Below are 56047 nucleotides of genomic sequence, written 5' to 3'. Positions count from 1 at the left end.
GAGCTCGAGCGGTGTGGCGGCGCGATGCGCCTCGGCGCGGGAGCGCGCGGTGAGGGGCAGGAACGGTTGCGTCATGCGGCCCAGCACACCAGAGGCCCTGATGCCGCGACCCCCGCGGCACGCTGAACGGACCGGGGCGGGCCGACGCGCCACGCGGAGACCGGCACTCCGCGAGGGGAACGCCATCCGAGCGACACCCTCACTCGCTCGCGCCCCAGAACAGGCCAATATCGCGCATACAGCCCTAGCGTGACCGCGTGACCGAGCCACCGCAGGACCCCGCCGATCCGAGGCCGGGCCGGCCCGCCCCGACCGCGGCCTCCACGGCGTCGACCCCCAGCGTGACCGAGGAGCCCTCGGGCCACGGCTCCGGCGCCGGACCCGCGCCCGCGCCCGTCGTGCAGACGCCCGCCGGCGTGCGGCGGCGGGCCACGCTCACCGGGACCGCCGTCTCCGTGCTCCTGATCGTCGCGATCGTCCTCGGCAGCCGGCTCCTGCGCGACTTCGACTCGGCGCTCCTCCCGTACGCCGTCGCCACCGTCTTCCTCGCCTTCGGCGTCGCCTACCGCTACACGGTCTGGGTCTCCGCCCCCGGCGCCCGCCGCCTCTTCACCCAGGGCCGGCGCTCCTTCTTCTCCGTCGCCAACTTCCGCCGCGCCCCCACCGCCCTGCCGAAGATGATCGTCACCTATCTCGGCTTCCAGAAGTTCCTCGGCGCCCGCTCCCACGCCCGCTGGGCCGCCCACCAGCTGATCTTCTGGGGCTGCGTCCTCGCGGCCCTGATCACCTTCCCGCTCACCTGGGGCTGGTTCACCTTCACCTCCTCCACCGGCGCCGGTCCCGGCTACGAGATGCGGATCTGGGGCTTCAAGATCCTCGGCTTCGACTCGCTGAACATCGTCGGCTGGCTGATGTTCCACGGCCTCGACATCGCCGCCGTCCTCGTCATCCCCGGCGCCTCCTACTTCCTGTGGCGCCGCATGAAGGACCGCGGCGCCGGCACCGGCCAGCGCTTCGCCTACGACCTGGTCCCGCTCATCGCCCTGATCGTCATCTCCGTGACCGGACTCCTGCTCACCTTCTCGTCGATCTTCCTGCACGGCGGCGGCTACGCGTTCCTGGCGATCCTCCACATGGTGGCGGTGGTCTTCACCCTCATCTACATCCCCTTCGGGAAGTTCTTCCACATCGTCCAGCGGCCCGCCGCCGTCGGTATGCAGCTCTTCAAGTACACCTCCCGCACGAAGGACGAGCAGGCCCTCGCCTGCCGCCGCTGTCAGGAGCCCATCGACACCGCCCCCTACGTCGAGAACCTGCGGGGCACCATGCGCGACCTGAAGCTCGACTTCGACGCCTGGGCCGAATACTGCCCCCGCTGCAAGCGCGTCCTGCGCGGCAACGCCTACCTCACCCACGTCAAGAAAGGCTTCTAGTGACGCAGCAACAGGTGGGGCGGCACCCCCTTCCGCTCGACCCCTCCCTCGCCCCGCCCGGCACCCGCGCCTTCCGCGACGCCGGAGGCATCCCCGCCGACCGCTGGCACGCCGACCAGAACGGCGAGACGCTCGTCCCCACCCACTGCTGCTTCTGCGGCGTCCAGTGCGGCATGTATCTCCGCGTCGACAACGGCGGCAAGGTCTTCGGCGTCGAGCCCCGCAACCACGACATCAACCGGATGCGGCTCTGCCCCAAGGGCATCAACGCCTACCAGCAGGTCAACCACCCCGACCGGCTCACCTCCCCCCTCCTGCGCCGGAACCGCGACGAGCCCTTCCGCGAGGCGAGCTGGGAGGAGGCGCTCGACTTCACCGTCTCCGAGATCCGCCGCATCCAGGCCGAGTACGGCAACGACTCCTTCGGCCTGCTCGGCGGAGCCAGCCTCTTCTCGGAGAAGACGTATCTCGTCGGCAAGTTCGCCCGCGTCGCCCTGAAGTCCCGGCACGTCGACTACAACGGCCGCCTGTGCATGGTCTCCGCCGCCGGCGCCAACAAACTGGCCTTCGGTATCGACCGGGCCGGCAATCCGTTCTCCGACATCCTCCTCACCGACTGTCTGCTCATCGCGGGCTCCAACGTCGGCGAGTGCTTCCCCGTGATGACCCAGTACCTCTGGGGAGCGCGGGACCGTGGCGCCACCCTGATCGTCGTCGACCCGCGCGAGACGGCGATCGCCCGCACCGCCGACCTCCATGTCGCCCTCAAGCCCGGCACCGATTCCGCCTTCTTCAACGCGGTCCTCCATGTGATCGTCGCCGAGGGCCTCACCGACGAGGCCTTTCTCGCCGAGCACACCACCGGCTGGGACGAGGTGAGGAAGACCGTCGAGGCCTACCCGCCCTCCCGCTCCGCCGAGATCTGTGGCGTCCCCGAGGAACAGATCGTGCGGACCGCCCGGATGTTCGCCGGCGCGGACAAGGCCATGGCCTGGCACGCCCGAGGCGTCGAACACCACTCCCAGGGCGTCGAGAACTGCCTGACGATCATCAACCTGTGCACGGCCACCGGCAACATCGGCAAGCCGGGCGCCGGCTACGGCACCATCACCGGCCAGGGCAACGGTCAGGGCGGCCGCGAACACGGCCAGAAGTCCGATCTGCTGCCCGGCGGCCGCTCCATCGGCAACCCCGAGCACCGCCGCCAGATCTGCGAGATCTGGGGCATCGAGGAGTCCGAACTCCCGCCCGCCGGCACCTCCATGATGGAGATGGTCTGGCAGATGCAGCGCGAGGAGATCCGCGGCCTGATCGGCATCTGCAACAACCCCTTCGTCTCCCTCCCGAACTACGCGACCGTCAAGAACGGTTACGACACCCTCCAGTTCCACGCCCAGTTCGACTTCTTCCTCTCCGAGACCGCCGCCAACGCGCACGTGGTCTTCCCCGTCACCGTCTGGGCCGAGGACGAAGGCGTGATGGCCAACGCCGAGGCCCGGGTCGTCAAGCACAACAAGGCGCAGGAACCGCCCGCCGGGGTCCGCACCGACACCTGGGTGATCTGCGAGCTCGCCAGGCGCCTGGGCGCCGGCGACAAGTTCGCCTTCCCCGACTCCCGCTCCGTCTTCGAGGAGCTCCGCGTCGCCTCCGCCGGAACGGTCAACGACTACTACGGCATCACCTACGAACGCCTGGAGGAGACCGGCGGCATCGCCTGGCCCTGCCCCTCCACGGACCACCCGGGCACCCCACGCCTCTTCGAGGACGGCAGGACCTACCACCCGGACGGCACGATCCACCTCCAGGTCGTCGAATGGCACCCGCCCATGGACCCGTACAGCGAGGAGTACCCCCTCTCGCTCACCACCGGCCGCACCGTCGCCCACTTCCTCTCCGGCAACCAGACCCGCCGCCTGGGCGCCCTCGTCGAACAGGCCCCGCGCCCCTGGGTCGAGGTCCACCCCTCCCACGGCTTCCGCAACGGCGACCCCGTCCGCGTCGTCACCCGCCGCGGCAGCGAGGTCTTCCCCGCCCTGGTCACCGAGGCGATCCGCCCCGACACCGTCTTCGTCCCCTATCACTGGCCGGTCCCCACCGCCGCCAACGCCCTCACCGTCGACGCCCTCGACCCCCGCTCCAAGATCCCCGAGTACAAGGTCTGCGCCGCCAGGATCGAGGCCGCGGAACGGATCGACGAGGTCCCGGCGCCGCCGACCGCCCCGGGACACGTCGCCTACCCGGAGACCCAGGTCTCCCGCACCGACCCCCTGCCCCCCACGTCCCCCCAGGGCCGTGGCACCGCGGAGAGGAGCTGACGCCGCACATGATGGGCCGCACGATCTTCATCGACCCCGGGCGCTGCATCGGCTGCCAGGCGTGTGTCTCCGCCTGCCGCGAGTGCGACTCGCACCGGGGCACGTCGATGATCCACCTCGACTACCCCGACGAGGGCCACTCCGTCGCCTCCCTCCCGACCGTCTGCATGCACTGCGAGGACCCGGTCGCCCCCTGCGCCGAGGTCTGCCCCGCCGACGCGATCCTCGTCACCGCCGACGGCGTGGTGCAGCAGGCGGACACCACCCGCTGCATCGGCTGCGCCAACTGCGTCAACGCCTGCCCCTTCGGCGTCCCGAAGATCGACCTCCAGGCGAAGCTGCAGATGAAGTGCAACCTCTGCTACGACCGCACCGCCTACGGCCTCGCCCCGATGTGCGCGACCGTCTGTCCGACCGGCGCCCTCTTCTACGGCACCCTCGAAGAGCTCCGCGCCGAACGCCCCGGCGTCCAGGTCGCCGACTCCTTCACCTTCGGCTCCACCACCGTCTCCACCGGAGTGGCGATGGTCGTCCCCGCCGACAAGGTCCAATGGCCGGTCCCCGGCGGCCTCCCCGTCGTCCAGATCAACGGAGTGGACGTGAGCGCCCGATGAGCGTCACCGAGCAGCCCCCCACCGGCGGCCCCGGGCCGGCCGGCCCCGAGACCGACACCGACGCCGCCCAGGAAGCGCTGCACGATCGCATCGCGGCCGACTCGCTCACTACCCGGCGCGACTATCTGCGGATCGTCGCCACCGTCTCCGGCGGTCTGGCCGCCGGGGGCATCGGCGTCGCCTCCGGCATGCTGCACCGCCACGGCGACTCGGACGGGAGGCCCGCGCCGAAGAAGATCGCCGACCAGCTGCTGCCCGGCGAGTCCCTGGCGTTCCGGTACCCCGGGCAGGAGGACCGGGCGGTCGCCGTCCGGCTGGAGGACGGCACCCTCGCCGGCTACTCGGCCGTCTGCACCCACCTCGCCTGCGCCGTGCTGTGGCGCAAGGACCGGGGCAGCGAGGGAGAGCTGTACTGCCCGTGCCACGAAGGAGTCTTCGACGCCCGTACGGGAGAGGTGACCGCGGGCCCGCCACCGCGCGCGCTGCCCAAGGTGCTCGTGGTGGAGGAAACCGACGGCAGCATCTGGGCCGTCGGCACCACGCGCTCCGGAGAGAGCGTCCAGGAGGGACTGTGCCGCCAGCTCGGCGAGGAGCGACCCGACCTGGCCGAACGGGTCGGCTGCCCGGGGCTCTCGGCGCGCGGAGCGGGGACGAGGAGCGAGCGGACATGACCGACACCCCCTTCCCCCGAGACCCGGAAGCCCCCGGCCCCGCGTACACACCGGGCAGTGCGCAGCCCCGCCTGAACCGCCCCGTCCACGAGCGCTATCCGCAGATCCGGCCGACCAGCGGCTACGGCGATCCGCGGATCCGCCACACCGGCCCCGGCCCGGGCGCCGGCACCGAGCAGGAGCCCGAGCGCTCGGCGAAACTGAGCGCGCGTCTCGCCCTGGCCCTCACGGTCGTCATCGGCCAGCTGTGGGGTCTGACGATCGTGGTCGACGAGTGGATGGCGGGCGACACCGGCACGGCCTGGTGGGGTGCGGGCTTCCTGGTCCTGTCGTTCCTCGTCGTCCTGGGCCTGTGGCTGATCGACCCGAAGGACCGCTGATCCAGGCGGTGCGAGGCCCATGTCCCGGCGTACCCTGGAGATATGAGCACCGCCCCCGCCCACGGACCGCGAGACGCGAAGCAGCCCGGCGACCAGCCCAACCCCGAGAACACCCGGAAGCCGAAACTGATCTTCGACGATCCGTTGGACCAGCAGTCCGCGGACGATACGGACCGTGGGTGGGGCGAGCGGCCTCCTGGCGGCAGTGACAGCGCCGCCGATCTCGCGCGCTTCCTCGACGAGAAGCCGCCGCACCACCTCTGACGCCGGTGCGAGTCGCCGGCTAGGGGGTGGGGTGCGTCCCCACCCCGGTGCCGGAGCTCGGGCCGCGCTGGGCGACCAGGTGGTCGCGGATCTCCTTGAGCACCTCCAGCTCGCTGACCTCCATCGTCTCCTTGACACCCTCCCGGGCCTTCTCCGCGTCGGCCCGCCTGGCCAGGTACTTCGCCATGGGCAGGACCATGAGGAAGTAGACGACGGCCGCGGTGATCAGGAAGCTCAGGGTGGCGCTGAGGACCAGTCCCCACTCGATCTGGATGCCCTGCACCTCGCCGTTCACGAGCTGGCAGGTGCCCTTCAGGCAGGACTTGTAGCCCTCCAGGTCCTTGGTGCCGAAGGCGCCGACCACCGGGCTGATGACACCCTTCACCAACGCGTTCACGATGTTGGTGAACGCGGCGCCGATGACGACCGCCACGGCCAGGTCGATCACGTTGCCGCGCATGAGGAAGGCTTTGAAGCCCGCCATCACGCTTTCCTTCTTCGCAGTCACCAGGGTGCCTTTCGTTGCGCGTGCAGTCAGCTGAGCCATTAGGCCGCGAAGGACGCTGGGGCGTCCAATCCGTACACACGGAACGGTTACGTGACAGGTAAGCCGTACGAATCAGCACAGCGTCACCGCCAGCTGGGAGGTGACCCCCGCGCCCGCCAGAGCCGTCGCCGTCGACCGGGGAACGGACAGAACGATCAGCGCCCCGCCGTCCGAACGAGTCTCACCCGTGCGCGGAACCTCGGCCACCCGGGCGCCCGTAGCGACGACGCGGGCCGCTCCGGCCCCGCCCATCGGCGAGTTGAGAGCGGCGATCACGTCGACCCGGTCGCCGGGGCGCAGCAGCCGCACGGTCGCCGCGTCCGCGATCCGTACCGGAGCCGACACCAGTCGCACCGCGACCGGCCGGCGCTGCTCCTTCACCGCCGGGCGCGTCGGCGGATCCGCGGACACCTCGCCCCCGCCCGCCACCGCCAGCGCGGCCGCGCTCATCGCGAGGATCGCGGCCGGTGCACGCCGTCGGCGCCGCAGGGCGCGTCGCAGCCGCTGCCGCCCGCCCCGCACCCGCAGCGGCTCGAACCGCGGAACACCGCAGGTCTCGGGAACGGGGGAGCGGCCGAGGGAAGGAGAGAGGGAAGGAGAGGTCGAGGTCGTCATCGCGTGAACCGCCTGTCAGGAGTCGCGTACCGTCCCCGGACCGGCCGTCCGGAGAACCGCTCTCACCATCCCGGCTCCGCGAAGATCCCGCTCGCGCCTGTGGACCGACGCAAGCCTGTGGACAACTCCCTCACCCCTCAGGGGGGTTCACGGCAGTCACACCCCCAGGGGATTACGGCAGCTCGATCCCCAGGTCCCACCCGTCGTGCGCATGCGTGCACAGGCAGTCCCTGTCCGCCGTGTCCGGCAGCGCTCCGACCGCGTCGAACAGGACCTCCCGCAGCCGCCCGACGTTCTCGCCGAACACCCGCAGGACCTCCGTGTGAGAGACCCCTTCACCCGTCTCCGCGCCCGCGTCCAGGTCCGTGACCAGCGCCAGCGAGGTGTAGCAGAGCCCCAGTTCCCGGGCGAGGACGGCCTCGGGGTGCCCGGTCATCCCCACCACCGACCACCCGGCCGCCGCGTGCCAGCGCGACTCCGCGCGGGTCGAGAACCGCGGCCCCTCGACGACGACCATCGTGCCGCCGTCCACCGGCTCCCAGCCCCGCCCCCGGGCCGCCTTCAGGGCCACGCGGCGCCCGTCCGGGCAGTACGGGTCGGCGAAGGTGGTGTGCACGACGTTCGGCACCGCTCCGCCCCAGGCCGCCGGCAGCGGCTCCCCGTCGAAGTACGTCTGCACCCGCGTCTTCGTCCGGTCCACCAGCTGATCCGGTACGACGAGCGTCCCGGGCCCGTACTCCTCCCGCAGCCCGCCCACCGCGCACGGTCCCAGTACCTGCCGGACGCCCAGCGAGCGCAGCGCCCAGAGATTGGCGCGGTAGTTGATCCGGTGCGGCGGCAGAGTGTGGCCGCGGCCGTGCCGCGGCAGGAACGCGACCTGCCGCCCCGCGATCTCGCCGACGAAGACCGAGTCGCTCGGGCTGCCGTACGGGGTGTCGACGGACACCTCCGTCACGTCCTCCAGGAAGGAGTAGAACCCCGAGCCGCCGATCACACCGATGTCCGCGTACGCGTTGGTCGCCATGGCGGTCAGATTAACTGCCCGCACCACGCGGAAAGCCCCACCGCGCACAGCGGTGGGGCTTTCGCAGGACGATCTCAGGCGGCCGAGCTGGAGCTCGACGAGCTCGACGAGGTCGACGTCGTGCTCGACGAAGCGGCGGGCTTCGAGTCCGAGGAGGACGTGGACGACGCCGTGGACGCCGGCTTCGACGACGAGGACGCGGCGGAGCTGCTGGACGACGAGCCGCGGCTGTCGTTCCGGTAGAAGCCGGATCCCTTGAAGACGATGCCGACCGCCGAGAACACCTTCTTCAGGCGTCCCTTGCAGCTGGGGCACTCGGTCAGCGCGTCATCGGTGAACTTCTGCACCGCCTCGAGGCCCTCGCCGCACTCGGTGCACTGGTACTGGTAGGTCGGCACTTGTCTTCCTCCTGGCACTCACACTCATCGAGTGCTAACGACGATCCATAGTGACGTATTCCGCGGGATCAGTCCACCGTCACCGGCACTCGGTGACCGATACCACGTGCCGCGACCCGACCCGGAGCCCGGGGGGCCAGCCGCGAGCGCAGCGCGAGCAGCGTGGCCAGCGCGAGGGCGGTACCGACCAGCGGCACCAGGAATCCGGTGCTCGCGCCGTGCTCGTCGGCGAGCCGGCCGGCGACCGTCACGGCCGCCGCCTGTCCCAGCGCCACCGCGCCCGTGAGCCAGGTGAAGGCCTCGGTACGGGCGGAGGCCGGGACCAGGGTCTCGACGATGGTGTAGCCGGTGATGAGGGCCGGGGCGATGCACAGGCCCACGATCAGGCCGAGGGCGCCGAGCAGCAGCACGGAGTGCGCGGACCAGAGCAGTGAGGCCGCCACGGTCAGTCCGGCGTAGCCCAGGATCAGGCGTCGGCGCGGGCCGATCTTCCAGGCGACGGCGCCGCACGCGATGCCCGCGAGCATGTTGCCCGCGGCGAAGATCCCGTAGAGCAGACCATTGGCGCCGGGGTTGCCGATCTCCTCGGAGAACGCGGTCAGCGAGACCTGCATTCCGCCGAAGACCGATCCGATGCCCAGGAAGGCGACGGCCAGGACCCGCACGCCGGGGATCGACAGGGCGGAGACGCGCGGCCCGCCGGAGGCCGCGGCGACGAGCCCGTAGACGGGCTGGGTGCGCCGCTGCGCGGCGAAGAACAGGCCGCCGAAGAGGGTGAGCGCCGCCTCGGCGATCAGACCGGCCGCCGGGTGCACGCCGGTGCACAGCGCCGTGGCCAGCACCGGTCCGACGACGAACGTGAACTCGTCCGTGACCGACTCGAAGGCCGCGGCCGTCGACATCAGCGGGGAGTTCTCCAGCTTCGCCGCCCAGCGGGCGCGGACCATCGGCCCGACCTGCGGGACGGAGGCACCGGCCGGTACGGCGGCGAGGAACAGGGCCCACATCGGGGCGCCGGTCAGGGCGAGCACCACGAGCAGGGAGACCGCGGCGGAGTGGATGAGGACGCCGGGGACCAGCACGGCGCGCTGGCCGAAGCGGTCGGCGAGCTTGCCGCTCTGCGGGGCGAAGATCGCCATCGAGACGCCGGTGGCGGCGGCGACCGCGCCCGCGGTGCCGTACGAGCCGGTGGTGTGCTGGACGAGCAGGACGATGCCGATCGTCAGCATCGCGAACGGCTGCCGGGCGGCGAAGCCGGGCAGCAGGAAGGACAGGGCACCGGGGGTGCGCAGGAGCTGTCCGTATCCGGCGCGCCTGCCGGGCTTGCCCGACGTCTTCGCAGGCGTGTCAGAAGTGACCGTGGACACCACGGTCCTTGCCTTTCTGCCGCCTGGTAGCGCGCCCCTGCACGGTGGTGCGGGCGCTGCCGAGAGCTGTCCTCATGCGCGGAACTGCGGTAGATACCGGGCCCCACTGCGGAGGGCGTCACGGCCGCCATACGGTCGCGCCAGCTCTGCGTCAGGCAGAGTTGGTTCGATCTGGTGTGCCTTCATGGTACAGGGAAGGGCGCCTTCCCGCCTGGGAAAACGCCCTTCCGCTCGAAACTATGCCTGTGATTAACCGGACGTTCATCTTTCGCCCGAACCGCCTCAGCCGGACGTCCGCTTTCCGCCCGTGCCCGGCAGATGCGGCCAGTGCCCGGGGGACCGGTGCGCGGTGACGGCCGTGGCGCCGCCCGTCCCGAGCCAGCCCGCCAGCTTTCCGCCCTGCCCGACGGCGCGCAGCCGCCGCTCCGTGGCGTCCCGTACCGGATCGGTCGCGACGACGAGCAGCTCGTCCCCGCGCCGCAGCACGGTCGCCGGACCGGGCACGAAGCTCTTGTCCTCCCGTACGACGAGGGTGACCGCGGCCCCGGCCGGGAGGCGCAGCTCGGCGACCTCCACGCCGTGCATCTTCGAGCCCTGCGGGATGGCGACGGAGAGCAGATGCCCGCGCAGCCGCTCCAGCGGCGCGGACTCGACGCCCAGGTCGGCGGCCTCCGAGGAGTCGCCGAGCTTCAGCGCCTTCGCCAGCCAGGGCAGCGTCGGCCCCTGCACCAGCGTGTAGACGACGACGAGGATGAAGACGATGTTGAAGACCCGCTCGCTGCCCGCGATCCCGGAGACCATCGGGATCGTCGCGAGAATGATGGGGACGGCTCCGCGCAGGCCGGCCCAGGACATCAGGGCCTGCTCCTGCCAGGGGATGCGGAACGGCAACAGGCTGGCGAAGACCGACATGGGTCGCGCCACCACCGTCAGGACCAGGCCGATGGCGACCGCCGGCCAGAAGTCGCCGACCAGCTTGCTCGGGGTCACCAGCAGACCCAGCAGCACGAACATGCCGATCTGGGCGATCCAGCCGAGCCCCTCCGCGAAACCCCGGTTGGCCGGGGCGTGCGGGAGCTTGGCGTTGCCGAGGATCACCGCGGCCAGATAGACGGCGAGGAAGCCGGAACCGTGGGCCATCGCGCCCGCCGCGTACGCCACCACCGCGATGGCCATCACGGCGATCGGGTAGAGGCCGGAGGCGGGCAGGGCCACGTGTCGCAGTCCGAAGGAGCCGAGGAAGCCGACCGCGAGGCCGATGGCGGCGCCGATGGCCAGTTCCAGGACGATCGTGCCGACCAGGACGTACCAGCTGTCGACGGGCCCGACCGTCGAGAAGGCGATGACGAGGATGACGACCGGGGCGTCGTTGAAGCCGGACTCGGCCTCCAGGACGCCGGTCACCCGCGAGGGCAGCGGAACCTTGCGCAGGACGGAGAAGACGGCGGCGGCGTCCGTCGAGGAGACGACCGCGCCGATGATCAGCGCCTGGCGCCACTCCAGGCCGACCAGGTAGTGGGCGGCCGCGGCCGTGATGCCCACGCTCACCGCGACGCCGAGGGTCGACAGGACGACCGCCATCGGCAACGCGGGTTTGATCTCCTTCCACTTGGTGCCCAGGCCACCCTCGGCCAGGATCACCACGAGCGCGGCATAGCCGATGACCTGGGTCAGTTCGGCGTTGTCGAAGGCGACGTTGCCGATCCCGTCCTGCCCGATGGCGACCCCGATCCCGAGATACAGCAGCAGGCTGGGGAGCCCGCTCCGGGACGAGATCCGCACCGCCGCGACAGCGATGAGCAGCACGAGCGAGCAGATGAGCAGGAGTTCATTGAGCTGGTGGACAGTCAGTGGCCGATCCTTCCCCTCGCGTGCGGCCGGATCGTTCCTCCAGCAGCCGGTACTTCGTTACCTTACCTAATCTTTAACGCTTTCTTGACGCGCTTCCGATGTCCGAGCACGCGGCCCCGCGACGGCCGGTGCCGTCCGCTTACCGGCACCGCGTCCGGGCCGCCCGGACGCTGCGCCTAAGGTTGCTCCCGTACTCCAGGACCACCCTGCCCCTCGAAGGACAGAGATGCCCTCCAACACGACCGCGCCCCCCGCCAAGAAGAAGGGGCGGCGCGCCCGCCTGATCGTCCTCGTCCTGGCCCTCGCACTGGTGGCGGGCATCGGTTACGGCGGGTACTGGGGCGTCAGCACCGTCCGCGGCTCGTTCCCGCAGACCACGGGCGAACTCCACCTCGACAAGCTGTCCGGCCAGGTCGAGGTCAAGCGCGACGCCTACGGGGTGCCGCAGATCTACGCCGACACCGAGGCCGACCTCTTCCGCGCCCAGGGCTTCGTGCAGGCCCAGGACCGCTTCTACGAGATGGACGTCCGCCGCCACATGACGTCGGGCCGCCTGTCCGAGATGTTCGGCAAGGACCAGGTCGACACCGACGCCTTCCTGCGCACCCTGGGGTGGCGTCAGGTGGCCCAGGAGGAGTACGACAAGGTCCTGTCGGCGGAGACGAAGAAGAACCTCCAGGCGTACGCGGAGGGTGTCAACGCCTATCTCAAGGACCGGGACGCCTCGGACATCTCGGTCGAGTACGCGGCGCTGGCCTTCTCCCACGACTACGAGATCGAGCCCTGGACGCCCGTCGACTCGGTGGCCTGGCTCAAGGCGATGGCGTGGGACCTGCGCGGCAACATGCAGGACGAGATCGACCGCTCCCTGATGACGAGCCGGCTGAGCCCCGAGCAGATCAAGCAGCTGTACCCGGAGTACCCGTACGACCGTAACCGGCCGATCGTCGAGGGAACGGGCAAGGGCGGCGCCGGCTCGACGGACGGCGACGGCAGCGGCACCGACGGCTCCACCGACGGCTCCACCGACGGCTCCACGGACGGCACCGGAACGGGCACCAACGGCAGTGCGGACGACGCCCTGCAGGGCACGCAGTCCCAGCTCGGCGCGCTCTCCGACGCGCTCGACGAGATCCCCGCGCTGCTCGGCCCCAACGGCAACGGCATCGGCTCCAACTCCTGGGTCGTCTCGGGCCGGTACACGACCTCCGGCAAGCCGCTGCTCGCCAACGACCCGCACCTCGCTCCGATGCTGCCGTCCCTCTGGTACCAGATGGGTCTGCACTGCCGCTCCGTCTCGGCCACCTGCCGTTACGACGTCTCCGGCTACACCTTCTCCGGTACGCCCGGCGTGATCATCGGCCACAACGACACCATCGCCTGGGGCCTCACCAACCTCGGCGCCGACGTCACCGACCTCTACCTGGAGAAGATCGGGGACGCGGGCTACCTCGTCGACGGACGGGTCAAGCCGTTCGTGACCCGCGAGGAGACGATCAAGATCGCGGGCGGCGGCAGCCGGAAGATCACCATCCGCTCGACCGGCAACGGTCCGCTCGTCTCCGACCGCTCCTCCGAGCTGGAGAAGGTCGGCCAGAAGGCCCCCGTCGGCAACGCCGCCCCGGACCGCGGAACCGGCTACGCCGTCTCCCTCCGCTGGACCGCGCTGCAGCCCGGCAAGTCCATGGACGCCATCTTCGAGCTCAACCGCGCCAAGAACTTCAAGCAGTTCCGCGCAGCCGCCAAGCACTTCGAGGTCCCGTCCCAGAACCTGATCTACGCCGACGCGGAGAACATCGGCTACCAGGCGCCCGGCAAGATCCCGCGCCGCGCCAAGGGCCACAACGGCACCGTGCCCGCTCCCGGCTGGGACTCCGCGTACGCGTGGAAGGGCTACATCCCGTACGACGAGCTGCCGTACGAGGAGAACCCCGAGCGCGGCTACATCGTCACCGCCAACCAGGCCGTCGTCGACGCCGACAAGTACCCCTACCTCCTTACGGAGGACTGGGGATACGGCTCGCGCAGCCAGCGGATCAACGACCTCATCGAGTCGAAGACCAAGGACGGCGGAAAGATCTCGCCGGACGACATGCGGACCATGCAGATGGACAACCGCAGCGAGATCGCGACGCTCCTCAACCCGCTCCTGCTGAAGATCGACATCTCGGACCCCTACGTCCGCGAGGCGCAGAAGCTGCTCGAGGGCTGGGACTACACCCAGGAGCCCGACTCGGCCGCCGCCGCGTACTTCAACGCGGTCTGGCGCAACGTCCTCAAGCTCGCCTTCGGGGACAAGCTCCCCAAGGAGCTGCGGGCCGAGGGCGATTGCATCAGTGTCCGCCCGGCCGACTCCACCGGACTGCCGGTGGACGAGCAGAACAAGCGGGTACGGGAGTGCGGCGAGCGCGACGGCGACACCGCGCAGCCGGACGGTGGCGACCGCTGGTACGAGGTGGTCCGCCCGCTCCTCAAGCAGGAGAACAGCGAGTGGTGGAAGACCGAGGCCAACCGCAAGGACCAGGCCACCGAGAACCGTGACCAGCTGCTCGCCCGGGCCATGGAGGACGCCCGCTGGGAGCTGACAGCCAAGCTCGGCAAGGACGTCTCCACCTGGAGCTGGGGCCGCCTGCACCAGCTGACCCTGCAGAACCAGACCCTGGGCACCGCCGGGCCGGGCTTCATCCAGTCGATGCTCAACCGCGGCCCCTGGAACCTGGGCGGCGGCGAGGCGGCGGTGAACGCGACCGGCTGGAACGCGGCCGGCGGCTACGAGGTCATCTGGGTCCCGTCGATGCGGATGGTCGTCAACGTCGGCGACTGGGACAGGTCACGCTGGATCAACCTGTCCGGCGCCTCGGGCCACGCGTACCACCCGCACTACACCGACCAGACCGACGCCTGGGCGAAGGGCGAGCTGCTCGACTGGTCCTTCGGCAAGGCGGCGGTCGACGCCTCCACGAAGGAGACGCTGATCCTCAAGCCGTAGAAGGCTTCAGGGGCGCTCGAAGCGTCTGACCCCCTCCGGGGTCACCACCGCGTGCACGGGGTGGTCGTGCGGTTCCTCCGGGACCCGGGCGACCACCTCGTTCGCGTAGAGGAACACCACCAGGGACGGATGGGCGTCCGCCCGCGCGAGCCGGGCGAGCACCCGGTCGTACGAGCCGCCGCCCCGCCCCAGGCGCATCCCGCGCTCGTCGACCGCGAGGCCGGGCAGCAGCACCACGTCGGCCTCGCACACCGCCTCCGGCCCGAGCCGCGGCCCGATCGGCTCCAGCAGTCCGCGGCCGGCCTTCGCGAGACCCTCGGCGCCCTCGTACACGGCCCAGTCGAGGTCGTTGTCGGGCAGCAGCACCGGCAGCAGGACGCGGACCCCGCGCGCGTGCAGCGCGTCGAGCAACGCGCGCGTGCCCGGCTCGCGGCCCACCGACACATAGGCGGCCACGGTCGACGCCTCCGCCACCGCGGGCAGCTCCAGCGCACCCCGGGCGAGCAGCTCCCCGGCGGATTCGGCGACATGAACGGGAAGCTCGGCGCGGGCGGCCAGAAGCAAGCGGCGCAGGGCGGCCTTCTCGGCCCTGTCGGCCGTCACCGGGGACTCACCGGGACTCATGTGAACTCACGAACCTCTCGTACCTGTCGTATCCGCAGGAAGCCAATGGGAGGCCCATCTTCCTCTCATATCGAACGGCTATCATTCGCGCATGACTCAGTCCCCTCCCAGGATCAGCAAGGCTGTCATCCCGGCCGCCGGTCTCGGTACGCGCTTCCTTCCCGCCACCAAGGCCACACCGAAGGAAATGCTTCCGGTCGTCGACAAGCCCGCGATCCAGTACGTCGTCGAGGAGGCCGCATCGGCCGGCCTCTCCGACGTCCTCATGATCACCGGTCGGAACAAGCGTCCCCTGGAGGACCACTTCGACCGGAACTATGAGCTGGAGGAGGCGCTGGTCCGCAAGGGCGACGCCGAGCGCCTGTCGAAGGTGCAGGAGTCCAACGACCTGGCGACGATGCACTACGTGCGCCAGGGCGACCCGCGCGGTCTGGGTCACGCCGTGCTCTGCGCGGCCCCGCACGTCGGCGACCAGCCCTTCGCCGTGCTGCTCGGCGACGACCTGATCGACCCGCGCGACCCGCTGCTCTCCCGGATGGTGGAGGTGCAGGAGCGGGAGGGCGGCAGCGTCATCGCGCTGATGGAGGTCGAGCCCTCGCAGATCCACCTCTACGGCTGCGCCGCGGTCGAGGCGACGATCGACTCCGACGTCGTGAAGGTGACGGACCTGGTCGAGAAGCCGTCCCCGGAAGAGGCCCCCAGCAGCTACGCGATCATCGGCCGTTACGTCCTGGACCCCGCCGTGTTCGAGATACTGCGCGAGACCGAGCCGGGCCGCGGCGGCGAGATCCAGCTGACCGACGCCCTGCAGAAGCTCGCCCAGGACGAGAAGGTCGGCGGCCCGGTCCACGGCGTCGTCTTCAAGGGCCGGCGCTATGACACCGGTGACCGCGGGGACTATCTGCGTGCCATTGTCAGACTCGCGTGCGAACGTGAAGACCTGGGCCCGGACTTCCGGACCTGGCTCCGCGGTTACGTCAGCGAGGAGATGTAGCACCTTGAGCAGCAGTGCGGCACCGGTGTCCGGCGATCCGTCCGCAAGCGTGTCCGGCGACGCGTCCAGCGATCCCTGCGCGGGTCCGTCCCGCGACCTGTGGTCGGTGGACGAGCACCTGGCCGACATCCTGGCGGCGGTCTCCCCGCTCGAACCCATCGAGCTGCAACTGCCCGAGGCCCAGGGCTGTGTCCTGGTCGAGGACGTCACGGTGCCGGTCGCACTGCCTCCGTTCGACAACAGCTCCATGGACGGATACGCCGTCCGCGTCGCCGATGTCGCCGGTGCCACCGAGGAGTTCCCGGCGGTCCTGACCGTCATCGGCGACGTGGCCGCCGGCGCCGGCGGCCTGCCCTCCGTCGGCCCCGGCCAGGCCGCCCGGATCATGACCGGCGCCCCGCTGCCGCCCGGCGCCGAGGCCGTCGTCCCGGTCGAGTGGACCGACGGCGGTACGGGCGGGGGAGCGGCGAGCGGCATGCGCGCCGCCAGCGCCGCCCCGGAGGGCGCGGGCGGCGAGGTCCGTGTCCACCGGCCCGCCGAGGCCCGCGCGCACGTCCGCGCGCGGGGCAGCGACGTCCAGGCCGGTGACCTGGCCCTGGAGGCCGGGACGATCCTCGGGCCGCCCCAGATCGGGCTGCTCGCCGCGATCGGCCGCGCCACGGTGCGGGTGCGCCCCCGCCCGCGCGTCGTCGTGCTCTCCACCGGCAGCGAACTGGTCCAGCCCGGCGAGGAGTTGGGCCAGGGGCAGATCTACGACTCCAACAGCTTCGCGCTGGCCGCCGCCGCGCGCGACGCCGGAGCCATCGCCTACCGGGTCGGCGCCGTCACCGACGAGGCGGAGACGCTCCTGGCGACCATCGAGGACCAGCTGATCCGCGCCGACCTGCTCGTCACCACGGGCGGGGTCAGCGTGGGCGCGTACGACGTGGTCAAGGAGACGCTGAGCGCCGACGGGCGGGTCGACTTCCGCAAGCTGGCCATGCAGCCGGGCAAGCCGCAGGGCTTCGGGACGATCGGCCCCGAGCACACCCCGCTGCTCGCCCTGCCGGGCAACCCCGTCTCCTCGTACGTCTCCTTCGAGCTGTTCGTACGGCCCGCGATCCGGGCCCTGATGGGTCTCCCGGATCTGCACCGCCCACAGGTCCGCGCCGTGCTGAAGGCCGACAAGGCGCTCTCCTCGCCGGCCGGCCGGCGCCAGTTCCTGCGCGGGACGTACGACGCCGAGTCGGGCACCGTCACTCCGGTGGGCGGAGCGGGCTCCCACCTGATCGCCGCGCTCGCGCAGGCGAACGCGCTGCTCGTCGTACCCGAGGAGGCCACGGAAGTGGAGCCGGGCCGTGAGCTGGACGTGGTCCTCCTCGGCTGAGGAGGCCCTGGTGGCGGTACCGTGGCGTCCCACACAGCGACCGGGAGTGTCACGGCCATGAGCACGCAGCAAGGACTCACCCACATCGACGAGGCGGGTGCGGCCCGCATGGTCGACGTCTCCGCGAAGGACGTCACGGCGCGGACCGCGCGGGCCAGCGGCCGCGTCCTCGTCTCGCCGCGCGTGATCGAGCTGCTGCGGGGTGAGGGCGTACCGAAGGGCGACGCGCTCGCCACCGCCCGGATCGCCGGGATCATGGGCGCGAAGAAGACCCCCGACCTCATTCCGCTCTGCCACCCGCTGTCCGTCTCGGGCGTGACGCTCGACCTCACGGTCGCGGACGACGCGGTGGAGATCCTCGCGACCGTGAAGACGACGGACCGTACGGGCGTGGAGATGGAGGCCCTGACGGCGGTCTCGGTGGCGGCGCTGACGGTCGTCGACATGATCAAGGCGGTCGACAAGGGCGCGGTCATCTCCGACGTACGGGTGGAGGAGAAGACGGGCGGCAAGTCGGGCGACTGGACCCGGGAAGGGGCCGAGTCGTGACGCGCGGGGGCCGGGTGGCGGGGGCGCACGAGCACGAGGACCACGCCCACGAGGAGCAGGCCCGCGAGAGCCACGCCCACGAGGGCCATGCCCCTGCGGCGCTGGGCGAAGGCATCGGCGGCGCCCTCACCGCCCCGTACTCCGCTCTGGTCGTCACCGCCTCCAACCGCGCCGCGGCCGGTGTCTACGAGGACAAGGGCGGCCCGCTGCTCGCCGAGGGGCTGCGGCGGATGGGCTTCGCGGTCGACGGCCCGCAGGTCGTCCCGGACGGCGGGCCGGTCGAGGCTGCGCTCCGGGCCGGGGTCGAGGCCGGGTACGACGTCATCCTCACCACCGGCGGCACCGGCATCTCGCCGACCGACGCCACCCCCGAGGCCACCCGCCGGGTCCTCGACCACGAGATTCCCGGCATTCCCGAGGCGATCCGCGCGTACGGCCGCGAGAAGGTCCCGACCGCCGCGCTCTCCCGCGGCCTCGCGGGCGTCGCGCGCGGGACCGTGATCGTGAACCTGCCGGGGTCCTCGGGCGGGGTCCGCGACGGCATCGCCGTAATGGAACCACTGCTGCGGCACGCGGTCGACCAGGTCCGCGGCGGTGACCACCCCAGAGCCGACGCGGATCCGGGCCCGGCGTCATGATCCCGTCCTGGCCCGTGGTCCTCTCCGACGGAGACGTCGTGCTCCGCCCGATAAAGCTGCGTGACCAGCGGGCCTGGCGCGAGGTGAACCGGCGCAACCGGGATTGGCTGCGCCCGTGGGAGGCGACGATTCCGCCGCCCGCCCCCGGCGGTCCGGTCGCGCAGCGGCCGACGTACCGGCAGATGGTCCGTCATCTGCGGGCGGAGGCGAACGCCGGCCGGATGCTGCCGTTCGTGATCGAGTACCAGGGCCGGCTCGTCGGTCAGCTGACGGTGGCGGGGATCACCTGGGGCTCGATGTGCTCGGGCCACGTCGGCTACTGGGTGGACAGCGCGGTGGCCGGACGCGGCGTCATGCCGACGGCGGTCGCGCTCGCCGTGGACCACTGCTTCCGTACGGTCGGGCTGCACCGGATGGAAGTCTGCATTCGGCCCGAGAACGGTCCCTCGCGACGGGTCGTGGAGAAATTGGGATTCCGGGAGGAAGGGCTCCGGCCGCGCTACCTCCACATCGACGGCGCCTGGCGGGACCATCTCGTCTTCGCGCTCACCGCCGAGGAAGTGCCCGAGGGGCTGCTGCGCCGCTGGCACCAGGCACGTCCCTCCCACCCGGCAAAATAAAATAAGTGTTCGAATTCAATCAGCAGTTGATCCTCAATCGATCTGAACAATCACAAAAAAGTTCAGTGATATCAGCCAGATCGTGCGACACACCGGGCCAATTGGCCGATGCCCCCGCGCGAACCCCTCTACGGTGTGAGGCGTGAGCAGCAGCGGCCTCATCTACGCAGTCATCGTCGGGGCCTGGGCCGCCTACTTGGTACCGATGTGGCTCCGCAGGCAGGACGAGCTCAACGAGGCCCGTCCGACGGAACGCTTCAGCACCGCCATCCGACTGCTGTCCGGACGGGCGGGGATGGAGCGCCGGTACGCCAAGGAGCTGAAGGACCGGGACCGTGGGGCGGACGACGGGGAGCCCGACGTGGACCCGGACGCCGAGACGGAGCATCTGAGCTCGGTCGACGTCCGGGCCTTTTCCGCGCCCGCGGCCAGGACGGAAGCCCGCCTGGAGATCCCGGAACCGGCACCCGCCCCGGCACCTGCCCCGGCGCCCGCGCCCGCACCTGCTGTCGCGCGGAGACCCTCGAAGGCGGCCGCGGAGCGTGCCCGCCGCGGCAAGGTCCTCGCCCGGCGCCGACGCACCACGGTCGTCCTCTTCCTCGCCTTCACCCTCGGCACGGTCGTCGCCGCGGTCGGCGGCCTCACGTTCCTGTGGGCACCGGCGGTCCCGGCCGTGCTGCTGACCGCGTACATCGTGCATCTGCGGACGACGGAGCGCCGGCGCTTCGTGTACGTGATGGACCGGCGCCGCGCCGAGGCGGCGGCGGCGCGCCTGCGCGAGAGCCGGCCGCAGCGCCGGCAGCCGGTGCCGGACACGGACGAGGAGCCGGCCCGACCGGAACCCGAACCGTCCCCCGTGGTCTCCCCGCAGGAGGCCGGCCGCCGCGCGCTCGTCGAGCAGACGGACCACGCGGAGTGGGTGGACCAGCAGCGCGAGCGCGGCCCGGCCCGCGGGGACAGCTGGGAGCCGGTCCCGGTCCCGCTCCCCACGTACGTCACCGCCCCGGTCGCGCCGCGCGCGACGAGCGGCGTCGACATCACGGACCCGGAGACCTGGAGCTCGGCCCGCTCCTCCACGGCCGCGGACCCGACCCCGGCTCCGTCCGCGTCCTCGACGCCCGCACCGGCCCCACGCCAGCGCACCAACCCCCCGCGCCGCCAGCGCGACCACGGCCGCACCCCGCTCTTCGACCAGTACGCGGACGAGGACCGCCCCCGCGCGGCCAACGAATGACCCTCGGCCGCGGGCCCTTCGGGACCCGCGGCTGACCTGCGGGGGAACGGATTTCCTCGCAGCCCGATCGGGATGCTAATGTTTCACACGTCGCAAGGGCCTGTGGCGCAGTCTGGTAGCGCACCTCGTTCGCATCGAGGGGGTCTGGGGTTCAAATCCCCACAGGTCCACAAGCGCAACGACGAGATCCCGTCCGATCGAAAGATCGGGCGGGATCTTCGTCGTTTCCGGACCCGGAGGGCATCCCCGACGAGGGTCCCGCCGACCAGGACCGGCCGGGGCGCTCCGCCGGCCCGCCGGCCGGCCCTTCCGGCGTTCCATCCCGCCGTTCTAGGGCTGGCTGTTCTCGCAGGTCAGAAGGGGTGGAACGTCCCAGCGTCCCGTGTCGGCGGTGGGCGCTGGCGGGGACGACGGACCGGGTCGCAGGGTGGTGACCAGCCGCCGGACGAGGCGGTCGTCACCATCTACGGGGAGTTCCCATGCGTACCTTCCGCATCCGCACCACCGTCCTTGCCGCCACCACCGCCGCGCTCGCTCTCGCACTCACCGCCTGCGGCGGGGCGGACGGCGCCGGTACGAAGGACGAGGGAGCCGCCGCGTCCGTCTCGAAGGTCACGCCGGGCGCCGACTCCGGCACCACGGGCAGCGGCACCTCTGGAGGCTCCGGCACCTCCGGAAGCTCCGGCACCTCCGGAAGCTCCGGCACCTCCGGAGGCGCCGGCACCTCCGGTGGGGACGCGTCGGCGTCGGCGACGTCCGCCGCGCAGACCGGGGCCAAGAAGAAGAACGACGGCAAGACCCCGGCCTGCACCGTCGACGACGTGAAGATCTCGGCGGTCAAGCAGGACGGCGTGCCCACCACGCACATCACCCTGACGGCGACGAACGTCTCGGGACGCTCCTGCACGCTGCTCCAGTACCCGCTGATCGCGTTCGGCGACATCCAGACGGCCAAGGACGTGCCGTCCGTCGCCAAGAGCAAGCCGGCCACGACCGTCGTGCTCTCCGCCGGGGCCCCGGCCTACGCGGCCGTGCGGATCAACGAGGGTGGTGTCGACGAGGAGAACCGCGCGGTGTCGTCGTTCCACGTGAACCTCTTCGCCGCGGACGGCCCGGCCGAGGGCAGCGAGGTGGTCGGCGCGCCCGCGGGCGGCATCGCCGTCGACGACGCGGTCGCCAAGACCGGCTACTGGACGTACGAGCTGCGCAACGGGGCCGACGAGTTCTGATCCCTCCACGCCAGGGTTGAGGCGGCCGCACCGATGCGGCCGCCTCAACTTCGCCACCTCGCCCTGGTCATGGGGTCCGGGCGATCCACCGCTGGAGTGCGATGTGGGTGAAGTCGTCGAGCGTGCACAGCGCCTCGATGGCGTCGAGGTCGCCGGGCAGCGGGGCGATGCCCGCCGTGGTGAGCGCGGCGTGCAGCTCCAGCCGCCGCCGGTCCGCCGGCTCCAGCACCACGGACAGCCGCGTGCCGGGCACCGGCGCGGGGAGCGGGTAGTCCTCGGGCTCCATGAAGCCGTGGGTGATGTGCGTCCGGGCCTCCGTCGGCCGCTCCTCGGCGAGGTCGTCGATGAACACGGCAGGGAAGCGGTAGGGATCGAGGTCCGCCACTTCGGTCGGGGCCGCGGTGAAAGACTGGAGCGCAGTCATGAGTTCCTCCTCGGTTGTCCTGCCACTGACCGGGAGGACTCCGGACCGACCGCGGGCAGTTGCGGTTCGCGCCCCATACCACCCGAACGCCCCCTATCCCATCTCGTCAGACAAGCGACGACCACCGGCGTACGGGCCGCAGCCCCCGGCGGAGGAGGTCCGGTCGGGGGCTGCGGGGCGGGCTCGGCTCAGGAGGTCTGGGCGCGGTCGAACAGGGTCTTCGCGTCGTTGCCGAAGTACGGGCCGAACATGCGGTTCGGGAGGAACGTGTAGCCGAAGCTGTTCACCGAGACCTGGAGGCCCGTGCCCGTCGTCTCGTTGAAGCCCGTGAACCAGGGGCCGCCGCTCGAGCCGCCCGTCATGTTGCAGGCGAGGCTGTGGTCCTGGGAGAAGAGGAAGTCCTTCGAGGAGTTCCCCGCGCAGTGGATCAGCTTCGAGCCGTCGTACGGGGAGGCGGCCGGGAAGCCGAAGGCGTACATCGGCTTGTTGTAGCCGCCGTTGAACTGGATGCCCTGGGCGCCGGTGACGGAGGTCAGGGTCCGGCCGTTCAGGGGGGCCACGACCGCCGCGCCGATGTCGTAGTTGATGTCCTCGCTCGCTTCCCACTGCGGGGTCGTGAGCGTCTTCGTCGCCGTCCACTGGCCGTACGGCGCGTTGCCGTTGTCGTACGCCGGGACGAAGACCCAGTTCGTGTGCCACGCGCCCTGGTACTTCACGCAGTGGCCGGCGGTGATGACCGTGCTCTGGTTCTGGCTGGTGACCGCGTTGCCCGAGCACGAGGCCGTACGGCCCTGGAAGGTGAAGAAGACCCGGCCCGAGGTCTTCACGACCGCGCCGCCGCCCGTCCAGGGGCCGCCCGGCTGCGGGAAGGCCGTCGGGGTGAGGGACGCGGGGGCGGTCGTCGGGGCGATCGTCGTCGGGGTGGACGAGCGGGCGACCTGCTTGAGGGTCCTGAGGGCTCCGGGAGCGACCTCGAGGTCCAGCGGGGTGGCCGAGCGCATCCGTTCCGCTGTCCAGAAGGCGGGCTTCTCCGCCGCCTGCGCCGTGCTCGTGGTCAGGGCTCCCGTCAGCAGGGCTCCGACCGACAACAGGACCGCTGCGACTGTGCGATGGCGTCTCACGCATGTCTCCTTCTGCCGAGGCAGGTGGGGGATGAGAGCGGTGCGGATCGACGTGCGTGAGGAAGCGTGCCAGATGGTGAGACGATTGTCAGGAGCGCGTCAGAGAATCAATGCGGCGATCTCAGGTCAGCGGCTTCGCGTAGCAGCGGCTGTTCTCGTACTCCCGGTAGTAACCGAACTTCGCGCACGGCTCGTACCCGCTGCTCGTGTACAGCGCGATCGCCTCCGGCTGCGCCGTGCCCGTCTCCAGGACCATGCGGATCCGTCCCGCCGCGCGGGCGTCCGCCTCCAGGGCCGCGAGGATGCGGCGGGCGAGACCCAGGCCGCGCGCCTCCGGTATCACGTACATCCGCTTCAGCTCGGCGTCGCCGTCCGCGTAACCCTCGTCGTTCTCGTCCTGGCTGCGCCAGCCGCCCGTCGCGACGGGGCGCTCCTCGGAGTCGTACGCGAGGAGGTAGAGGCCGCGCGGCGGCAGGAACATCCTGGCGTCCAGCGGTGTGAGATCGCCCTCGTCGCCGTACCGGTCGGCGTACTCCAGCTGGACGGCGTCGTTGAGTTTCACCGCGTCAGGGTGGTCGTAGGGCGTCGGGCGTATGTTCATGCGGAGCATCGTACATCTATGCAGGGGAGTCGATCGGTATTCTCCCCGGATGCTCACTGTGACGTCCGTCAATGTCAATGGTCTGCGCGCCGCCGCGAAGAAGGGCTTCGTGGAGTGGCTCGCCGGCACCTCCGCCGACGCCGTCTGCCTCCAGGAGGTACGCGCCGAGGAATCCCAGCTGCCGGCCGAGGTCGCCGCCCCCGAGGGATGGTTCACCGCGCACGCGCCCGCCGCCGCCAAGGGGCGCGCGGGCGTCTCGCTCTACACCCGGCGCGAGCCCGACGGCGTGCGGGTCGGCTTCGGGTCGAGCGAGTTCGACGCCAGTGGCCGGTACATCGAGGCCGACCTGCCCGGTGTCACCGTCGCCAGCCTCTACCTGCCCTCCGGCGAGGTCGGCACGGAGCGGCAGGACGAGAAGGTCCGTTTCATGGACGAGTTCCTGCCGTACCTGAAGGAGCTCAAGGAGCGCGCCGCCGCCGACGGCCGCGAGGTCGTCGTCTGCGGCGACTGGAACATCGCCCACCGCGAGGCCGACCTCAAGAACTGGAAGACCAACCAGAAGAACGCCGGCTTCCTGCCCGAGGAGCGCGCCTGGCTGAGCCGCGTCTTCGACGAGGCGGCGTACGTCGACGTGGTCCGCGCCCTCCACCCGGACCAGGAGGGCCCGTACTCCTGGTGGTCGTACCGCGGGCGCGCCTTCGACAACGACGCCGGCTGGCGCATCGACTACCAGGTCGCGACGCCGGGCCTCGCCGCCAAGGCGATCAAGGCGTACGTCGAGCGGGCCGCCACGCACGGGGAGCGGTGGAGCGACCACGCGCCCGTGACGGCGGTCTACGAGCTGTAGCCGCGCGCCGCGCGGGGAAGGGGGGAGACGTTGAGCGCGCGCATTCTGGTCGCCGAGGACGACGCGAAACAGTCCCGGCTCATACGGATCTATCTGGAGCGGGAGGGGAACGCGGTCCAGGTCGTCGGCGACGGCCGCGCCGCGCTGGAGAAGGCCCGGGCGACCCGGCCGGATCTCATCGTCCTCGATGTGATGCTGCCGCACGTCGACGGACTCGACGTGTGCCGCATCCTGCGCGCGGAGCCCTCGGAGGTCTCCGACGTACCGATTCTGCTGCTGACCGCCCGCAGCACCGAGGAGGACCTGCTCCTCGGCCTCGACCTCGGCGCCGACGACTACCTCACCAAGCCCTACAGCCCCCGCGAACTCACCGCGCGGGTACGGGCGCTGCTGCGACGGTCCAGGAAGGCCGGCGCGGCGGCGCCCGCCCTGCTGCGGGTCGGCGCGGTGGAGCTGGACACCGCGCGCTTCGAGGTGCGGGTGGCGGGCCGGCCGGTGGCCCTGACCTCGAAGGAGTTCTCCCTCCTGGAGGCGCTGGCCCGTGAACCGGGCCGGGTCTTCACCCGGGCGCAGATCATCGAGCGGGTCTTCGGGTTCGGCAGTGACGTGCTGGAACGGACCGTCGACGCGCATGTGCGCAACCTCCGCCTGAAGCTGGAGGAGGATCCGGCCCGGCCCCGGTACCTGGAGACGGTGTACGGGCGGGGATACCGGCTCGCGGACGGCGGCCCGGCGTGAGCTTCCGGATCCGCGTCTTCGCCCTGATCCTCCTCGTCGCGCTGGCCGCCACCGCCGCCACCGCCTGGCTGACGCTCGCCCAGGTCACCCGCCAGGTCCGCGAATCGGCCGCCGCCGACCGGCAGGACGTCACCCGGATCACCGCGGAGCTGCGCCGGTACGGGGAGACCCGGGGCACCTGGGACGGCGTCGCCGGAACCGTACGGACGCTGGCGCGCGACACCGGACAGCGCATCCGGCTCACCGACGCGGCGGGCGGCACGGTCGCCGACTCCGACGTCCTCCTCGGCCGGGAACCCCGCCCCATCGGTACCGCGCCGCCGCTGCTGATCGACCCCCGGCCCGAGCTGTCCTTCCAGGGCGACAGGAACGCGTACTTCCCCTCGATGGCCAAGGTGACCACGAGCGCCATCGCCGACTACACGACCGGGGTCACCTACGCCGCGTGCCTGACCCGGGCCGGGCATGACGTGACCGTGCGCGAGGGGGATCTGGGCGTGCCCGAGTTCACGGACGCGGGCGGAGGGGGGAGCGGGGCCGGGTCCGGGGCGTGCGTCAAGGGCGACGGGCCGTCGGGCGCCGTGCTCGAGTCCCACCGGGTCGCACTCGATGTCTGCGCCCCGACGAAGGGCGACCAACGCATCCCCTGTCTGCAACGGGTGTTCGCCGAGCGGACCGCCGCCGTCGCGCCGCAGCCGGTCAGCGTCCACCTCGGCGCGCTGGACGACGCGGGACAGAGCCTCGCCGTGGGTCCGACCGTGGCCGTGGCCGCCGGGGTCGCCGCGACCGTCCTCGCCTGCGCGCTGCTGCTCGGCCGGGCCGTACTGCGGCCGGTACGGGCGCTCACCGACGCCTCCCTCGGCCTCGGCGGGGGCGACCTGGGGCGGCGCGTGCCGGCCGCCGGCAAGGGCGAGATCGCGGAGCTCGGCCGGTCCTTCAACCGCATGGCCGACTCGCTCCAGGCCAGCGAGGAACGGCAGCGCCGGCTCGTCGGCGACATCGCGCACGAGCTGCGGACGCCGCTGGCCAATCTCCGCGGTTATCTGGAGGCGCTGCGCGACGGGGTCCTGGAGGCCGACGCCGACCTGCTGGACTCGCTGCACGAGGAGGTGCTGCTCCAGCAGCGGATCGTGGACGACCTGCAGGATCTGGCGCTGGCGGAGGCGGGCGCCCTGACGTACCACCGCGGCGCGCTCGACGCGGGGGAGCTGGTCGAGACCTGCCGTACGGCGCACAGCGCGCTGGCCGCGGCGGCGGGGGTGGAACTGACCGCCGACGTGCCGGGGACCGGACCCGTACCGCTGTACGGCGATCCCGGGCGGCTGCGCCAGGCGCTGAGCAACCTCGTCGGCAACGCGGTGCGGCACACCGCTCCCGGCGGAAGCGTCCGGCTGGAACTGGCCGAACGCGACGAGATGGTGCGGATCACGGTCCGGGACACCGGCAGCGGGATTCCGGCGGCCGATCTGCCGCACCTCTTCGACCGCTTCTGGCGCGCGGACGCGGCGCGCGGGCGGGCCACCGGGGGCAGCGGACTCGGGCTCTCGATCGCCCGCCAGATCGTGGCGGACCACCGCGGGGCCATCGAGGTGACGAGCGAGGTGGGCGTGGGGACGGCCTTCACGGTCGTCCTGCCCGTGGGGTAGGGCGGGGGTGGGGGCGTGGCCCCCCGGACGCACCCCGCCCCTGCCCGTCACGTTCCTGCCAGCGCCTCCGTCGGAGCCAGCCTGCTCGCCCGCACCGCCGGGTACAGTCCGGCGATCGCGCCGATGACCAGGGTCGAACCGATGCCGGCCGCGCTCGCCCAGGCCGGGACGACGGTCGGCCAGTCGCGGCTCACGGCGTAGCCCGCCGTGATCAGGGTCCCGAGCACCGTTCCGCCCAGCCCGCCGATCAGCGACAGCAGCAGTGACTCCGTCACGAACTGGGTGCGGATCTGCCCCCGGGTCGCGCCGAGCGCCCGGCGCAGGCCGATCTCCCCACGCCGTTCGAGTACCGAGATGACCATGGTGTTCCCGACGCCGACCCCGCCGACCAGCAGCGCCACGCCGCCGAGGCCGAGCAGGAGCCCGGTCAGGGCCGACTCGGTGGCCTCGCGGGCGGCGAGCGCGTCGGAGGGGCGGGAGACCTTCACCTCACCGGGCTTCTCCGGGGACGCCGTGGCCGCGAGCACCGCCCGTACGGACGCCACCTGGCTGTCCTCGGCGCGGACGTACACCGTCGACGGGTGGCCGTCGAAGCGGAGGTACGTCCGGGCCACCGGCCGGCCGACGAGGGCGGCGCTGTCGAGCTCCGGTGCGAGGGGTACGGGATCGAGGACCCCGATCAGGGAGAACCAGCGCCCGCCGATCCAGACCCGGGTTCCGGGGGTGTACACGTCGAGACGCTGGGCGGCGGTCGAACCGAGCACGACGGCCGGGTGCTTCTCCGTCGTGGAGTCCAGCCAGCGGCCCCTGCGGAGGTGACCGCCGACGGCCGGCAGCAGGTCGGAGCCGGCCGCGAGGACGTGGAGCGAGCCGGTGCGGCCGGGGGAGACGCGTTCGTTGCGGTAGACGTGGGCGCCGGTGGCGCCCGTGGCGGCGACCTGCCGTACCGGTGGCACGCGGCGGATCATCGCCACCGATTCCGGCGGGAGTTCGGCCTCGCCGCCCGCGAGGGTCTCGCCGGGGGAGACCCGCAGCAGGTTGGTGCCGAGGGCGTCGAGCCGGCGGTCCACCTCCGCCTGTCCGGAGCCGGAGATGCCGACCACCGCGATCATGGCGGCGACACCGATGGCGATGCCGAGGGCGGAGAGGAAGACCCGCAGAGGGCGCGTCCGCAGGCCGGTTCCGCCGAGCCGTACGACGTCGGCGGGCCGCAGCCGGGCGGGCCGCAGGAGGCCCGCGCCACGTCGGTCGGATCCGTGGCGGGCGGCTCGGCGGCGGGCGCCGATGCGGCGCGCGCCGAAGCGGCGGTCGGATCCGAGACCGGTGCCTCCGCCGTGCTCGGGCCCCCGGGCCCCGCCTCCGCGGCGGTCGGATCCGAGACCGGTGCCTCCGCCGTGCTCGGGCCCCCGGGCCCCGCCTCCGCGGCGGTCGGATCCGCGCCCGGGCGACGGAGGGTCGGCCGGTGAAGTGCCGGACGCCGAAGGCGGGTTCGTCGTGCTGTCCGTCACCGAGGTGCCCCGATCGTCGTGCTCCGTGCCGTGTCGGCGACCACGCGGCCGTCGCGCATCTCGATGCGGCGAGGCAGCTGGGCCGCGATCTCGCGGTCGTGGGTGATGACGACGACGGTCGTGCCGCCGGCGTGCAGGTCCCGCAGCAGGCTGAGTACGGCGGCGCCCGACGCCGAGTCGAGGTTGCCGGTCGGCTCGTCCGCGAGCAGGACCGCCGGTTCGCCGACCACCGCGCGGGCCACGGCGACCCGTTGCCGCTCGCCGCCCGAGAGCTGGTGCGGCAGATGGTGCGCACGGTGGCTGAGCCCCACCCGGGCCAGCGCGGCGGCCGCCTCGGCGCGGCGGCGGCGCATCGGCAGGCCCGCGTAGAGCAGGCCGTCCGCGACCGAGTCCCGTACGGGCACGCCCACCGCGAGGTGGAACTGCTGGAAGACGAAGCCGATCCGGGTGGCCCGCAGCGCGGAGACCTCCCGGTCCGTCAGGCTCGCCACGTCGTGCCCGTCGACCAGGACGCGGCCGGCGGAGGGGCGGTCGAGGCTGCCCATCAGGTTCAGCATGCTGGACTTGCCCGAGCCGGACGGGCCGACGATCGCCACCAGTTCGCCGCGCGCGATCCGCAGACTCACGTCCCGTACCGCCGCGACCCCGCCCGGGTACGTCTTGGAGACCGCGTCGAACTCCACGACGGTGGCGGAGCCCGGTCCGGTCGCAGATCCGCCGTTCATTCCGGGATCCTCACCTTCAGGCCCTCGCGGACCGCGGGACCGCTCACCTCCACCGCGCCGTCGGCGAAGAGCCCGGTCTTCACGGCGACGAACCGGCCCTCCTCGGTCTCCAGGCCGTGGCCGCCCTCGGCGAGGGCGACGAGCGCGGAGACCGGGACGGTCAGGACGTCCTTGACCTCCCGGCCCACGTACTCGACGGTCACCGGACCGCTCTCCAACCGCCCCACGGCCTTCTGGTCCTGGAGCGTGACGGTCACCGGAATCGTCGCGTCGGGTCCGCCCGAACCGCCTTCGCCGCCGCCCCCCTCGGGCGCGGTCGCCTGCTTCCCCACCGACGCCACCGTGCCCTTCACCGATCCGCCGGTGGGCAGGGTGACGGTGACGGCGACGCCGCGTACGGCCCAGGAGGCATGGGTGGCCGAGGCGTTGACGACGACCTTCCGTGACGTACCGGTGTACGTGAGGGTGTTCTCGCCGACGGCCGAGCCGGGCCGGCCGCCCGCCCGGCCGATGCGGACCGTGCCGGCGGAGTAGATGACGTCTCCGGCGCCGACGGCACCGGTCTGCTGAAGACCGAGGGACTTCTGCCAGCGCTTGACCGCCGCGGCGGTGCTGTCGGTGAACCGGTCGTCGACCGTGAAGCCCGTGTAGCCCAGCGCCGCCAGGTTCGTCTCGAACTGCCGGACGTCCCCGCCTCTCAGCTCGCGCGGGGCCCGGGACGACGGCGCGTCCGTGGAACCCGTGTCTCCGCCGTCACCGGCGCCCCCCGGCGCCGGTGAACCCGAGGTCTTCGGCGACGTACGGTCCTCACCCTGCTGCTCCCGCTCCCCCTGTCCCTCCTCCTGGGCCGTCAGTGCCAGGTCCCGGTACATCGGCAGGCTTCCGTACAGCAGGATCACCGGCCGGTCGTCGACCCGGAGCAGCTCCCCGCCGCGCTCGACCGTGGCCCCCGTCTCGGGCAACCAGGTCACGGTGCCCTGCGCCTTCACGGGCAGCGGAAGCTCCGTCCCGTACCCCAACTCCCCCTCCACCGACGTACGTTCGGTCAGCGTCGTCCGGGTCACCGAGACGATCGAGCCGGACCGGGGCGGCGCGCTCGGGCCTTCGTCGGCACCGCCGCCGAGCTCCAGGGTGCCGACCACGGCGACCGCGGCCACCAGGGCGACGGCCGAGGCGATCAGTGCCGTGCGGCGGCCGTGCCTGCCGCGTGGCGGCGCCTGTATCGCCGCCTCCGCCTCCGCCTGCCTCTCCGCATGCGTCTCCGTCATCGTCAGCCCTTGGCCGGCGGCGGGTCGGTCGGTTCGCCGATGATCGGGCCGCACACACGGGCGGCCCGCTTGGCTCCGGCCGAACTCTGGTCCCATGACGGTCCGTCGGCGTCGGCGTTGCTGCCGGCGTTGTCGTCGCGCCCGTCAGGGCCCGGATCGGGGAAGTCGGGGGCGCCGTTCTTCTGCATGCAGTCGGCGTAGTCGTGCCTGGCCTTGATCTCCTCGGGTGTGAGGGGATTGAGGGAGCTCTCGAGGTCCTCGGGGAGCGGCGGGTCGACCGGCGCGCACTTCTCGCTCGCCGTCAGGAACTTCGGGTCCTTCTTCATGCCGCGCACGGTGTCGCCGCCGCCGAAGTCGACCCGGCCCTTCTCGTCGGGGTCGTTGAGCTGGATCCCGTTCTGGCGCATGCACGCCACCCAGGCGCGCTTGCCCTCGACGTACGCGGTGAGCGCGTCCTTGCCGCCGCCCGCCGTCCCGGCCTCCTTGGACGAGCCGCCACCGCCCGTCGTCGGGACCTTCGCCCCGTCCCCGCCCCCGTCGCCGCCGCAGCCGGTCAGCGTGAACGCCATGACCGTGGCCGCGGCGGCCATCAGCAACCGGTTCGTCCTCATCCGTTCCTCCCGTTCCCCCCGTGTCCGCCTGCCGCGGGTGCGGCGGGCAGGCAGACCGTAGGACGGAGGTGATGAAGAACTGTTGAAGAACCTGTCACCCGTTCATGCGGGTCTCACAGCGTCAGGAGGTGTCCCGCAGACGGCGGTCCATGGCCATCGACAGTTCCGCCTCCACCACGCTCTTGGCGAGCGGGCGCAGGCGCTGGATGTCCTTCTCCTCGGCGTGCTCGCGCAGCAGATCGGTGAAGAGCCCGGCCAGCGCGTCCGCGTGTTCGCGGACCGCCCGGCCCGCCTCGAGAACGGCGGAGAGCGGGACGCCCTCCTTCACCAGGGCCGCGGAGACGTCGAGCAGCCGGCGGCTGATGTGGACGATGGTGTCGCCGTCGGTGGCGAGGTAGCCGAGGTCGAGGGCGGCCAGCAGGTTCTCGGGGGTGACCTCGCCCGCGAAGTAGTCGGCCAGCTCCTGCGGGGTGAGCCGGACCGGCTCCTCCTCGGTGGGTTCACCGAGGCCGAGGACCTCGCTGACGTCCTTGCCGCTCTCGAAGGCGGTGTTGAGGTCGGCGATGCCATTGAGGGTGTGGCCGCGTTCGAGCAGGGCGGCGATCGTCCGGAGCTTGGCCAGGTGGTGGTCGTCGTACCAGGCGATGCGGCCCTCGCGGCGGGGTGGGGCGATCAGCCCGCGCTCGCGGTAGAAGCGCAGGGTGCGCACGGTGATGCCGGCCGCCGCGGCGAGTTCGTCCATACGGTACTCGCGTACACCTGTCACGTCTTCCGATCGTTCTGCCACGCCCGCCAGCCTATGTTGTACCGCCGGTAACTTTCCCTTGCTCCACCCCTACCGCTCGGTATGCCGCTGCTCTACAGTCCCGACTGTGCCAGTGATTGCTGGCGGAATCTTGGTCGTAAGCACGGGCCGGGCGCACAGGAGGCGGCATGGCGAAGCACGAGCACGTACGAGTGGCGGTGATCGGATCGGGGTTCGGTGGTCTCGGGGCCGCCGTCCGGCTGCGCCGCGAGGGGATCACGGACTTCGTGGTCCTGGAGCGAGCCGACTCCGTGGGCGGCACCTGGCGCGACAACAGCTACCCGGGCTGCGCCTGCGACGTGCCGTCCCACCTCTACTCCTTCTCCTTCGCGCCCAACCCCGACTGGCCCCGCACCTTCTCCGGGCAGCGCCACATCCGCGCCTACCTGGAGCACGTCACCGACACCTTCCGGCTCCGCCCGCACCTGCGGCTGAACCACGAGGTGTCGCTGATGCGCTGGGACGCCGAGGAACTGCGCTGGCACATCGACACCAACCAGGGCTCCTTCACCGCCGACGTGATCGTCTCCGCGACCGGGCCGCTCTCCGACCCGAAGATCCCCGACATCCCGGGCCTGGCCGACTTCCCCGGGAAGGTCTTCCACTCCGCGCGGTGGGACCACGACTACGACCTCACCGGCAAGCGCGTCGCCATGGTCGGCACCGGCGCCTCCGCGATCCAGATCGTGCCCGCTATCCAGCCACAGGTCGGGAAGCTGACCCTCTTCCAGCGCACCCCGCCGTGGGTCATGCCGCGCATGGACCGCGCCATCACCGGCGCCGAACGCTGGCTCCACCGCACCATCCCCTTCACCGGGACCGCGCGCCGAGGGCTGCTCTGGGGCATCCGCGAGCTGCAGGTCAGCGCGTTCACCAAGCGTCCGGGCGAGCTGGGTCTCGTCGAGTCGCTCGCCAAGGCCAACATGAACAAGGCGATCAAGGACCCGGCGCTGCGGGCCAAGCTGACCCCCTCGTACCGCATCGGCTGCAAGCGCATCCTGCTGTCGAACGCCTACTACCCGGCGCTCGCCCAGCCCAATGTCGACGTCGTCGCCTCCGGACTGCGCGAGGTCCGCGGCTCGACCGTCGTCGCGGCCGACGGCACGGAGACCGAGGTCGACGCGATCGTCTTCGGTACGGGATTCCATGTGACCGACATGCCGATCGCCGAGCGCGTCGTCGGCGCGGACGGCTCCTCGCTCGCCGAGGCGTGGAAGGACGGGGTGCAGTCGCTGCGCGGCGCGACCGTCGACGGCTTCCCCAACTGGATGACGATCATCGGGCCCAACACGGGGCTCGGGAACTCCTCCATGATCCTGATGATCGAGTCCCAGCTGAACTACATGGCCGACTACCTGCGCCAGTTGAACGTGCTCGGAGGGCGCGCGGCCCTCGCCGCCCGGCCGTCCGCCGTCGGCGCCTGGAACGACAAGGTGCAGGCCCGGATGGAGCGGACGGTGTGGAAGGCGGGCGGCTGCGACAGCTGGTACCTGGACGCCAACGGCCGCAACACCACGCTGTGGCCGGGGACGACCAGTGAGTTCCGGCGCGAGACGCGACGGGTGGACCTCGCGGAGTACGAGGTGCTGCGCCCGGCCGCCGAGAGCGTCCCCGAGCAGTCGAAGCGTACGGCCACCCGGAAGAAGGAGGCCGTGAAATGAGCCGCCTCTCCTCCGGGGCCCGTACGACCTCGTCCCGTACGACATCCCGTACGACCTCGTCCCGTACGGCATCGCGCAAGGCGTCCCGTGCGACCGCGCGCACGACGGCGGCACCGCTCCCGCACCCGCGCGAGCTGATCGCCGTCTCCGCCGACGGCGCCCGCATCCATGTCGAGGTGTACGGGCCCGAGGGCGCCCCGCCCGTGGTCCTGGCCCACGGCTGGACCTGCTCCATCGCCTTCTGGGCCGAGCAGATACGCGACCTCTCCCGCGACCACCGGGTCATCGCCTACGACCAGCGCGGCCATGGCCGCACCCCCGCCCCGGCCGGCCCCTCCGGCCACTCCACGCGGGCGCTCGCCGACGACCTCGAAGCGGTTCTCGCCGCCACCCTCGCGCCCGGCGAGAAGGCGGTCCTGGCCGGGCACTCCATGGGCGGCATGACGCTCATGGCGGCGGCCACACGCCCCGCGTTCCGGGAACACGCCGCCGCCGCGCTCCTCTGCTCCACGGGCCCGTCCCGGCTCACGGCCGAATCCCTCGTCGTACCGCTGCGGGCGGGCGGCCTGCGGACCCGGCTGACCAAGGCGATCCTGGGAGCGAGGGCGCCGCTCGGACCGGTCACGCCGGTGTCGAGGAAGATCCTCATGTACGCCACGATGGGCCCCGCTTCGGCGCCCGAGCGGGTCGACACCTGCGCCCGGATCGTCCACGCCTGTCCGCGGGTCTCGCGGGTGGCCTGGTCACATGTGCTCGCGGAGCTCGATCTCGAAGCGGGCATACGGGAGTTGGAGCTGCCCGTGGCCGTGCTCGTCGGCACGGCCGACCGGCTCACCCCGCCCGTGCACTCCCGCGCCATGGCCGCCGCGCTGCCGCGGTGCGTCGGGTTCGACGAGCTGGCGGGGATGGGGCACATGACCCCGGTGGAGGCCCCGGAGGCCGTCACCGCGCGCATCAGGGAACTCGTGACCACGTATGTCCAGCAGGAGCAGAAGGAGGACGCATGAGCAGGGTCAGCCTGGAGGGACAGGTCGCGGTCGTCACCGGAGCGGCCCGCGGTGTCGGTGAACTCCTCGCCCGCAAGCTCTCCGCACGCGGCGCGAAGATCGCGCTGGTCGGCCTGGAGCCGGAGGAGCTGAAGCAGGTCGCCGCCCGGCTGCACACCGAGGCCGACTGGTGGCACGCGGACGTCACCGACCACGAGGCGATGGCGCGGGTGGCGGCCGAGGTCAAGGAGCGCTTCGGCAAGGTCGACATCGTGGTCGCCAACGCGGGTGTCGCGGCGGGCGGTCCGTTCGTGGACTCCGACCCGGTCGCCTGGCGGCGGGTCATCGAGGTCAACCTGATCGGCGGGGCGGTGACCGGACGGGCGTTCCTGCCCGTCCTGATGGAGTCCCGCGGCTACTTCTTGCAGATCGCCTCGCTCGCGGCCATCACGCCGGCGCCGATGATGACGGCGTACTGCGCCTCGAAGTCGGGCGTCGAGGCCTTCGCGCACAGCCTGCGCGCAGAGGTCGGCTACAAGGGGGTGAAGGTCGGCGTCGGCTACCTGTCGTGGACCGACACCGACATGGTCCGGGGCGCGGACCAGGACGACGTGATGAAGGAGCTGCGGCAGCGGCTGCCCTGGCCGTCCAACCGCACGTACCCGCTGGGCCCGGCCGTGGACCGGATCGTGGCGGGCATCGAACGGCGCTCGGCGCATGTGTACGCCCAGTGGTGGCTGCGCGGGATGCAGTCGATCCGCGGCTATCTGCCGGGGGTCATCGCCACGGTCGGCCAGCGGGAGATGAAGCGCTTCGAGCCGCGTCTGGCCAGCGTTTCCAAGGGTCTGGTGGGGGCCGGAGGGGCGGCCGACGAGCAGGCGCGTACGGAGCGTATCTGATCGAAATGCGTAGAGTGTCCGGCCGTGCCACGCTGGTCGAGGTCCCAGGGGCACCCGCCCCTTACCCCTCACACCCCATCCAGGAGTGAACCTTCATGGGCAAGGCAGAGCAGTTCAAGGACAAGGCGCAGCAGGCTGCTGAGCAGGCGAAGCGGAAGATGGGCAACGCACGGGACGAAGCGTCCGAGCGCGCCTCCCAGGCCAAGGGCCGCCCCTCCGAGGAGGAGCAGCGCCGGGCCCGGCAGGAGGCCCAGGACCGTCTCGACCGGGACTACGACGCCTGACGTCTGTCCACCGAGAAGGCGCACCCGGGACGCCGGGTGCGCCTTTTCGCTGTCCGGGGAATTTCGGGTGCTCGGGTGGGGGAGAGCACTTACGGTGACGTCCATGCCTGAACTGCAGCTGCTGCGCGCCGAACACGCCCCCGCCCTCCTCGCGTTCGAGCGGGAGAACCGGGGGTACTTCGCCGCCTCCGTGCCCGATCGCGGGGACGCCTACTTCGAGGAGTTCGCGGCGCGGCACCAGGCGCTGCTCGACGAGCAGGCGACCGGGGCGGTCATGTTCCATGTGCTCGTCGGGGACGGCGGGGAGATCCTCGGGCGGTTCAACCTCGTCGACGTGGCGGACGGGGAGGCGGAGCTCGGCTACCGGGTCGCCGAGAAGGCGACCGGGCGAGGGGTTGCCACGGGCGGGGTGCGGGAGGTGTGCCGGCTGGCCCGGGAGGTGTACGGGCTGAGCCGGCTGACCGCCGTCACGACCCTCGACAACGACGGGTCGAGGGCCGTGCTCGGTCGGGTCGGGTTCGGGGCCGTCGGAAGCGTGACGATCGACGGGCAGCCCGGGGCCTCCTACGAACTGGACCTCGGAGCGCAGCTCGGCGTCTCCTACGACCTCGGTGCGTAGCCTCGGGGCTTCCTGCGACCTCGGTGCGTAGCCTCGGGGCTTCCTGCGACCTCGGTGCGTAGCCCGCTGCCTCCTACGAGCTGGACCTCGGCGGGAGCTTCGGGCGGGAGCGGTCGGGGACGTCGGAGTAGCCGGGCGGGGTCGCCGCCGGAGTCTCCCCGAGCAGCGACAGCGCCACCTCCACCGCGTCGTCGAGTTGGGCGTGGCGGCCCTCCGCCCAGTCCAGCGGGGTGCGCAGGATCGCCAGGTCCGGTTCCACGCCGTGGTTCTCGACCGACCAGCCGTACTCGGGGAACCACGCCGCGTTCATCGGGACCGTGATCTGCGTGCCGTCGCCCAGCCGGTGACGGCCGGTCATGCCGACGACGCCGCCCCAGGTCCGCTGGCCCACCACCGGCCCGAGGCCCAACAGCTTGAACGCGGCCGTGATCATGTCGCCGTCCGATGAGGTGGCCTCGTCGGCGAGGGCGACGACCGGGCCGCGCGGCGCGTTCGAGGCGTACGACACGGGCTGCGCGTTGCGCGTGAGGTCCCAGCCGAGGATCTTCCGGGTGAGCTTCTCCACCACCAGCTCGCTGATGTGACCGCCCGCGTTGCCGCGCACGTCCACGATCAGGGCCGGCCGGGAGACCTCCATCCGCAGGTCCCGGTTGAACTGGGCCCAGCCCGAGCCGCCCATGTCCGGGATGTGCAGATAGCCGCACTTGCCGCCGCTGACCTCCCGTACCACCGCGCGCCGCTTGGTCACCCAGTCCTGGTAGCGCAGCGGCCGCTCGTCGATCAGCGGCACGATCGCGACCCGGCGCGCGCGGCCCTCGCCCTCCGGCGGCCGGAAGGTCAGCTCGACGGTCGTACCGCCGGAGGAGGCCAGCAGCGGATACGGCCCGGTCACGGGGTCCACCGGGCGGCCGTCCACGTGCGTGAGGATCGCGCCCTCGCGGATGCCGGTGCCCGCGAGCGGTGAGCGTGCCTTGGAGTCGGAGGAGTCGCCGGGCAGGATCCGCTTGACCATCCAGCCGCCGTCCCGGGGGACCAGGTTGGCGCCCAGCAGACCCATCGGCCGCTGGTAGTGCGGCGGACCCTCGTTGCGGCGGGCGGGCGAGACGTAGGCGTGCGAGGTGCCCAGCTCGCCCATGACCTCGCGCAGCAGATCGGCGAACTCGTCGGGGGAGGCGACCCGTTCGACCAGGGGGCGGTACTGGTCGAGGACGGCCGGCCAGTCCACCCCGCACATGTTCGGGTCCCAGAAGTAGGCGCGGACGATCCGCCCCGCCTCCTCGAAGGCCCCGCGCCACTCCGCCTCCGGGTCGACCTCGTGCAGGATCCGCCGCAGGTCCATGTAGACGGTCGAGTCGCCGTCCCCGGGCTCGGTCGCCGGCACCGCCCGCAGATCGCCCTCGTCGACCACGACGAGCCGCGAGCCGTCGCCGCTGACCGCGAACCAGTCGAGGTGGCCGACGAGTTCGGTCTTGCGGGCCTTGGTGATGTTGAAGTGTTCCAAGGTCGGGCGGCCCGTGGTGTCGGCCGGGTTGGCGAAGGTCTCGCCCAGCGCGCCGGAGATCGGCCAGCGCAGCCAGACGAGCCCGCCACCGCTGACCGGGTGCAGCGCCGAGTACTTGGAGGCGGCGACCGGGAACGGGGTGACCCGGTCCCCGAGCCCCTCCACCTCCACGATCGTGGTGCCCTCCCCGCCCTCGGTGTCGGTCTCGGCCGGGTCGAGCCCGCCCGCCGCCGGACGGCCGTCCGGCAGCAGCGCGAACGGCGACGGGGTCGCGGACGACAGCGGTACGAGATAGGGCCGACAGCCCAGCGGGAACGACAGGTCGCCGGTGTGCACGTCGTACACCGGGTCGAAGCCCCGCCACGAGAGGAAGGCGAGGTAGCGGCCGTCGCTGGTGAAGACCGGGTTCTCGTCCTCGAAGCGGCCGTTGGTGACGTCGACGATCGTCCGGGGGCCCGGCCCGGAGATCCGGGCCATCTTGATCTGGCGCAGCGAGCGCCCGATGCCGGGGTGCGACCAGGTCAGCCAGGCGCCGTCGGGGGAGAACGCGAGATCGCGCACCGGGCCGTTGACCGACCGGATCACCTCGCTGACCTCGCCGTCGGACGCCTCCGCCCCCGGGGTTGCGGCGGCCGCGTCGTCGGCCACGGTGCCGAGCTCGTCGGACACGGTGCCGAGCTCGTCGGACACCGTGATGAGAAGCAGCCGGCCGTCGTTGGAGGCGATCGCGAGGCGTTCGCCGTCCGGGTCGGAGACCATCTCCTCCACCCGGCCCAGCGCGCCGGAGGCCAGCCGGCGCGGCGCCCGGTCGCCGCTGGCGCGCGGCAGGTACGCGACCTCGATCGCGTCCTCGCCCTCGGCGTCGGTGACGTACGCGATCTGGTCGCCGCTGCCGAGCATCTCGGGCAGCCGGACCCGTACGCCCGGGGTGTCCGTGATCGTGCGGGCCGGCCCGTCGCGGTGGGTGAGCCAGTACAGGCTGCCGCGCACCGAGACGGCGCTCGCCCGCCCGGTCTCGTCGACCGAGAGGGCGTCCACGTGGTTGGCGGCCGGGACCTGGTAGCGGCGCCGGCCGGCGCGCGGGCCGCCGAGCCGTACCTCCAGCTTGCGCGGCATCGAATCGGGGACGGTCAGGTCGTCGACGATCCACAGGTCACCGGCGCACTGGTAGACCACCCGCCGCCCGTCGCTCGACGCGTGCCGGGCGTAGAAGGCGTCGTGGTCGGTGTGCCGGCGCAGGTCGGTGCCGTCGGGCAGGCAGGAGTAGAGGTTGCCGATGCCCTCGTGGTCGGAGAGGAAGGCGATCCGGCCGGAGACGAACATCGGGCAGTCGAGATGGCCTTCGACGTCCGGCAGCAGCCGCTCCCCGTGCAGCCACAGCCGTCCGGTGGCGCCGCCCCGGTACCGCTTCCAGGCGGCCGGCTCGTGCGGCGGCTTGCCCGTGAGGAGGAGCGTGCGGCGCTCTCCGTCGAGGTCGGCCACGGCGATGTCGGAGACCGGGCCCCAGGGCATCCGGCCGCCGGGGGCGCCGTCGGTGGGGACGGTGTAGGCCCAGGAGAAGTACGAGAAGGGCTGGCCGTGCGAGGAGACGGCGAGGATGTCGCCGTCCGGGGACCAGGAACAGACCCGGGTGTCCGTCGAGCCCCAGTAGGTCAGCCGCCTGGCGGGCCCGCCCTCGACCGGTGCGAGATGGATCTCGGGGTCGAGGCTGCGCCAGCTCGTGTAGGCGAGGTGGCGCCCGTCGGGCGAGAAACGCGGGTGGCCGACCCGGGTCCGGTCGACGGTCACCCGCCAGGCGCGGCCGGGCGGGTGCCCCTCGGGCACGAGGGGCGCGACCCAGAGGTCGTCCTCGGCCGCGAAGCACAGCAGGTCGTCGTGGAGGTGCGGGAATCGGAGATACGCGGCGTCGTCACTCACCTCCTCATGCTTTCCGCGCGGAGGGGGCGCGGCAACTCGTACGGGTGTACCCGTGTGTGGGCCAGGACACGTACGAAACGGTTTCGTTTCGCTGGATCGGGGGGTACCTTCGTACTGTACGAAACCGTTTCGTTCGGATGGAGGCCGGTCATGGCGCGCAGCAGGCTCACCCCTGAGCGTGAGTCCGAGCTGTACGAAGCCGTGCTCGACCTCCTGCGCGAGGTGGGCTACGACGCCCTCACCATGGACGCCGTCGCCGCCCGCACCCACTCCAGCAAGGCCACCCTCTACCGCCAGTGGGGGAGCAAGCCCGAGCTGGTCGCCAAGGCGATGCTCCACAACAAGCCCGTCGAGATCGACGAGATCGACACCGGCACGCTGCGGGGCGACCTCCACGCGATGCTGGACCGGACCGACGACTGCCAGATGGACAAGGACTCCGCGCTGATCCGGAGCCTCGCCCATGCCGTCCACACCAACCCCGACCTGCTCCGGGCGCTCCGCGAAGTGCTCATCGACCCCGAGATGATCGGCTTCGAGGCGCTGCTCCGACGAGCGGTCGAGCGGGGTGAGGTCAGCGCCGGCAACCCGGCTCTGAAGCTCGTACCGCACATGCTGATCGGGGCGTTCATCGCCCGCCCGCTGATCGAGGATCAGCCGGTCGACCACGCCTTCCTCAGCAGCTACATCGACGCCGTCGTGCTCCCCTCACTCGGCGTCTGATCCCTCCCCACAGCACCACCCGCACCACCCGCACCACCTGACGTCGCACCGCTCACGCCGTCGGGCCGGCTCCCCATGCCCTGTCCCACCACGAATCGGGAGTACGCCCCCGTGGCCACGTTCCTCTACAAGCTGGGTCGCTCCGCCTTCCGGCGCCGACGGCTCGTCGCCCTCCTCTGGGTGGCGCTCCTCGCGCTCGCCGGGGTCGGCGCCGCCACCGCGCCCGCCGCGACCTCCAGCTCCTTCTCGATACCCGGCACCGAGGCCCAGAAGGCCTTCGACCTCCTCGAACAGCGCTTCCCCGGCGGCAACGCCGACGGGGCCACCGCCCGCGTCGTCTTCCAGGCCCCCGAGGGCCAGAAGATGACCGACCCGGCCAACAAGGCCAAGGTCCAGGACGTCGTCGGCGAGCTGAAGGACGGATCGGACCAGGTCGCCTCGGTCACCGACCCGTACACCGCCCAGGCGGTCTCGAAGGACGGCTCGACCGCCTACGTCTCCGTCAGCTACACGGTCTCCGGCATGGAGCTGAGCGACGCGACCCGCGAGGCCCTGAAGAAGACCGGGCACGACGCCCAGGGGCAGGGGCTGACCGTCGAGATCGGCGGTGACGCGCTCCAGACCGTTCCGGCGACCGGCGCGGGGGAGATCGTCGGCGTGGTCATCGCCGGCATCGTCCTGGTCATGACCTTCGGCTCGCTGGTCGCGGCCGGACTGCCGCTGCTCACCGCCATCATCGGCGTCGGCATCGGCGTCTCGTCGATCACCGCGCTCGCCTCCGTCCTGGACCTCGGCTCCACCACCTCCACGCTCGCGATGATGATCGGCCTCGCCGTCGGCATCGACTACGCGCTCTTCATCGTCTCCCGCTACCGCGCCGAGCTGGCCGAGGGCCGGGAGCCCGAGGACGCCGCGGGCCGCGCGGTCGGCACGGCCGGCTCCGCCGTCGTCTTCGCCGGTCTGACCGTCGTCATCGCGCTGGTCGGCCTGGCCGTCGTCAACATTCCCATGCTGACGAAGATGGGCTTCGCCGCCGCCGGCACGGTCGTGATCGCCGTCCTGATCGCGCTGACGCTGATCCCCGCCCTGCTCGGGTTCGCGGGCGCCAAGGTCATGGGCCGCAAGCAGCGCAAGGGCGCTGTGGACCTGACGAAGGCGGACCCCGCGAAGGCGGACGCCAAGCCCAACGGGGGCACCCGCTGGGCCCGGTTCGTGATCCGCCGCCCCGTCATGGTCCTGCTCGTCGGTGTCCTCGGCCTCGGCGCGATCGCGCTGCCCGCCGCCTCGCTGGAGATGGGCCTGCCCGACGACGGTTCCTCGCCCACCTCCACCAGCCAGCGGCGCGCCTACGACCTGCTGTCGGACGGGTTCGGTCCCGGGTTCAACGGGCCGCTGATGGTCGTCGTCGACGGGGACAAGGCCGCCGCCGACTCCACCGTCGAGAAGATCAAGGTCCTGGACGGGATCGTGGCCGTCACCCCGCCGACGCCCAACAAGGCCGGCGACACCGCGATGATCACGGTGATCCCGAAGGGCCGTCCCTCCTCGCTGGAGACCGAGAACCTGGTTCACGACATCCGGGACGCGACCGGAGACAACGTCCTGGTCACCGGCGCCACCGCGATGAACGTCGACTTCTCGCAGAAGATGAACGACGCGCTCGTGCCCTATCTGGCGCTGGTCGTCGGACTCGCCTTCCTGCTCCTCATGGTGGTCTTCCGCTCGATCCTGGTCCCGCTCAAGGCGGCCCTCGGCTTCCTGCTCTCGGTGGTCGCCGCCCTCGGCGCGGTCGTCGCGGTCTTCCAGTGGGGCTGGCTCGGCTCCCTCTTCGGTGTCGAGCAGACCGGCCCCATCATGTCGATGATGCCGATCTTCATGGTGGGTGTGGTCTTCGGTCTCGCGATGGACTACGAGGTCTTCCTCGTCACCCGGATGCGCGAGGCGTACGTCCACGGAGAGCGGCCCGGCGAGGCGATCGTGACCGGCTTCCGGCACAGCGCCCGGGTGGTCACCGCCGCCGCGGTGATCATGATCGCGGTCTTCTCCGGGTTCATCGGCATGGACGACCAGATGATCAAGATGATCGGCTTCGGCCTGGCCGTCGCCGTCCTCTTCGACGCCTTCGTGGTCCGGATGGCGATCGTCCCGGCGGTGCTCGCGCTGCTCGGGCACAAGGCCTGGTGGCTGCCGAAGTGGCTGGACAAGGTGCTGCCGAACGTGGACGTGGAGGGCGAGGGGCTGGCCGCGACCGACGCGGAGGACGGGGACGGCGGGAACGGGCCGCAAGGCCCGCAGCGCGAGTCGGCATCGACCCTGAGGGAGATCGAGCGGGTCATGACCGACCTGGTCCCCTGATCCCCGGGGCGACCTCCTGAGCGGAGGGGTACGCCCCGGAACGCGCCGGAACCCGTGGGGACGGGGAACCGACGCGGCTCTACGCCGTCATCGTGTCGAACTCGACGCGGTGACGGCGTAGGTGTGTCTGAGGAAGCGCACCAGGGCCGTCGAGTCGAACTGGACGACCGCGACGCCGTCCGCCGTATGGAACTCGACGATCGTCTGCACCCGCCCGCACGGCCAGATCCCGATGTCCCCCCGGCGGGCGGGGGCACGCATCCCGGTTTCGAGGAGGGTGCGCGGGAAGGACCACTCGATGTTGCCGGGGAAGACGAAGCACACGGTGGCGGGGGTGGCGTCCGGGTCGTAGCGCAGGGCGACGGGGACGGGTCGGGAGAGGGGGGCGTCGGTGATGATCCTGCCTTTGGCGTGATCCTCGACGGCATGGTCATCCGCGGCGGACTGCATCGGCCGACTCCTCACACTCGCGTCACTAGTCCCTAATGTCCCATATTTCCCGGCGCATGCGTCGACTTCATTTGTGACCTGTGCGCTCTTGCAAGCTCTTTGCAGGTGGCGCCTATCATCAATGCCGTGCATGTACCCGACGGATTCATCAACGCCCCCATATCGGCCGCAGCAGGAGTCGTCGCCGCGGGCGCCGTCGCCGTCAGCCTCCGCGGCGCCCGGCGCGAGCTGGACGAGCGGACGGCTCCGCTCGCCGGTCTCGTCGCGGCCTTCATCTTCGCCGTGCAGATGCTGAACTTCCCGGTCGCCGCCGGGACCAGCGGACATCTGCTCGGCGGCGCGCTCGCCGCCATCCTGGTCGGGCCGTACACAGGTGTGCTCTGCATAGCGGTCGTCCTGCTGATGCAGGGCATCCTCTTCGCGGACGGCGGCCTGACCGCGCTCGGCGTGAACATCACCGTCATGGGTGTCGTCACGGTCGTCGTCGCGTACGCGCTCTTCCGCGGCCTCGTGCTCGTCCTGCCGCGCACCCGTCGCTCGGTGACCGCCTCCGCGTTCGTCGCCGCGCTCGTCTCCGTGCCCGCCGCGGCCGCCGCGTTCACCCTGGTCTACGCGGTCGGCGGCACCACCGACGTACCGATCGGCAAGGTGCTCACCGCGATGGTCGGCGTGCACACCCTCATCGGCATCGGCGAGGCCGTCATCACCATGCTGACCGTCGGCGCGGTCGTCGCCGTCCGTCCGGACCTCGTCCACGGCGCCCGGGGCCTGACGGCCCCGCTCAAGCTGCGCGTGAACGGTGAACTGGTCGACGCGGCCCCGGTGGCGGCGGCGCCCGCCGCGGCCGGCTCCCCGAAGAAGGTGTGGATCGGCGGCCTCGTCGCCGCCCTCGTCCTGGCCGGCTTCGTCTCCTTCTACGCCTCCGCGAACCCCGACGGCCTGGAGAAGGTCGCCGCCGACAAGGGCATCGACAAGAACGTCGAGGAACACGCGGCGGCCGGCTCCCCGCTCGCGGACTACGGCGTCGAGGGTGTGGAGACCGCCCGGCTGTCCGGCGGTCTGGCGGGCGTGATCGGCGTGGGTGCGACGCTCGCCGTGGGCACGGGCGCCTTCTGGGCCGTACGCCGCCGCAAGGCCGCCTCCACAGGCGCTCAGGTCTGACATGGCGCGGGATGGGGGCACCGCCCGTGCCGAAGGCCACGGGGGAGCCCACAAGCTCTACCGGCGGGGTGACTCGCCGGTCCACGCGCTGCCCCCGCACACCAAGCTCGCCGCCGTCCTCGGCTTCGTCGTGGTCGTGGTCTCCACGCCCCGCGAGGCGGTCTGGGCCTTCGCCCTCTACGCCGTCCTGCTCGCCGGCGTGGCGGCGACGGCCCGCGTCCCGGCCGGGTTCCTGCTGCGGCGGCTGCTGATCGAGATCCCGTTCGTGGCCTTCGCGTTCCTGATGCCCTTCGTCGTCCCCGGCGAGCAGACGACCGTCCTCGGCGTCTCGCTCTCCGTCCCCGGCCTCTGGGGCGCGTGGAACGTCCTCGCCAAGGGCACCCTCGGCGTCGCCGCCTCCGTGCTGCTCGCCTCCACCACCGAGCTGCGCGCGCTGATCCTGGGCCTCCAGCGGCTGAAGCTCCCGCCCCTCCTCGTCCAGATCGCCTCCTTCATGATCCGGTACGGCGACGTGATCACCGACGAGATGCGCAGGATGTCCATCGCCCGCCGCTCCCGCGGCTTCGAGGCGAAGGGGATCCGCCACTGGGGCGTCCTCGCCACATCCGCCGGCGCGCTCTTCATCCGCTCCTACGAGCGGGGCGAGCGCGTCCATCTCGCGATGGTCAGCCGGGGCTACACGGGCTCGATGCCGGTCATCGACGAGGCGACCGCCACCCGCGCCCAGTGGCTCCGGGCCGGCTCCCTGCCGCTCACCGCCCTCCTGATCTGCCTCCTCGGATGGACGACGTCATGACCGCTCCGACGGCTCCGGCCGCTCCGACCCCCGCCTTCGTCCCCTCCCTGGACGTGCGCGGTCTCGCGTACGCCTACCCCGACGGCCACCAGGCCCTCTTCGGCGTCGACCTGACCGTCGAGCGCGGCGAGCGGGTCGCCCTGCTCGGCCCCAACGGCGCCGGCAAGACCACGCTCGTCCTCCACCTCAACGGCATCCTCACCGCCGGCGCCGGCACGGTCTCCGTCGCCGGACTGCCCGTCGAGAAGCGGAATCTGGCCGAGATCCGGCGCCGGGTCGGCATCGTCTTCCAGGACCCGGACGACCAGCTGTTCATGCCGACCGTCCGCGAGGACGTCGCCTTCGGCCCGGCATCGGCCGGGCTGCGCGGGCCGGAGCTTGAGGCCGTGGTGGAGAAGGCCCTCGCTCGCGTCGGCATGGCGGAGTACACGGACCGGCCGCCGCACCACCTGTCGTTCGGGCAGCGACGGCGCGTGGCCGTGGCGACCGTCCTCGCGATGGAGCCGGAGATCCTCGTCCTCGACGAGCCCTCCTCCAACCTCGACCCCGCCTCGCGCCGGGAGCTCGCGGACGTCCTGCGCTCCCTGGACGTCACCGTCCTGATGGTCACCCACGACCTGCCGTACGCCCTGGAGCTCTGCCCCCGCTCGGTGATCCTGAGCGAGGGCGTGATCACCGGGGACGGGCCCACGGCGGACATCCTCGCCGACGAGGAGCTGATGGCCCGCAACCGCCTGGAACTGCCGTACGGCTTCGTCCCCCGCCCGGTCGTCTGACCCCCGGAATCGGGCGCCCCGGGTCGACGTTGCACCATGGGGTCGCGACGCATCCGTACGAGCGAGTACGAGCGAGAAGGAGTGGGGCACGTGGACGTCCGGGGCACGGTGGCGGCGGGATTCGAGCCGGTCAGGGACGCGTTCCTGCGCAACTTCGAGCACCGGGGCGAGCGGGGCGCGGCGGTCGCCGTCTACCGCGACGGAGTGAAGGTCGTCGACCTGTGGGCCGGGACCCGGGACGCTCACGGCGGGGAAGGTGCCGGGCAGACCCCGTGGGCCCTGGACACCGCGCAGGTCGTCCGCTCGGCCACCAAGGGCGTCGCGGCCGCCGTGCCGCTGCTGCTGCACCAGCGCGGGCAGCTGGACCTGGACGCCCCGGTCGGCACGTACTGGCCGGAGTTCAAGGCGGCGGGCAAGGACCGGGTGACCGTACGGCAGATGCTCGCGCACCGGGCCGGGGTGCCGGTCCTCGACCGGCCGCTGACCCTCGCGGAGGCCGTCGACCTGGAGGCGGCGACCGCGGCGATCGCCGCGCAGGCACCCGTCTGGGAGCCGGGCACCGCGCACGGCTACCACGCCCACACCTTCAGCTGGCTGCTCGGCGGCCTGGTGCAGCGGGTCACCGGCCGCACCATCGGCCGCTGGGTCGCCGAGGAGATCGCCCGCCCGCTCGGCCTCGACCTCTGGATCGGCCTGCCGCCCGAGGAGGCCCACCGGGCCGGCCGCCTCGGCCCGGTCGAGGAGATCGAGCCGCCCGGCGGCGGGGCTCTGAAGCTGCGCCCCAAGCGCTCGGTGACGGAGGCCTACCGCGACCCCGACTCGCTCACGCGGCGCGCGTTCGGGGCGATCGAACCCAAGCCCGACGAGAACGACCCGCTGTACCGGGCGGCCGAACTGCCCGGCTCGGCCGGCGTCTCCACCGCCCGCGCGCTGGCCCGCTTCTACGCCGCCACCCTCGGCCCGGTCGACGGCGGCGCCCGCCTCTTCGCCCCGGCGACCCTGACCCTCGCCCGCACCGAGGAGTCCGCGGGGCCCGACCGCGTCCTGATCGTCGGCACCCGCTTCGGCCTGGGCCACATGCTCCACGGCCCGGCCTCCCCGCTCCTCGGTCCCACCTCCTTCGGCCACCCCGGCCGCGGCGGCTCCCTGGGCTTCGCCGACCCCGAGTCGGGCATCGCCCTCGGCTACGTGACGAACGGCATGCGCAAGACGGTGACGGCGGACCCGCGTGCGCAGGCGCTGGTGCGGGCCGTGCGGTGGAGCATCGGAAGCATCGAGGGCTGAGCCCGGGTCGACGCGGCGGCAACCGCACGTCGGATGTCGGTGCGCCGTGACATCGTGGACACATGACCATCGAGGTGCGTCCGGCTTCGGTCTTCGAGGATGTCCGTGCCGTGCTGGGCCCGAAGTCACCGGACGCCAACGTCTGCTGGTGCCTGAGCTACCGGATTCCGTCCGCGCTCAACAACGAGCTCCGCGGGCCGGCGCGCGGCGAGTACGTCGCCGAGCTGTGCCGTCGTGGGCCCCCGCCCGGGGTGATCGCCTACGACGGCGACGAGCCGGTGGGCTGGGCCGCCGTGGCGCCGCGCGCGGACACCTCCTTCGCGCGCAGCCGGAAGATCCCGCACGTCGACGACCTGCCGGTCTGGTCGCTGTGGTGCGTCCGGGTGCGCCCGGGCCACCGGAAGCAGGGCATCTCGCACGCCCTCATCGCCGGCGCGGCCGAGTTCGCCCGGGCCCAGGGCGCACCGGCGGTGGAGGCGTACCCCCTGGACAACGGGGAGGCGCAGGTCGACCTGACGATGGCCTACGCCGGGCTCCGGAAGAACTTCGAACGGGCCGGCTTCGTCCACGCCGCCGACACCACGTCGGTGCTGGCCGGCCATCCCCGGATCCTGATGCGGCTCGACCTGCGAGGGACGCGGTAGGACGCTCCGGGGCCCGGCCGGGCGCTCACCGCTTCCTGAAGTGCTCGATCAGGCGGGAGTAGCTGTCATCGGCATGGCCGTTCTCCAGGGCCTTGTTCACGAGGCCGAGGGTGTAGCCGGGGAAGTCGACGTCGATGTTCCGCGCCTCGCTCTCGCGGACCAGGTCCTCGACCGAGGGCCGGTGGTGCTGGAGCGCTCCGTACTGCGACGCGTACTCACCACGGTCGACCTCGTCCGCCATCATCGGGAAGGAGCCCAGGAGCGCGGCGACGGACGGGCCGGCGTCGTCCAGGAACCGCTTCACCTCGATGCCCTCGCTGGACAGCAGGGCGGCCGCGTGCAGGAACCCGTTGAGCGCGCCCCACATGGTGCCGTGCACGGCCATCCCGTACAGGGCCGGCACGCCGGCGTCGGCCGAGACCAGGGTCGCCCGTCCACCGATGAGCCGGAGCGCCGGCTGAAAGCGGTGGAACACGGCGTCGGAACCGCCGTAGAAGACCACCGTCTCCGCTCCCCCGATGCCCGGAGCGATCGTCATGATCTGCCCGTGGAGATACTGCGCGCCCTGGTCCCCGACCCACTCGGCCACGGCCCTGGACTCCGCGGACGTCCCATCCGTGAGGTTGAGCACGGAGCGGCCGGACAGCGCGTCGCCCGACGATTCCAGCAGCGCGCGGGCCGTCGCGTTGCCCTTCACACTGACGACCACGAGGGGACTGGCGGCAACGGCGTCACGAACGGTCGCGGCCCGCTCGGCCCCCCTGGCGACCAGTGGGTCGGCCCTCTCCGCCGTACGGTTCCACACGGTGGTCGGATGCCCGCCCTCCAGGAAGGCGCCGGCAAGTGCGAAGCCCATCTCACCCAGACCGATCACGGTCACGGCCGGCTGGGCGTCGTTTCGTTCTGAGGCAGTGGTCATCGACGTCGCTCTCTCCTCGGTTGAATACTGCGCGAAACGCTAGAAGCTGAACCGAAGTTGAGGTCAAGGGTTCAAGGGGTTGGCGCGGACCGTGGGGTGGGTGCTGTGATCGAGGGCATGGACAGATTCGAGGGGTACACGGCGTTGGTCACGGGCGCGGCGCGCGGTATCGGGGCCGCCAGTGCGCGCAGGCTGGCGGCGGAGGGCGCGCGGGTGCTGGTCGCCGATGTGGACGAGGAGACCGCGAGGGAGACCGCCGACGCGCTGCCCGGGGCCCGGGCCGTACGGTGCGATGTCGGGGATCCGGCGTCGGTGGAGGCGGCCGTCGCGTACGCGGCGGAGACGTTCGGCGGGCTCGACGTGCTCGTCAACAACGCCTTCGCCCGCGATCTGCCGGACGAGGACGCCTTCGAGGACGAGCGCGAGGACGGCTGGCGCACGCAGCTCGACGTCACGCTGATGGGCGCCGTCCGCTGTGCCCGCGCCGCGCTGCCCCTGCTCGCGGCAGGCGGGCGCGGGGCGATCGTCAACATCGGGTCCGTCAACGCCGAGGCGTACTTCGGCGGTCACGCCTACAGCGCCGCCAAGGCCGGCCTCGCCTCCCTCACCCGGACCCTCGCGGGCTCCGCCGCCCCGCGCGGGGTGCGGGTCAACCAGGTCACCCCCGGCACGATCGCCACCCGCGCCTGGGCGACCCGGCAGGAGCAACTGGCCGCGCTCGCCGACCGCGTCTACCCGCTGCGCCGGGTCGGCACCCCGGAGGACGTGGCCGCCGCGGTCGCCTTCCTCGCCTCCGCGGACGCGGCCTGGATCACCGGCACGACGATCAGGGTGGACGGCGGGCTGCTCGCCGTGAACACCCACTTCAACGAGGTGCTGGGGGAGTGGGAGTGAGTCCGGTCAACTCGTGTGCAGCATCAGGCCGATGCCCACCACCATCAGCCCGGCCGCGGCCACCCTCGGCCCCCCGAAACGCTCCTTGAAGAAGAGCGCCCCGATCGCCGCGCCCACGATGATCGAGGACTCCCGCAGGGCCGCGATGGGAGCCAGCGCCGCCCTCGTCTGGGCCCACAGGACCAAGGCGTAGGCGGCGACCGACAGGGCGGCCCCGATCAGCCCCCGGACGGCGTGCGGGCGGAGCTGGGCGAGGAGGGCGGACCGGCGGGTCCAGAGGGCGTACGCCGGGATGGCCAGGCCCTCCAGGACCATCAGCCAGGCGATGTAGCCGAGCGGCGTGCCCGAGGCGCGGACGCCGACGCCGTCGACGACGGTGTACCCGGCGATGGCCAGACCCGTCGCACCGGCCGCGAGCAGCGCCGGCCAGTCGGGGCGGCGGCCGGAGCCGCGGATCCCCCACAGCGCCAGGCCCGTGAGCCCCGCGCAGGCGAAGGCGACCCCGGTGAGCTGCCATCCGTCGGGGATCTCGTCGACGAAGACCGCCGCGAGCACGGTCACCGCCAGCGGGGCCGTACCGCGCGCGATCGGATACATCTGCCCGAAGTCCCCGAGCGTGAACGAGCGCATGAGCAGCGCGTAGTAGCCGATGTGCAGTACCGCCGAAGCGATCAGATACGGCCACGCGCCGGCCGCCGGCAGGGGTGTGAAGAGGGCGAGCGCCCCTCCGATCAGCGCCCCGCCACCGGAGATGAGCGTGAAGGAGAGCAGCTGGTCGCGGATCGTGTGGGCGATGGCGTTCCAACTGGCGTGCGTCACGGCGGCGAACAGCACCGCCGTCGCGACCAGCGGCGTCACCGCGTGCGCTCGCGGACGTCCACCAGCGTGCCGCCCGCGTGGGCGATCACCTGCTTCGGGTCGAGGGCGAACACCGTGTGCGGGGTACCGGCCGCCGCCCACACCACCTCGTGGTCGAGCAGCCCCCGGTCGGCCAGGACCCGGGTCGGGGTGCGGTGCCCGAAGGGCGGGACGCCGCCGATCGCGTACCCCGTGGTCTCCCGTACGACCCTCGCGTCGGCCCGCGTCACGGCCTCGGCGCCGAGCTCCTGCCGTACCCGCTCCACGTCGACCCGCGAGGAGCCGTCCATCAGGACCAGGACCGGCACCCCGTCCGCCGCGAAGATCAGGGACTTGACGATCTCGGAGACCTCGCAGCCGATGGCCTCGGCGGCCTGGGCGGCGGTGCGGGTCTCGTCGGGGAAGCGGCGGATCTCGACGTCGAGGCCCAGCTCGCGCAGGGCCTGGGCGAAGAGGGGGTGGGCGTGGGATTCACTCATGCCCCCGCACGCTAGCCGTACGTGTACGGGGCACGCGAGTCGTTAACCCGCCCCGTCGACCTCCCCCGTCAACCCGCCTTCAGCACGCTCGCCACGACCGGGCCCGCGGAGTCCCCGCCGTGCCCGCCCTCCTGCACGACGGCGGCTGCGGCGAGGTCGTCGGAGTAGCCGGCGAACCAGCTGTTGGAGGTCGCCTGACCGCCGACCTCCGCCGAGCCCGTCTTCGCGCCCTTGTCGTTCCCGCCGACCGACGCCATCGCCTTCGCGCCGGTGCCGTTGGTCGCCGTGGCCCGCATCATGGCGCGCAGCTGGCGGCCCACCGAGTTCGGCAGCGAGCGCGCGGCCTCGGCGAACGTCCGGCCGTCCAGCTCCTTGGAGACGAGGAACGGCTGCTTGAACGTTCCGTACTTCGCGGTGGCGGTGATCGAGGCGATGTTGAGCACGTTCATCTGCACCGTGCCCTGCCCGATGTACTGCGCCGCCGCCTCGCCGCCCGTCTCCTCGGGAATCGAGCCGTCGAAGGACGTGATGCCCGTCTTCCAGTCGAGGCCGATCCCGAAGACGTTCCGGGCCTCCTTGCCGAGCGCGGAGTCGTCACGCACGTCGTCGATCAGCTTGATGAAGGCGGTGTTGCAGGACTTGGCGAAGCTCCGGGAGAAGGGGACGTTCCCGAGCTCGAAGCCTTTGAGGTTGTGGAAGGTCCGCCCGTAGTACATGGCGTTCTTCGGGCACTCGGTGACCTGGTCGGCCTTGACGAGCCCCTTCTCCAGGAGCAGCGCCGCGGTGACGATCTTCAGCGTCGAGCCGGGGGCCTGCTTTCCCTCGAAGGCCGTGTTGAAGCCGGCCGCCGGGTTGTTCGCGACCGCCCGCACCTCGCCCGTGGACGGCTTGATCGCCACGACCGACGCCCCGGGGTGCTGCTTCACGGCCCGCTCGGCCGCCGCCTGGACGTTCGCGTCGATGGTCGTCTGCAGGCGCCCCGGCTTGCCCTGCACATGGGTCACGAGGGTGCTGTCGGCGACGCCCTCGGTGCCGGACTCGACGAAGGTCTCGATACCCGGCTCGCCGCCGGTCTTCGTCCCGTACTTCTCGCGCAGCTGGTCCAGGACCGGCCCGAGCGAGGGGAACCTCTCCTTCGTCAGCTCGACGCCCTTGCGGTCGACGGCCTTGACGGCGCCCGCCTTCGCCTCGCCGGTGCGCAGGGTCCCGTCCTTCGTGAGCTTCGGGTGGATGACGGCCGGCTTCCAGTCGACCAGCGGCCGCCCGGTGGTCAGCCCGCGCACCACGGTCAGTTCCGAGGAGTACGTCCAGGGCTTCGACTGCCCCTCGTACGTCACGGTGGCGCTCACCGTGAACGGCACCGTCGCGCCGACCGCCTTGCCCGGGGTGATCTCGGCCCGGGAGACCTTCGCCCCTTCGCGGTAGTTGAGCACGGCGTGCCCGGCCTCGACGGGGTTGTTCGTCAGCTGGGCGGCCCGATCGGACTCCCCCGCGGCCCAGGCCGCCAGAAACTCCTTGGCGGCGCTCTCGACCTCGTCCCCGGTGACGGGCCCGGACCGCTTCTCCTCGGCCCCGGCGGACCGAGTACCGACGCCCGAGCCTCCGTTGATCCCCTGCCAGAGGTTGTAGCCCCCGTACCCGACGCCACTGGCGACGACGACGAAGACTCCCCCGACTATCGCGACCTTCACTCCACTGCGCATCTCCGTGGTCCCCTCCCCAGAAGCCCCACAAGTTCACACAGTCAACCAGTGTCACACGGACGTGTCGAGCGACCAGCTAGACCCAGGTGTCGAGCCACATCCGGTTGCGCCACTGGTCCATCGGGATCGCCGTGCCCGTGTAGATCGGCCAGAAGTAGATGAAGTTCCAGACGATGAGGAGCACGAGGACCCCCGCCCCCACCGCCCCGAACGTCCGCCGTCTCTCCGAGGAGCTGGCGGGGCCGATGATCGCGCCGAGCAGCATCGTCACCGCGAGACACAGGAACGGCACGAACACCACCGCGTAGAAAAGGAAGATGGTGCGCTCCTGGTACAGCAGCCACGGCAGCCAGCCCGCCGCGATGCCGCACGCGATCGCGCCCGCCCGCCAGTCCCGGCGGAAGAACCAGCGCCACAGGATGTACAGGATCGCGACACAGGCCGCCCACCACAGCAGCGGCGTGCCCAAGGCCAGGACCTCCTGGGCGCACTTCTCCGTCGCGTTCGACGGGCAGCCCGCCGTGCCCGGGGCCGGGGACTCGTAGAAGTACGAGACGGGGCGGCCCAGGACGAGCCAGCTCCACGGGTTCGACTCGTACGTGTGCGGCGAGTTCAGGCCCACGTGGAACTTGTAGACCTCCGTCTCGTAGTGCCACAGGCTCCGCAGCCAGTCCGGCAGGAAGGACCAGGTCCCGCCGCCGTTCACCTTGTCCTGCTCGGCCGCCCAGCCGCGGAAGTAGCCCTTGTCCGTGACGATCCAGCCCGTCCACGTGACCAGGTACGTGACGATCGCGACCGGCACCACCGAGACGAAGGCCGGCACCAGGTCGCGCCGCAGCACCGCGGCGTACGGACGGACCGCGCCGGCCGTGCGCCGGCCGCCCACGTCCCACAGCACCGCCATCAGACCGAACGCGGCCATGACGTACAGGCCGTTCCACTTGGTCGCCGCCGCGAGCCCCAGCGTCACCCCGGCCGCGAGCCGCCACGGACGCCAGCCGAGCCGCAGGGTCTCCGCGATGTCCGCGTCCGGCCGCAGGACCCCCTCCTCGTCCACCGGAAGCGCGCCGGCCAGCCGCCCGCGCGCCCAGTCCCGGTCGATGACCAGGCAGCCGAAGGCTGCGAGCACGAAGAACATCAGCACCTGGTCGAGCAGCGCCGTGCGGCTCATCACGAAGTGCAGGCCGTCGACCGTGAGCAGCAGCCCCGCCAGGCACCCCAGGAACGTGGAGCGGAACAGCCGACGCCCGATCCGGCAGAGCATCAGCACCGACAGCGTGCCGAGCAGCGCCACCATGAACCGCCAGCCGAACGGCGAGAAGTCGATGATCTTCTCGCCCAGGCCGATGACCCACTTGCCCATCGGCGGATGGACCACATAGCCCGGATCGGTCGGGACCACGACCGTGTCGGGGGCCGTGAGGATCGTCTTGTCGATGTCCTTCGGCCACGCCCCCTCGTAGCCCTGGTTGATCAGCGCCCAGGAGTCCTTGGCGTAGTACGTCTCGTCGAATATCACCGCGTGCGGCTTGCCCAGGTTCCAGAACCGCAGCAGGCCCGCCAGCAGCGCCACGGCCAGCGGTCCGCCCCACGCGGCGAGCCGCACGATCCGGTCCGCCGCCCCGGGCGTGGCCCCCAGAAGCGACCAGAGGCGCTCCGAGGGCCGTGTGTACGGCGGTACGAGACGTTCGCGCAGCCCGGGCCCCGCGGCCTTCCCTGCGGGCGGCGCGTAGCCGAAGCGCCGCAGACGCTGCTGCCACGACGGGGGCTCTTCCACGGCGTGCTGACCCTGCAGGGCCTCGGGTGCGGTACTGGTCACCGCGCCATCGTAGGGAACGCGCCTGTGCGAGTCGCCTGTCCGGGCTGCGAGGATGACCCATGTGACAGGAACGCTGGTACTTGCAGGGACCCCCATCGGGGAGATCGCGGACGCCCCGCCGCGGCTCGCGGCCGAGCTGGAGACCGCCGACATCGTCGCGGCGGAGGACACCCGGCGGCTGCGCGGCCTGACCCGCGCGCTCGGCGTGCACACCACCGGCCGGGTCGTCTCCTACTTCGAGGGCAACGAGTCCGCCCGTACGCCCGAGCTGGTCGAGGCGCTCGTCGGCGGCGCGCGGGTGCTGCTGGTCACCGACGCGGGCATGCCGTCCGTCTCCGACCCCGGCTACCGGCTCGTCGCCGCCGCCGTCGAACAGGACATTAAGGTCACCGCCGTCCCCGGCCCCTCCGCCGTGCTGACCGCGCTCGCCCTGTCCGGGCTGCCCGTGGACCGCTTCTGCTTCGAGGGCTTCCTGCCCAGGAAGGCGGGCGAGCGGCTCGGGCGGCTGCGGGAGGTGGCCGGGGAGCGAAGGACCCTCGTCTACTTCGAGGCCCCGCACCGCCTCGACGACACCCTCGCCGCGATGGCCGAGGTCTTCGGCGCCGACCGCCGGGCCGCCGTCTGCCGCGAGCTCACCAAGACGTACGAGGAGGTCAAGCGCGGCGGCCTCGGCGAACTGGCCGCCTGGGCCGCCGAGGGCGTACGGGGCGAGATCACCGTCGTCGTCGAGGGCGCCCCGGAGGCCGGACCGGCCGAGCTGGACGCCGAGGAGCTGGTGCGCCGGGTGCGGATCCGCGAGGAGGCGGGGGAGCGGCGCAAGGAGGCCATCGCGGCGGTCGCCGCCGAGGCGGGCCTGCCCAAGCGCGAGGTGTTCGACGCCGTCGTCGCGGCGAAGAACGCGGCCGCGCAGGGGCATGTGGCGGCGCCGGCGCAGGGGCCCACGAACGGGTAAAGGTTTATGGTGAAAGGCAAAGCGGAACCCGCGTGGCAGGCCTTCTGAGGGCCTCAGAGCAAGGGAAGGCCCAAGGGCATCCCATTGTTCCACCGGCGCTGATGCGCTCCGGCCGGAAAAGGCGTCCACTGGTTCGGTGGAGAGGAGCTGGCATGAGTGAGATCACCGGCACCGGAGTACCCGTCGCCCACGAGGCGTACGCCTTCGCCTGCATGAGGTGCGGATACGGCTGGGAGCAGGCGTACGACATCGAGCACCACATCGGACCGGCCGGCCAGGAATTCATCATCTACAAGGCCGGCGGCGAGCGGGTGCCCTCGCCGTTGTCCAGCCCGACCTGCCTGAACTGCG

General features: G+C 71.9%; 55 protein-coding genes and 1 tRNA gene (2 of these 56 cut by a window edge). 33 read left to right on the top strand and 23 right to left on the bottom strand.

The features are described from left to right. Positions 1–75, bottom strand: the beginning of a protein-coding gene (locus ACFYV5_RS27910) for a low temperature requirement protein A (protein ID WP_389172890.1). Its footprint begins 1095 nt before the window's first position; only the first 75 of its 1170 coding nucleotides appear in the window; it begins with the start codon at positions 73–75; its stop codon lies beyond the left edge, outside the window. A 323-nt stretch (positions 76–398) separates the two neighbouring features. Between ACFYV5_RS27910 and ACFYV5_RS27905 the strand changes: the two genes are divergently transcribed. Genes ACFYV5_RS27905 through ACFYV5_RS27880 form a run of 6 tightly spaced genes read left to right on the top strand, consistent with a single transcriptional unit; the run spans position 399 to position 5677 of the window. Next, the gene (locus ACFYV5_RS27905) at positions 399–1433 is read left to right on the top strand and encodes an MFS transporter (protein ID WP_389173174.1); all 1035 of its coding nucleotides are present in this window, start codon (positions 399–401) and stop codon (positions 1431–1433) included. Next, positions 1433–3748, top strand: coding sequence for a molybdopterin oxidoreductase family protein (locus tag ACFYV5_RS27900; RefSeq protein ID WP_389172888.1), 2316 nt, complete (start codon positions 1433–1435; stop codon positions 3746–3748). Before ACFYV5_RS27905 ends, ACFYV5_RS27900 begins: the two co-directional genes overlap by 1 nt. An 8-nt stretch (positions 3749–3756) precedes the next feature. Continuing rightward, a complete protein-coding gene (locus tag ACFYV5_RS27895) occupies positions 3757–4362 on the top strand; it encodes a 4Fe-4S dicluster domain-containing protein (protein ID WP_389172886.1) in 606 nt (201 codons plus the stop codon). Beyond that, positions 4359–5033 (top strand): Rieske (2Fe-2S) protein, encoded by a 675-nt coding sequence (locus ACFYV5_RS27890; protein WP_389172884.1) that lies wholly within the window; start codon positions 4359–4361, stop codon positions 5031–5033. The genes ACFYV5_RS27895 and ACFYV5_RS27890 overlap by 4 nt, the downstream gene beginning before the upstream one ends. Next, complete coding sequence (locus ACFYV5_RS27885) at positions 5030–5413, top strand: hypothetical protein (RefSeq protein WP_355113544.1); 384 nt, start codon at positions 5030–5032, stop codon at positions 5411–5413. The genes ACFYV5_RS27890 and ACFYV5_RS27885 overlap by 4 nt, the downstream gene beginning before the upstream one ends. 42 nt (positions 5414–5455) lie before the next feature. Continuing rightward, positions 5456–5677 (top strand): hypothetical protein, encoded by a 222-nt coding sequence (locus ACFYV5_RS27880; RefSeq protein ID WP_355113542.1) that lies wholly within the window; start codon positions 5456–5458, stop codon positions 5675–5677. Positions 5678–5696: 19 nt separating this feature from the next. On the opposite strand, the gene mscL is transcribed toward ACFYV5_RS27880, so the two are convergent. From mscL to ACFYV5_RS27850, 6 genes are all read right to left on the bottom strand, one after another. After that, on the bottom strand, positions 5697–6185 hold the full coding sequence (gene mscL, locus ACFYV5_RS27875) for a large conductance mechanosensitive channel protein MscL (protein WP_355113540.1): 489 nt from the start codon (positions 6183–6185) through the stop codon (positions 5697–5699). 111 nt (positions 6186–6296) lie between these two features. Continuing rightward, positions 6297–6839 (bottom strand): hypothetical protein, encoded by a 543-nt coding sequence (locus tag ACFYV5_RS27870; RefSeq protein ID WP_389172881.1) that lies wholly within the window; start codon positions 6837–6839, stop codon positions 6297–6299. 172 nt (positions 6840–7011) lie between these two features. Then, on the bottom strand, positions 7012–7863 hold the full coding sequence (locus ACFYV5_RS27865) for an S-methyl-5'-thioadenosine phosphorylase (RefSeq protein WP_389172879.1): 852 nt from the start codon (positions 7861–7863) through the stop codon (positions 7012–7014). 74 nt (positions 7864–7937) lie between these two features. Further along, complete coding sequence (locus ACFYV5_RS27860; RefSeq protein ID WP_389172877.1) at positions 7938–8261, bottom strand: FmdB family zinc ribbon protein; 324 nt, start codon at positions 8259–8261, stop codon at positions 7938–7940. Between the two features lie 68 nt (positions 8262–8329). Next, entirely contained in the window at positions 8330–9631 is a 1302-nt protein-coding gene (locus ACFYV5_RS27855) for an MFS transporter (protein ID WP_389172875.1), read from the bottom strand. Positions 9632–9910: 279 nt separating this feature from the next. Then, positions 9911–11434, bottom strand: a complete 1524-nt coding sequence (locus tag ACFYV5_RS27850) for a potassium/proton antiporter (protein ID WP_389172873.1) — start codon at positions 11432–11434, stop codon at positions 9911–9913. 271 nt (positions 11435–11705) lie between these two features. Here ACFYV5_RS27850 and ACFYV5_RS27845 point away from each other — a divergent pair, with 271 nt between their 5' ends. Beyond that, positions 11706–14468 (top strand): penicillin acylase family protein, encoded by a 2763-nt coding sequence (locus tag ACFYV5_RS27845; RefSeq protein WP_389172871.1) that lies wholly within the window; start codon positions 11706–11708, stop codon positions 14466–14468. Positions 14469–14474: 6 nt separating this feature from the next. On the opposite strand, the gene ACFYV5_RS27840 is transcribed toward ACFYV5_RS27845, so the two are convergent. Continuing rightward, entirely contained in the window at positions 14475–15092 is a 618-nt protein-coding gene (locus tag ACFYV5_RS27840) for a 5-formyltetrahydrofolate cyclo-ligase (RefSeq protein ID WP_389172869.1), read from the bottom strand. Positions 15093–15183: 91 nt separating this feature from the next. On the opposite strand from ACFYV5_RS27840, the gene galU reads away from it, so the two are divergent. From galU to ACFYV5_RS27800, 8 genes are all read left to right on the top strand, one after another. Then, entirely contained in the window at positions 15184–16086 is a 903-nt protein-coding gene (galU, locus tag ACFYV5_RS27835; RefSeq protein WP_355113524.1) for a UTP--glucose-1-phosphate uridylyltransferase GalU, read from the top strand. A gap of 49 nt (positions 16087–16135) precedes the next feature. Further along, entirely contained in the window at positions 16136–17452 is a 1317-nt protein-coding gene (glp, locus tag ACFYV5_RS27830) for a gephyrin-like molybdotransferase Glp (RefSeq protein ID WP_355113849.1), read from the top strand. A 57-nt stretch (positions 17453–17509) separates the two neighbouring features. Then, on the top strand, positions 17510–18001 hold the full coding sequence (moaC, locus tag ACFYV5_RS27825; protein WP_355113522.1) for a cyclic pyranopterin monophosphate synthase MoaC: 492 nt from the start codon (positions 17510–17512) through the stop codon (positions 17999–18001). Positions 18002–18102: 101 nt separating this feature from the next. Then, a complete protein-coding gene (locus ACFYV5_RS27820) occupies positions 18103–18639 on the top strand; it encodes a molybdenum cofactor biosynthesis protein B (RefSeq protein WP_389173171.1) in 537 nt (178 codons plus the stop codon). Continuing rightward, on the top strand, positions 18636–19259 hold the full coding sequence (locus ACFYV5_RS27815; RefSeq protein ID WP_389172866.1) for a GNAT family N-acetyltransferase: 624 nt from the start codon (positions 18636–18638) through the stop codon (positions 19257–19259). The genes ACFYV5_RS27820 and ACFYV5_RS27815 overlap by 4 nt, the downstream gene beginning before the upstream one ends. Before the next feature lie 142 nt (positions 19260–19401). Further along, positions 19402–20493, top strand: coding sequence for a gephyrin-like molybdotransferase receptor GlpR (gene glpR / locus ACFYV5_RS27810; RefSeq protein WP_389172864.1), 1092 nt, complete (start codon positions 19402–19404; stop codon positions 20491–20493). Positions 20494–20589: 96 nt separating this feature from the next. Then, positions 20590–20663: transfer RNA gene (locus ACFYV5_RS27805), tRNA-Ala, on the top strand. A gap of 309 nt (positions 20664–20972) precedes the next feature. Then, on the top strand, positions 20973–21722 hold the full coding sequence (locus ACFYV5_RS27800) for a DUF4232 domain-containing protein (protein ID WP_389172862.1): 750 nt from the start codon (positions 20973–20975) through the stop codon (positions 21720–21722). Between the two features lie 67 nt (positions 21723–21789). Here the strand turns inward: ACFYV5_RS27800 and ACFYV5_RS27795 are convergent, their stop codons facing one another. The 3 genes from ACFYV5_RS27795 to ACFYV5_RS27785 form a co-directional block, all read right to left on the bottom strand. Continuing rightward, positions 21790–22146, bottom strand: a complete 357-nt coding sequence (locus ACFYV5_RS27795; RefSeq protein ID WP_355113514.1) for a hypothetical protein — start codon at positions 22144–22146, stop codon at positions 21790–21792. 188 nt (positions 22147–22334) lie between these two features. After that, entirely contained in the window at positions 22335–23267 is a 933-nt protein-coding gene (locus tag ACFYV5_RS27790; RefSeq protein WP_355113512.1) for a peptidase, read from the bottom strand. A 121-nt stretch (positions 23268–23388) separates the two neighbouring features. Continuing rightward, positions 23389–23868 (bottom strand): GNAT family N-acetyltransferase, encoded by a 480-nt coding sequence (locus tag ACFYV5_RS27785; protein WP_355113510.1) that lies wholly within the window; start codon positions 23866–23868, stop codon positions 23389–23391. 49 nt (positions 23869–23917) lie between these two features. Between ACFYV5_RS27785 and ACFYV5_RS27780 the strand changes: the two genes are divergently transcribed. The 3 genes from ACFYV5_RS27780 to ACFYV5_RS27770 are packed head-to-tail and all read left to right on the top strand — an operon-like array spanning position 23918 to position 27099. Next, complete coding sequence (locus ACFYV5_RS27780) at positions 23918–24715, top strand: exodeoxyribonuclease III (protein WP_389172859.1); 798 nt, start codon at positions 23918–23920, stop codon at positions 24713–24715. A 30-nt stretch (positions 24716–24745) separates the two neighbouring features. After that, entirely contained in the window at positions 24746–25453 is a 708-nt protein-coding gene (locus tag ACFYV5_RS27775; protein ID WP_389172857.1) for a response regulator transcription factor, read from the top strand. After that, entirely contained in the window at positions 25450–27099 is a 1650-nt protein-coding gene (locus ACFYV5_RS27770; RefSeq protein ID WP_389172855.1) for a sensor histidine kinase, read from the top strand. Before ACFYV5_RS27775 ends, ACFYV5_RS27770 begins: the two co-directional genes overlap by 4 nt. 47 nt (positions 27100–27146) lie before the next feature. On the opposite strand, the gene ACFYV5_RS27765 is transcribed toward ACFYV5_RS27770, so the two are convergent. From ACFYV5_RS27765 to ACFYV5_RS27745, 5 genes are all read right to left on the bottom strand, one after another. Next, positions 27147–28385 (bottom strand): ABC transporter permease, encoded by a 1239-nt coding sequence (locus ACFYV5_RS27765; protein ID WP_389173169.1) that lies wholly within the window; start codon positions 28383–28385, stop codon positions 27147–27149. A gap of 218 nt (positions 28386–28603) precedes the next feature. Then, a complete protein-coding gene (locus tag ACFYV5_RS27760; protein ID WP_389172853.1) occupies positions 28604–29332 on the bottom strand; it encodes an ABC transporter ATP-binding protein in 729 nt (242 codons plus the stop codon). Beyond that, positions 29329–30600, bottom strand: a complete 1272-nt coding sequence (locus ACFYV5_RS27755) for a peptidoglycan-binding domain-containing protein (RefSeq protein ID WP_389172851.1) — start codon at positions 30598–30600, stop codon at positions 29329–29331. The genes ACFYV5_RS27760 and ACFYV5_RS27755 overlap by 4 nt, the downstream gene beginning before the upstream one ends. A 2-nt stretch (positions 30601–30602) precedes the next feature. Then, positions 30603–31211: a hypothetical protein gene (locus tag ACFYV5_RS27750; RefSeq protein ID WP_389172849.1), complete on the bottom strand. Its 609-nt coding sequence runs from the start codon at positions 31209–31211 to the stop codon at positions 30603–30605. 121 nt (positions 31212–31332) lie between these two features. Further along, positions 31333–31953 carry a MerR family transcriptional regulator gene (locus ACFYV5_RS27745; protein ID WP_355113844.1) on the bottom strand — a complete coding sequence of 207 codons (621 nt, stop codon included), beginning with the start codon at positions 31951–31953 and terminating at the stop codon, positions 31333–31335. Between the two features lie 191 nt (positions 31954–32144). On the opposite strand from ACFYV5_RS27745, the gene ACFYV5_RS27740 reads away from it, so the two are divergent. The 5 genes from ACFYV5_RS27740 to ACFYV5_RS27720 all read left to right on the top strand — a co-directional run bounded on the left by ACFYV5_RS27740 (position 32145) and on the right by ACFYV5_RS27720 (position 36465). After that, entirely contained in the window at positions 32145–33677 is a 1533-nt protein-coding gene (locus ACFYV5_RS27740; RefSeq protein ID WP_389172847.1) for a flavin-containing monooxygenase, read from the top strand. Further along, on the top strand, positions 33674–34684 hold the full coding sequence (locus ACFYV5_RS27735; RefSeq protein WP_389172845.1) for an alpha/beta fold hydrolase: 1011 nt from the start codon (positions 33674–33676) through the stop codon (positions 34682–34684). Before ACFYV5_RS27740 ends, ACFYV5_RS27735 begins: the two co-directional genes overlap by 4 nt. Beyond that, positions 34681–35562 carry an SDR family oxidoreductase gene (locus ACFYV5_RS27730; protein WP_355113492.1) on the top strand — a complete coding sequence of 294 codons (882 nt, stop codon included), beginning with the start codon at positions 34681–34683 and terminating at the stop codon, positions 35560–35562. Before ACFYV5_RS27735 ends, ACFYV5_RS27730 begins: the two co-directional genes overlap by 4 nt. A gap of 95 nt (positions 35563–35657) precedes the next feature. Continuing rightward, a complete protein-coding gene (locus tag ACFYV5_RS27725; protein WP_355113490.1) occupies positions 35658–35846 on the top strand; it encodes a hypothetical protein in 189 nt (62 codons plus the stop codon). Between the two features lie 103 nt (positions 35847–35949). Beyond that, on the top strand, positions 35950–36465 hold the full coding sequence (locus ACFYV5_RS27720; RefSeq protein WP_389172842.1) for a GNAT family N-acetyltransferase: 516 nt from the start codon (positions 35950–35952) through the stop codon (positions 36463–36465). A gap of 73 nt (positions 36466–36538) precedes the next feature. Here the strand turns inward: ACFYV5_RS27720 and ACFYV5_RS27715 are convergent, their stop codons facing one another. Next, positions 36539–39883, bottom strand: a complete 3345-nt coding sequence (locus ACFYV5_RS27715; protein WP_389172840.1) for a S41 family peptidase — start codon at positions 39881–39883, stop codon at positions 36539–36541. A 150-nt stretch (positions 39884–40033) separates the two neighbouring features. Here ACFYV5_RS27715 and ACFYV5_RS27710 point away from each other — a divergent pair, with 150 nt between their 5' ends. Beyond that, positions 40034–40606: a TetR/AcrR family transcriptional regulator gene (locus ACFYV5_RS27710; protein ID WP_355113484.1), complete on the top strand. Its 573-nt coding sequence runs from the start codon at positions 40034–40036 to the stop codon at positions 40604–40606. A 111-nt stretch (positions 40607–40717) separates the two neighbouring features. Beyond that, entirely contained in the window at positions 40718–42961 is a 2244-nt protein-coding gene (locus ACFYV5_RS27705; RefSeq protein WP_389172837.1) for an MMPL family transporter, read from the top strand. Positions 42962–43048: 87 nt separating this feature from the next. Here the strand turns inward: ACFYV5_RS27705 and ACFYV5_RS27700 are convergent, their stop codons facing one another. Then, positions 43049–43411 carry an SsgA family sporulation/cell division regulator gene (locus ACFYV5_RS27700; RefSeq protein WP_355113480.1) on the bottom strand — a complete coding sequence of 121 codons (363 nt, stop codon included), beginning with the start codon at positions 43409–43411 and terminating at the stop codon, positions 43049–43051. Between the two features lie 126 nt (positions 43412–43537). On the opposite strand from ACFYV5_RS27700, the gene ACFYV5_RS27695 reads away from it, so the two are divergent. The 5 genes from ACFYV5_RS27695 to ACFYV5_RS27675 all read left to right on the top strand — a co-directional run bounded on the left by ACFYV5_RS27695 (position 43538) and on the right by ACFYV5_RS27675 (position 48072). Next, the gene (locus tag ACFYV5_RS27695) at positions 43538–44572 is read left to right on the top strand and encodes an energy-coupling factor ABC transporter permease (protein ID WP_389172834.1); all 1035 of its coding nucleotides are present in this window, start codon (positions 43538–43540) and stop codon (positions 44570–44572) included. A gap of 1 nt (position 44573) precedes the next feature. Further along, positions 44574–45368: a cobalt ECF transporter T component CbiQ gene (cbiQ, locus tag ACFYV5_RS27690; protein ID WP_389172832.1), complete on the top strand. Its 795-nt coding sequence runs from the start codon at positions 44574–44576 to the stop codon at positions 45366–45368. Further along, positions 45365–46144: an energy-coupling factor ABC transporter ATP-binding protein gene (locus ACFYV5_RS27685; RefSeq protein ID WP_389172830.1), complete on the top strand. Its 780-nt coding sequence runs from the start codon at positions 45365–45367 to the stop codon at positions 46142–46144. Before cbiQ ends, ACFYV5_RS27685 begins: the two co-directional genes overlap by 4 nt. A 36-nt stretch (positions 46145–46180) precedes the next feature. Then, complete coding sequence (locus ACFYV5_RS27680) at positions 46181–47428, top strand: serine hydrolase domain-containing protein (protein ID WP_389172828.1); 1248 nt, start codon at positions 46181–46183, stop codon at positions 47426–47428. Between the two features lie 62 nt (positions 47429–47490). Next, the gene (locus ACFYV5_RS27675; RefSeq protein WP_355113470.1) at positions 47491–48072 is read left to right on the top strand and encodes a GNAT family N-acetyltransferase; all 582 of its coding nucleotides are present in this window, start codon (positions 47491–47493) and stop codon (positions 48070–48072) included. A gap of 25 nt (positions 48073–48097) precedes the next feature. Here ACFYV5_RS27675 and ACFYV5_RS27670 read toward each other — a convergent pair whose 3' ends face one another. Then, positions 48098–48991 carry an NAD(P)-dependent oxidoreductase gene (locus ACFYV5_RS27670; RefSeq protein ID WP_389172825.1) on the bottom strand — a complete coding sequence of 298 codons (894 nt, stop codon included), beginning with the start codon at positions 48989–48991 and terminating at the stop codon, positions 48098–48100. A gap of 117 nt (positions 48992–49108) precedes the next feature. Between ACFYV5_RS27670 and ACFYV5_RS27665 the strand changes: the two genes are divergently transcribed. Continuing rightward, complete coding sequence (locus ACFYV5_RS27665; RefSeq protein ID WP_389172823.1) at positions 49109–49885, top strand: SDR family NAD(P)-dependent oxidoreductase; 777 nt, start codon at positions 49109–49111, stop codon at positions 49883–49885. 6 nt (positions 49886–49891) lie between these two features. Here ACFYV5_RS27665 and ACFYV5_RS27660 read toward each other — a convergent pair whose 3' ends face one another. From ACFYV5_RS27660 to ACFYV5_RS27645, 4 genes are all read right to left on the bottom strand, one after another. Further along, positions 49892–50743 carry an EamA family transporter gene (locus ACFYV5_RS27660; protein WP_389172821.1) on the bottom strand — a complete coding sequence of 284 codons (852 nt, stop codon included), beginning with the start codon at positions 50741–50743 and terminating at the stop codon, positions 49892–49894. Continuing rightward, entirely contained in the window at positions 50740–51222 is a 483-nt protein-coding gene (locus ACFYV5_RS27655) for a YbaK/EbsC family protein (RefSeq protein WP_355113461.1), read from the bottom strand. The genes ACFYV5_RS27660 and ACFYV5_RS27655 overlap by 4 nt, the downstream gene beginning before the upstream one ends. 68 nt (positions 51223–51290) lie before the next feature. Then, positions 51291–52925, bottom strand: a complete 1635-nt coding sequence (locus ACFYV5_RS27650; protein WP_389172818.1) for a penicillin-binding transpeptidase domain-containing protein — start codon at positions 52923–52925, stop codon at positions 51291–51293. A 76-nt stretch (positions 52926–53001) separates the two neighbouring features. Then, entirely contained in the window at positions 53002–54744 is a 1743-nt protein-coding gene (locus ACFYV5_RS27645; protein ID WP_389172816.1) for a dolichyl-phosphate-mannose--protein mannosyltransferase, read from the bottom strand. Positions 54745–54796: 52 nt separating this feature from the next. Between ACFYV5_RS27645 and rsmI the strand changes: the two genes are divergently transcribed. Next, complete coding sequence (gene rsmI, locus ACFYV5_RS27640) at positions 54797–55696, top strand: 16S rRNA (cytidine(1402)-2'-O)-methyltransferase (RefSeq protein WP_355113453.1); 900 nt, start codon at positions 54797–54799, stop codon at positions 55694–55696. Between the two features lie 152 nt (positions 55697–55848). After that, positions 55849–56047, top strand: the beginning of a protein-coding gene (locus tag ACFYV5_RS27635; protein ID WP_389172814.1) for a hypothetical protein. Its footprint extends 311 nt past the window's final position; only the first 199 of its 510 coding nucleotides appear in the window; the start codon lies at positions 55849–55851; its stop codon lies off the right edge, out of view.

It is taken from the genome of Streptomyces sp. NPDC003035 (assembly GCF_042888285.1).
Lineage (GTDB): Bacteria > Actinomycetota > Actinomycetes > Streptomycetales > Streptomycetaceae > Streptomyces.
This window is presented reverse-complemented; position numbering and strand designations above follow the sequence as displayed.

Excerpts from the sequence above, each read along its gene's own strand:
- ACFYV5_RS27895 (WP_389172886.1), top strand. The coding sequence starts at position 3,757 with ATGATGGGCCGCACGATCTTCATCGACCCCGGGCGCTGCATCGGCTGC.
- ACFYV5_RS27890 (WP_389172884.1), top strand. The coding sequence starts at position 4,359 with ATGAGCGTCACCGAGCAGCCCCCCACCGGCGGCCCCGGGCCGGCCGGC.
- ACFYV5_RS27885 (WP_355113544.1), top strand. The coding sequence starts at position 5,030 with ATGACCGACACCCCCTTCCCCCGAGACCCGGAAGCCCCCGGCCCCGCG.
- ACFYV5_RS27880 (WP_355113542.1), top strand. The coding sequence starts at position 5,456 with ATGAGCACCGCCCCCGCCCACGGACCGCGAGACGCGAAGCAGCCCGGC.
- ACFYV5_RS27870 (WP_389172881.1), bottom strand. The coding sequence starts at position 6,839 with ATGACGACCTCGACCTCTCCTTCCCTCTCTCCTTCCCTCGGCCGCTCC.
- ACFYV5_RS27865 (WP_389172879.1), bottom strand. The coding sequence starts at position 7,863 with ATGGCGACCAACGCGTACGCGGACATCGGTGTGATCGGCGGCTCGGGG.
- ACFYV5_RS27845 (WP_389172871.1), top strand. The coding sequence starts at position 11,706 with ATGCCCTCCAACACGACCGCGCCCCCCGCCAAGAAGAAGGGGCGGCGC.
- ACFYV5_RS27840 (WP_389172869.1), bottom strand. The coding sequence starts at position 15,092 with ATGAGTCCCGGTGAGTCCCCGGTGACGGCCGACAGGGCCGAGAAGGCC.
- galU (WP_355113524.1), top strand. The coding sequence starts at position 15,184 with ATGACTCAGTCCCCTCCCAGGATCAGCAAGGCTGTCATCCCGGCCGCC.
- moaC (WP_355113522.1), top strand. The coding sequence starts at position 17,510 with ATGAGCACGCAGCAAGGACTCACCCACATCGACGAGGCGGGTGCGGCC.
- ACFYV5_RS27815 (WP_389172866.1), top strand. The coding sequence starts at position 18,636 with ATGATCCCGTCCTGGCCCGTGGTCCTCTCCGACGGAGACGTCGTGCTC.
- ACFYV5_RS27800 (WP_389172862.1), top strand. The coding sequence starts at position 20,973 with ATGCGTACCTTCCGCATCCGCACCACCGTCCTTGCCGCCACCACCGCC.
- ACFYV5_RS27795 (WP_355113514.1), bottom strand. The coding sequence starts at position 22,146 with ATGACTGCGCTCCAGTCTTTCACCGCGGCCCCGACCGAAGTGGCGGAC.
- ACFYV5_RS27785 (WP_355113510.1), bottom strand. The coding sequence starts at position 23,868 with ATGAACATACGCCCGACGCCCTACGACCACCCTGACGCGGTGAAACTC.
- ACFYV5_RS27780 (WP_389172859.1), top strand. The coding sequence starts at position 23,918 with ATGCTCACTGTGACGTCCGTCAATGTCAATGGTCTGCGCGCCGCCGCG.
- ACFYV5_RS27760 (WP_389172853.1), bottom strand. The coding sequence starts at position 29,332 with ATGAACGGCGGATCTGCGACCGGACCGGGCTCCGCCACCGTCGTGGAG.
- ACFYV5_RS27755 (WP_389172851.1), bottom strand. The coding sequence starts at position 30,600 with ATGACGGAGACGCATGCGGAGAGGCAGGCGGAGGCGGAGGCGGCGATA.
- ACFYV5_RS27750 (WP_389172849.1), bottom strand. The coding sequence starts at position 31,211 with ATGAGGACGAACCGGTTGCTGATGGCCGCCGCGGCCACGGTCATGGCG.
- ACFYV5_RS27745 (WP_355113844.1), bottom strand. The coding sequence starts at position 31,953 with ATGGACGAACTCGCCGCGGCGGCCGGCATCACCGTGCGCACCCTGCGC.
- ACFYV5_RS27740 (WP_389172847.1), top strand. The coding sequence starts at position 32,145 with ATGGCGAAGCACGAGCACGTACGAGTGGCGGTGATCGGATCGGGGTTC.
- ACFYV5_RS27735 (WP_389172845.1), top strand. The coding sequence starts at position 33,674 with ATGAGCCGCCTCTCCTCCGGGGCCCGTACGACCTCGTCCCGTACGACA.
- ACFYV5_RS27730 (WP_355113492.1), top strand. The coding sequence starts at position 34,681 with ATGAGCAGGGTCAGCCTGGAGGGACAGGTCGCGGTCGTCACCGGAGCG.
- ACFYV5_RS27725 (WP_355113490.1), top strand. The coding sequence starts at position 35,658 with ATGGGCAAGGCAGAGCAGTTCAAGGACAAGGCGCAGCAGGCTGCTGAG.
- ACFYV5_RS27720 (WP_389172842.1), top strand. The coding sequence starts at position 35,950 with ATGCCTGAACTGCAGCTGCTGCGCGCCGAACACGCCCCCGCCCTCCTC.
- ACFYV5_RS27710 (WP_355113484.1), top strand. The coding sequence starts at position 40,034 with ATGGCGCGCAGCAGGCTCACCCCTGAGCGTGAGTCCGAGCTGTACGAA.
- ACFYV5_RS27700 (WP_355113480.1), bottom strand. The coding sequence starts at position 43,411 with ATGCAGTCCGCCGCGGATGACCATGCCGTCGAGGATCACGCCAAAGGC.
- cbiQ (WP_389172832.1), top strand. The coding sequence starts at position 44,574 with ATGGCGCGGGATGGGGGCACCGCCCGTGCCGAAGGCCACGGGGGAGCC.
- ACFYV5_RS27685 (WP_389172830.1), top strand. The coding sequence starts at position 45,365 with ATGACCGCTCCGACGGCTCCGGCCGCTCCGACCCCCGCCTTCGTCCCC.
- ACFYV5_RS27680 (WP_389172828.1), top strand. The coding sequence starts at position 46,181 with ATGGGGTCGCGACGCATCCGTACGAGCGAGTACGAGCGAGAAGGAGTG.
- ACFYV5_RS27675 (WP_355113470.1), top strand. The coding sequence starts at position 47,491 with ATGACCATCGAGGTGCGTCCGGCTTCGGTCTTCGAGGATGTCCGTGCC.
- ACFYV5_RS27670 (WP_389172825.1), bottom strand. The coding sequence starts at position 48,991 with ATGACCACTGCCTCAGAACGAAACGACGCCCAGCCGGCCGTGACCGTG.
- ACFYV5_RS27665 (WP_389172823.1), top strand. The coding sequence starts at position 49,109 with ATGGACAGATTCGAGGGGTACACGGCGTTGGTCACGGGCGCGGCGCGC.
- ACFYV5_RS27655 (WP_355113461.1), bottom strand. The coding sequence starts at position 51,222 with ATGAGTGAATCCCACGCCCACCCCCTCTTCGCCCAGGCCCTGCGCGAG.
- ACFYV5_RS27650 (WP_389172818.1), bottom strand. The coding sequence starts at position 52,925 with ATGCGCAGTGGAGTGAAGGTCGCGATAGTCGGGGGAGTCTTCGTCGTC.
- rsmI (WP_355113453.1), top strand. The coding sequence starts at position 54,797 with ATGACCCATGTGACAGGAACGCTGGTACTTGCAGGGACCCCCATCGGG.